Here is a 56645-nt window from a genome sequence, read left to right as displayed (position 1 = left end):
CTGCCAGTGCAAGCCAAGTTCTATCGGGCTGCGGGATTCTATCGGGGATGCGTTTAACGAGCTTAGCTAAGTATTTAGCTCCGCCACGGATGTTTTGCTCTGGCTCTAACCTATTTGTTACGCCCACTTGTTTAGCGGTACTGCGTGTCAGCATCATAATGCCTCTTACACCTGTAGGCGATTTAGCGCGAGGGTTCCACATAGATTCTTGGTAGCTAAGCGCAGCAAGTAAGCGCCAGTCAAGGCTACCTGCATATTGCTCAAACCAAGGCCTGTAAGTGGGGAGCGTTTCTTTTATAGCCTCTATGTATGCAAGCGTATTAACGTAGTTAAACTGGCGTACGTGCCCAAAGTACTTTTCTTCGAGCACATACAGTTGGTTACTTTGTTTTACGTCACCAAAAAAGGGCACTAGCAGTGCATAAAGCGAATCATCTTTTGATTTATTAAGGATCCAAGCTATGGGGTCATTTCGGGTAACTGAAAAGCCGATACTTAAATTTGGGTGGTAACGTCGAAACAGCGAAAGCGTGTGTGAGTCGGCGAGGGTGTAATCTATTTCGCCATCGATAACGGCTTGTAAAAGCTCCTCTTCATCGAGTTCTTCGGTTTCTTGCCAAGTTAAATCTGGGTTACTCTTTTTTATTTTTTGTAAGGTTAAAGAGTGGCTACTTTTGGCTATAACTGTAAAGTTTCCATCAAGGTCGTCAAATTCACGTGGGCGAACTCGACCTTGTTTATAAACCAACTTTTGGCTAATTGTTCTGTAAGTGGGGCCATAGCGGTATTGCTGTGCACGCACTTTGTTGTAGGTAAGTCCTGAGGCTATTAAGTCTAAATCGCCGCTTTCAAGGCGCTCAAACATATCGGATAAATTAAAAAACGGTACTATTTCTAGTTCAACACCTAGGTAGTCGGCAAAAGCTTGAGATAGCTCGTATTCAAAACCTTGCTCGCCTTGCACGGCTTGGTAGTAGTTGCTGGCACTGGCAAGGGTACCTACACGTATTTTGTTTTGTGCTTTAATTTGGGCAAGTTGAGTTTGTTGCTCCTGCATATTACACGCACACAACAACATAACTAAAGTGATGATAATTATTAGCTTTTCTTTCAACATTAACCGCCCCATAAAGCTCATACCCCGTTATACCAAAACTTCACTATGGCGTCACTTAGCGTTTAGCTTTTATTGGTAATTTTGCTGCTGTTTATATAAATAAAAAGTTAATTTTCTGAAAAGCGTAATTTGGAGTTAAAACTCGGTGCTACATAGACTATAATGCCCGCCTAAAATATCGTTCAATCCCTAACCCCGGATGAAATTATCTATGTTGATCCTTCGTGGTGCACCAGCACTTTCAGAGTTCAGAGTTAATAAAATTTTAGCGCGTTGCAAACTATCGCAACTTCCAGTCACCAATGTATATGCCGAGTATGCACATTTTGCCGATTTAACCTCGCCTTTGAGTGTTGATGAGCAAACTAAGCTTGAAAAACTACTTACTTACGGTCCAACTATTGCCGAGCATACCCCAGCTGGCACACTTATTTTAGTTACCCCTCGCCCTGGCACCATTTCACCATGGGCATCTAAAGCAACTGACATAGCGCATAACTGTGGCCTTAAACAGGTTCACCGTGTTGAGCGTGGTATTGCTTATTACGTAGAAGGTGAACTAAGTGCAGAGCAGCTTGCTCAAGTAACGGCGTTATTACACGACCGTATGACTGAGGCAACGCATAGCGAACTTGCTTCTGCAGCTCAGTTATTCCGCAATGACTCACCTCGCGAAATGTCATCAGTTGACATTTTAGGTGGCGGGCGCGAAGCGTTGGCTGCGGCAAACGTTGAACAAGGTTTTGCGCTTGCTGATGACGAGATAGACTACTTAGTAGAAAACTTTAAAAAGTTAGGCCGTAACCCTAACGACATAGAGTTATTTATGTTTGCGCAAGCAAACTCAGAGCATTGCCGTCATAAAATATTTAATGCTGATTGGACAATTGATGGTATTGAGCAGCCTAAATCGCTGTTTAAAATGATCAAAAATACATTTGAGCACAATCCTGAAAATGTGCTGTCGGCGTACAAAGATAACGCAGCAGTAATGAAGGGCTCAAAAGCGGGTCGTTTCTTCCCGAATGCGCAAGGTGAATATGCGTATCATCAAGAAGACATAGAAATTTTAATGAAGGTAGAAACCCATAACCACCCAACAGCTATAGCACCATTTTCAGGTGCGGCTACAGGCTCAGGTGGTGAAATTCGCGATGAAGGCGCAACAGGCCGCGGCTCTAAGCCAAAAGCGGGTTTAGTTGGTTTTACTGTTTCTAACTTACGTATTCCGGGTTACGAGCAACCGTGGGAAAGCGACTTTGGTAAGCCTAATCGTATCGTAAATGCGCTTGATATTATGATGGACGGCCCTTTAGGTGGCGCGGCATTTAATAATGAGTTTGGACGTCCTAACTTATTAGGTTACTTCCGTACCTACGAAGAAAAAGTAACAAGTCACAATGGTGAAGAGGTGCGTGGTTACCACAAGCCTATTATGCTTGCAGGTGGTTTAGGTAATATTCGTGCTGATCATGTTCAAAAAGGGGATATTCCAGTCGGTGCAAAACTTATTGCACTAGGTGGCCCTGCAATGAACATTGGTTTAGGCGGCGGTGCAGCATCAAGCATGGCATCGGGCCAATCAAACGAAGATTTAGATTTTGCTTCTGTACAGCGTGAAAACCCAGAAATGGAACGCCGTTGCCAAGAAGTGATCGATAAGTGTTGGCAACTAGGGGATGAAAACCCAATTGCGTTTATACATGATGTAGGCGCTGGTGGTTTATCTAATGCGTTTCCTGAGCTTGTAGATGATGGTGGCCGTGGTGGTAAATTCCAACTACGTGATATTCCTAACGATGAGCCGGGCATGGCCCCACACGAAATTTGGTGTAACGAATCGCAAGAACGTTATGTACTGGCTGTTGCTGTTGAAGATTTTGATCGCTTTGAAGCCATTTGTAAGCGCGAACGTGCGCAGTACGCAGTAATAGGTGAAGCCACAGAAGAGCGCCACTTAACTGTTGCCGACAGCCACTTTGATAACAGCCCTGTTGATTTGCCGCTTGATGTATTATTAGGTAAAGCACCTAAAATGCATCGCGATGTAACTTCAAAGCAAGTTACCGGTAAGGCAATTGATGCAGAGTCGATTGATATAGCTGAGGCTGCTCAGCGTTTATTACGCTTACCTACTATTGCAGAAAAAACATTCTTAATTACTATTGGCGATCGCTCGGTTACCGGTTTAGTAGCACGAGATCAAATGGTGGGCCCTTGGCAAGTACCTGTGGCTAACTGTGCAGTTACCGCAGCAACGTACGACACTTACCACGGTGAAGCTATGTCACTGGGTGAGCGCACGCCGGCAGCACTATTAAATTACGGTGCATCGGCGCGTTTAGCCGTGGCAGAGTCACTAACCAATATTGCCTGTGCCAACATTGGTAGCCTAGAGAACATTAAGCTATCGGCTAATTGGATGGCTGCAGCAGGTCACCCTGGTGAAGACGCCGGCCTTTACGAAGCTGTAAAAGCGGTAGGCGAAGAGCTTTGTCCTGCGCTTGGTTTAACTATACCTGTGGGTAAGGATTCTATGTCGATGAAAACGACATGGAAAAACGAGGATGATAGTGCTGAGCAATCAGTTACTTCTCCGTTATCACTTATTATTACTGCCTTTGGTCGTGTTGACGACGTGCGTAAAACAGTGACTCCGCAGTTACGTACTGATAAAGGCGATACATCACTTATTTTAGTTGACTTAGGCGCGGGTAAAAACCGACTGGGCGCATCAAGCCTTGCACAGGTTTACAAGCAGCTTGGTGATGTTACTCCAGATGTTGACAGCCCTGAGCTACTTAAAGGCTTTTACAATGCCATGCAAGCACTTGTCGCTGATAGCAAGCTACTTGCTTATCATGACCGCTCAGACGGTGGTTTATTTACTACTGTAACTGAAATGGCATTTGCTGGGCACACCGGTGTGACTGTTGATTTAGCGGGTTTAACCGGGACAGACCTAGAAGCACTTTATAACGAAGAGCTTGGCGCGGTAATTCAAGTTGCTAACAGCGATTTAGATGCCGTAAATGCTGTATTTGAACAACACGGTGTTGCTGCAATTAGCCACGTGATTGGCTCGCTTAATAGCGACGATAGCATTGTATTTAACCGCGGTGAGAAAACAGTACTTAATCATACTCGTACTAAATTACGTACTATTTGGGGCGAAACAACGTACCAAATGCAAGCACGTCGTGATAACCCTGATTGTGCTAAGCAAGAATTTGATGCCAAGTTTGATGCAAAAGATCCAGGCTTAAACGTAAAACTTAACTTTGACTTAAACGAAGATATAGCCGCACCGTACATTGCAACGGGCGCTAAGCCGCAAATGGCTATTTTACGTGAGCAAGGCGTTAACTCGCATTTAGAAATGGCTGCTGCGTTTAACCGTGCTGGTTTTGCCGCTGTTGATGTACACATGAGCGATATCCTCGAAGGGCGTTTAACCCTTGAGCAATTTAAAGGCTTAGTGGCATGTGGTGGTTTCTCTTATGGTGACGTATTAGGCGCCGGTGAAGGCTGGGCTAAGTCTATATTGTTTAACGATATGGCACGCGATCAGTTCCAAAACTTCTTCCATCGTGAAGACACCTTTAGCTTAGGTGTGTGTAATGGTTGTCAAATGTTATCAACATTGAAAGAGTTAATTCCGGGTACTGAGCATTGGCCACGTTTTGTAACAAATAAGTCAGAGCGTTTTGAAGCACGCTTTAGCTTAGTTGAAATACAAGAAAACCCGTCTGTATTCTTTAATGGAATGGCTGGGTCGCGTATGCCAATTGCTGTATCTCATGGTGAAGGCCATGCAGAATTTGCAAACGATGCTGCCACTAAAGCTGCGCTTGAAAGCGGCACTGTTGCGGTTAAATTTGTAGATAACTACGGTAATCCGACAACGCAATACCCGGCTAACCCGAATGGTTCACCAGAGGGTATTACCGGTATTACCTCTACTGATGGCCGTGCCACTGTAATGATGCCGCACCCTGAGCGCGTATTCCGCGCTGTTGCTAACTCGTGGCACCCAGATGAGTGGAAAGAGGATAGCCCATGGATGCGTATGTTCCGAAACGCACGTAAAAATGTAGGTTAAAAACGACATATACAAGTTAGATTCATAATCTAGCTGTAAAATAAAAAAGGCTGCACTGTGCAGCCTTTTTTGATTGCGTAGATTTAAAATTACGATAGTTTGTAAGGTATGAATAAAAGCTTATAAGGATAGTATGTTAAAGCGCATTGGTTTAATTATGGGTGCTGTATTGCTAAGTATAGTTTTGCTTGGCTATGTATTTCGTTTGCCACTATTACAATGGGCTGTAGCGCCTGAACTTGAAAAAGCAGGTGTTACCTTAAGCTGCTTAGATTTTTCGCTTACGAGTAAGTTAAATGTGCACGTACAAAAAGCCTGTTTAAGTTACCAAAATCAAGAGCTTGCTCTTACAGGTATTACTGCTAATACTAAGCATGTTAAAGTTAAACACGCAGTACTTAATGTAAATCCATTTCCTCAAAGTAGTAAAACAAGCACTGCTGCCACAATTTTAGATTTAGCGCTTCCTGAAAAAAGGCCAACAATTACAGTTGAGCATTTAACTATACACAGTGCGCTTTTAAAGCGCCCGCTAATGCTAAATATCACCGAGCCCACGCTTAACCAGTTTGTAGTAAATGGTGATTTAAACGCAAGCGCAACGCTTTACAATAATAAGGTACAAGGGCAGCTTAAAATAAATGATGGATTAGTGAAGCAACTACTTAAAACAGATAATGAGTTATTAAGTGGACTTAGCTTTAATACAGCGCAGGCATTTAGCTTTAACGGGGTAGAGGCAAGCCTTAGTGGTGATTTACAAGCCCAGTATGACTATAAAATACAAAGCTGCGATATAACAAACAGCTCCAAAGGTGTGCTAAGTGCTACCTATATTTTAAATAGCCAAAACCTTGAGCTTGACCCAAGCAAGCTTAAAAACAATGTAAAACTTAGTAATAACTGCCAATCTCTTATTCCTGAAAGTGCCTACAAGTCATTTGCTGTAAAGCAGCTTCCACTTAATTGGCAATGGGCTTTAGCTAAACCAATTAACTTTGCACATAACAACCTAACCTTACCGTTAATAACGCTCAAAAGCGCAGAGCAAGCCAAGCAAAATATAGATATAACGTTTACAGATACGTTTATAAATACTGCTGCACCGTTACAAAGCGCCCGCACACAGCTAAAGGCACAGCTACATACGGATGAAATAGACGCTATAACGCTAAATACGCAGCTTAAAAACGCTCAATTAAGCGGTAATTACGATATTGCCCTTACCGCTTTGCCTGAATTTTTACCGGCTGAGGCTAATAATATTAAAGCCAAGGGGGACTTTACAGTCACTCAACTTATTGACTTTAAGCCAGAAGGTAGCGCACGTATTGAGTTAAGCGTTGATAGCGCAGCTGCTTATGGCAGCGCTCTTAACGGCTACACAGGTAACCTTGAAGCAAGTATGAATGAAAAGCTCGATGCAAAAGTAACGCTTAAAAGTAAGCTTAAAAGCGTGCAATACAGCGAGTATAAACTTACTGGTATTAATAACACCCTTAATGCAAGAGCAAACTTAGGTGTGGGTGAGTTATTTGCTCACTTAAATGCAAACACCCAAATAAATACACTCATTAGTCCAAATATCGATTTAAATACAATAAACGTAACGTCAACCGGGCTGCAAAGTCGCGCGCTTGAAGCGTCTCATCATGTATTTGTAAATGGTGTTGAGCTGGTGGCCAATCACCATGTTTCAAAGGTAGCGCATCCGTTTGAAGTGATTATACCAGAGCAAAGTGTGCTTTCGTTAAATTCAATCGTTAGCCAATTTGAACCGTTAGCTCAGCTAACCCAAGGAAAATTGGGTGGGCGTATAAGTGGTGATGTGAATTTACAAAAAGCAAATTTTACTATAACGATGACTGATACCAGTGCACTGTATAACGACTACTTAGCTAATCAATTTAGTATGCAGCTAGGTGGGCAGTACGATTCAGGGCAGCTTAATGTTGCCCCTACTACCTTTAATCTTAATGAATTACGTGCAGGCGCTGTAGTTAAAAGTATCACTGGTAATATTAAAGTGGTTAATAATAGCGCGCTGGCCTTTGATGTTGAAGGCGATATTTTTGGTGGTAAATTTTCTTTAGATAAATACACGCTTTTAAAGCAGCAGCAAACAGCTAATGTTACGTTTGAAAATGTTGATGCCAGTAAATTAATAACGCTTGACGATAAGTCGGGTATTACCCTAACAGGTAGGCTAAAAGGGTCGTTGCCGTTTTATTTTGATGACACAGGGGTTGAGGTAAAAAATGGCAGCCTAACCAATCAAGGCCAAGGGAAGCTTATTATTAGTAATAACGAAGCGTTTGACGCTGTTATGCGTCAGCAACAAGAGTTACAACCTGTGCTTGGGTTGCTCAAAAACCTTGATATACAAAAACTTAATAGTACAGTAGCGCTTAAAAGTGATGGCTGGTTAAACTTAGGTGTTAACTTACAAGGCTTTAATGAGCCAGAGCAGCAACAAGTTAACTTTAATTATAATCACGAAGAAAACGTGTTTACGTTGCTAAGAGCGCTTAGACTGAGCGACGAAATAACGCAAAAAGTTGAGCAGCAATACTCTAAAAAAGGAAACTAATGATGAAAAATTTGTTGAGCATTAAGGCCGTTATTGCACTTGCTGCTATTAGCGCTTTAAGCGCATGTACCCACAGAGTAGAGGTGGCAGCGAAAGAGCCGATAACGATCAATCTAAATGTAAAAGTAGATCACGAAATTCGAGTAAAAGTAGATAAAGAACTCGATAACTTATTCAGTGACGACAGTGAATTATTTTAGGAGCTAAATGATGACTATAAAAAATAAATTAAGTATTGCTACTCTAGTAAGTGCGGTATGTTTGTCGTTTTCGGCGTGGGCTATTAGTTTAGATGATGCTAAAAACCAAGGCTTAGTGGGTGAAGATAGCTCAGGTTACTTAGGGCTTGTGGTACAAAACAGCGAGGCAAAAGCCGTGGTTGAAGAAATTAACGCTAAACGTAAAGCACAGTATTTAAAGCTGGCTAAAAAGAACGATTTATCGCTGGCACAAGTAGAAGCACTCGCAGCAGCTAAAACAATCGAAAAGACCAAAAGTGGCCACTATATTGAAGTGAATGGTAACTGGGTTAAAAAGTAATACAAGCAGCTAAACATATTACGTAAAAACCGAGCGTTTAGGCGCTCGGTTTTTTTATATTTGCTAAAAGTTGCTGCCAAAAGTCGAATCCTTTGCGCCTTGCAAGCTTTATATTGTGCTCTGGTATAGATTCAGGCTCGTTATAGTGATCAAGCGCTTCGCTCATACTCAGTTCGCGAATTAAATGCAGTGTAGGGTAGGGGGCTCGGTTAGTGTAATTTGCCGCATCATCTTCATCGCTGTCGGCAAACACGTAATCGGGATGAAAATTAGCAATTTGGTATTTACCTTCAAACCCTTGCGCTACCAGTAAGGCATTGGCTAAATCGACTAAATCTAAAAAGTCTTCAAAATCGCTAAAGCCGTTATCAAACAGTATTAATGTGGTTTCGCGCTCTGGATTTTGATCAAGCTGCACACACTGCTCTAGCATGTCCATTACAGCGTCATCAATTTTTGTTGCAGGGCTAAGCACATAATGAATACAGTTGTTTTCTACTTCTTTACGGGCAAATGGGCAAAAATTATATTTTACAATAACGGATGATACCCACTCGCGGGTTTGGGCGATTGCTTGATGAGTCATGCTTTTGGCTCTAAATACTGATTTATAATGGTTAATGTTTTTTCAATGGCGCCTTGGTTTTTTACTACACATTGCTGCGCTTTAATACCCAAGCTTTGGCACGCTTTGGTGTTTTGGCTTAAATTAATTAATTGTTTAGCAAGCTCATCGGTATTTTCAACAACGACAGCCCCTTTAAGTTTAATTAGCTCAGGGTAGATATGATCAAAATTATACGTGTGTGGGCCTGTAATAACACCAACCGAAAAAGCAGCAGCTTCAAGTGGGTTGTGCCCACCTCGGCGAATTAAACTACCGCCTATGTAACTTACATTCGCTGCGCCATATAAACACTGAAGTTCGCCCAGTGTATCAGCTAATAGTACCTGCTCGTTTTGATAGTTATTGTTGCTGCGACGACTAAAGCTAAGTGGGCTTTGAGTTAGCGTATCGGCTACTTTATCAAATTGCTCTGGGTGACGCGGTGCTATAACTAAAAGTGCATTAGGGTATTTTTTTAATAGCTGCTGATGGGCGTTTAATATCATTTCGTGTTCAAGCGGGTGAGTAGAGCCTGCTACCCATACAAAACGTTCTTTGGTTTTATATTCGGCTTTAAGATTTGCAACTTTAGTTAGTTGCTCATTGCTTGGCGTAATGTCGAACTTTATTGAGCCTGTAACATGGCTCTTTGAAGGGGGTAAACCAAGTTCAATAAAGCGCTTAGCATCATTTTTATTATGACTTGCAAGCACTGAAATTGAACGCATAATTATATGCGTTAACCCTGCCACCTTTTGATACCCCTGTTGCGATTTTTCGCTTAGGCGAGCATTAAGCACTAATACCGGTATATTCTTTTTATGGCTTATTGCCATTAAATTAGGCCACAGCTCAGTTTCTAAAATACACAGTGCTTGTGGATTTACGCGCTTTAAAAATCGAGCGCTCGAACCTGCAAAGTCTATAGGTAAATAACAACACGCCACGGTATTTTTAAATTGTTCACTAATTTGCGCACGCCCGGTCGGAGTATTGCAGGTAATAAGTATATTAAACTGCGGGTGTTGTTTTTGTAGTGCTTTAATCAGTGGCGCTGCAGCAAGGACCTCACCTACAGAAGCGCAGTGGAACACAACCGGTTTAGCGCTATTATTAAATAAGTGTTTGCTAATAAAACCAAAGCGCTCTTTAAAGTGCGCGCGGTAGCCTTTATTTTTTTTACCTCTTAGTACATACAAGTAAAATACAATCAGTGGGCTAATTAAAATTAAAGCGAGTGAGTATAAAATGCGTGCCATACTGAACTTTTATTAAGGTAAGTGGCGCTAGTTTAACGCGAAAGTGATAATTTCTGAACATGTGAAGCACTAAATTATAATTCAGTTCAGCTATATTCCCATAAAATACACACAACTAAATAAAACTATGGAATAATGGATTTAATTTTTTCCTGCCATTTCAGTTCCTAGAGGAATTTTTCATGTCAATTATCGATTCTGTGGCAACAAGCTACGTTGAAAGTTTAAACCGTCATCAAGCCTTATTTGAAACGATGGAGGCTTATCATCAAGAGTCTATGCAATTATTAGAAGCGTGCCACAGTGCATTGCAAGCTGGTGGTAAGGTTATTTGGTTTGGCAACGGCGGAAGTGCTGCCGATGCACAGCATTTAGCTGCCGAATTTGTCGTGCGTTATAAGTTAGAGCGTGGCCCTCTTGCCTCAATGGCGCTGACCACAGATACCTCAATATTAACTGCGCACAGTAACGACTACCACTTTGATACGGTATTTGAACGCCAAGTTCAGGCTTTATGTAAACCAGAAGATTTAGTGATTGGTTTAACAACCTCAGGTACCAGCGCCAATATTAATTTAGCACTGGAAGCAGCTAACAAAATTGGCGCGTTTACGGTTGCCTTAACCGGTCGCGAGGGCGGTAAAGTAAAAGACATTGCTAAGTTGCCCATTATTATAAAAAATGATGAAACAGCCCGCATCCAAGAGGCACACATGTTTATTGGCCACTGGTTATGTGAAGCTATTGATATGGTTGTTGCGGAGCAGCAGTAATGGATTTATCGCTATTAAAAAACTTATCTAAAGCGCGTATTTTAGTTGTTGGCGATGTCATGCTAGACCGTTACTGGTATGGCGATACAGGGCGTATTTCGCCAGAGGCTCCAGTACCCGTTGTTAAAGTAAGCAAGTTTGAAGATAAAGCGGGTGGCGCTGCAAATGTTGCAAAAAACATTGCGCGACTTGATGCCAAAGTGGGCTTACTTGGTTTAATTGGTGAAGATGAAAGCGGGCAAATCTTAGAAACTATTTTAAAGGGTGAAAAAATACATTCACAGCTTGTTAGTGTATGCGATTTACCCACTATTTCTAAAATGCGTGTAATTAGCCGCCATCAACAACTTGTGCGCCTAGATTTAGAAGAGACCTTTAGCGAGCAGCATAGCCAGTTGTTATTAAACCGTTTAGAGCTGGTGCTTGATGATTACGACTTTGTGGTATTTTCTGATTACAGCAAAGGCTCGCTGAGCTTAATTAAAGAAATGGTTAGCGTTGCTAAAGCGGCGGGTAAAACAGTGCTTATAGATCCTAAATCGCCCGATTTACACTTATACGAAGGCGCAGACTATATTACCCCTAATTTACATGAATTTAATTTGGCTGGGGGTAAAACAGGCTCTGAAGAAATATTAGCACAAAGCGCGCGTGAGCTAATTAGTAAAAATGGTATTAAAGCCATGCTACTTACACGCTCTGAGCAAGGTATGTCATTAATTAATGCCGATGAAAAACACGACTTTGCAGCGCAGCAGCTAGAAGTAAGTGATGTAACTGGCGCAGGCGATACTGTTATAGCCACGCTTGCAGTGATGCTCGGGGCAGGTATGGAGCCTAAAGATGCGGTAGAAATTGCTAATTTAGCCGCAGGCATTGTAGTAAGTAAATTGGGTGCGGCAACGGTTTCACCAGAAGAGCTTAGCCAAAAGCTTGGCCAATATTTGCATATCAATGGCGAGCACTACCAAACTCCGTTTGACGATGTGCTGCAACACATTGAGTTTGCTAAACAAAATGGCGAAACGATAGTGTTTACCAATGGCTGTTTTGATATTTTACACGCAGGCCACGTACGCTATTTAGCCCAAGCTAAAGCGCGTGGAGATAGACTCGTTGTTGGTTTAAATAATGATGATTCAATTACGCGTTTAAAAGGCCCTGAGCGCCCTATAAATCCACTTAATGAGCGCGCAATGGTATTAAGTGCACTCGCCTCTGTAGATTGGGTAATTCCCTTTGGCAGCGCGGACGAAAACGACACACCGGCTAAATTAATCGAGCAAATAAGCCCCGATATTTTAGTTAAAGGTGGTGATTACACCGTAGAGCAAATAGCTGGAGCCGATCATGTGCTACGCCTTGGTGGCAAAGTAGAAGTGCTGACATTTTTAGATGGTTGTTCAACCTCTAAGGTGATTAGCAAAATAAAGCAGTAATATTTGCTGATTAAATAAAAAGGGTTGAAAACGCAGTTTTCAACCCTTTTTTTGTTATAAATAGCTGGCTTTAAAATGCTATTTTTAAATATACGGTTTAAAAATTATATTCGTACTTAGCAAACGCTGATGTGTCGTTTTCTGCGCCATCGTTGTTTGATGCAAAAGCGCCGAGCGTTAAGCGCCCACCCATAGCCAGCTGCCTGTAGCGTAGCTCAACTTGTTTTGAGTTATAACCGGTTTTGGTAATTGTATTACCTAAATCGGGGTTACTAGGGTAACGGTCGAGATTATCGCTGTTGTAATCCACACTACGTAGTTTTACTTGCCAGTCATCGCCATTTGAAAGCTGACCTAAAAGTGTTAATACCACTGACTGTGCATCATTATCAAAGGTTGAGCCAATAGTGCGGCCGTGGTAACGATAGCCCGATTTATAATCGGAATGTTCGTAGTAGCAGTTTTCACTGGTTGATTCGGCCGAGCACGATACACCTGTATCTATGTATTCAACGTTAACGAGCACATTTTGATTGTAAATGCGCTGCGTAGTTTGTACGCCAAATAAGTACGCTCTGTCGGCAGGTTTGAATTGCGAGCTGGCATCTTCGCCAATTGTACTTGCGTAGATTGCATAGGGGTGACTAAATAAAGTGTCAGACCAACGCACATCTATGCCAGCAAGCTGATTACCAATTTTAGTCTCTAGTGAGCTATCACAATTTTCATTGCCATCAATACAACTAGTTTGCCCAGTAATAACATCAATAAAATCACCTGCTGAGCTTGGTTGGCCTTCACCGGCCCACTGCGCAGACCAACTTAAAGCAATTTCAAGCTGTTGCATCGGGCGAAAGTTAACACGACTACTCCAAAGCAGCGCATCAGGAATAACGCGGGTCGATTCTAACTTTGCCATTTGCGCGGTAAAGCTCCATTGCCCAAGCCAACTTAACCAAGGCGTTTCAAACGCTGTGCTTTGCTCACGGGTTACACTTAGTGCCGGCAGTGGCTTTGCATTACCCGACATAATTAAACTGTTATCAACACCTGGGCCCCAAAACTGCTCTACGGCACCGGCTCTAAAAATCCAATTGCCCAAGCGGTAGGCTAAGTAGCTATCGTCAAATGAGGTATCGTTACAATCTTCAAGTGCTTGTTCGTTAGTGGCTATATCATCGGTTGTTTTGCCATTAACTAAACATTGCTTACCATCGTTACGGTAATTAATGGCTACCTTCGCCGCAAAGTTATCGCCAAGGTAGGCGTAGGCCGCAGAAAGCTCAGATTCTTGTGTGTTGGTTGCCCCAAAGCTGGTGGCTATAATTGGGTCTGATGCGGCAAACGCTGAGAGTTGTACACTGTGCGAGCTGCTGTTTTCTGACTTATAACGATGTTTTACACGAAGCAGTGCATCTTGCAGGCTGGGAGATAAAAGTTCAAGCTTGCTCGATTCTAGCTCGCCAATAAAGCTTTTCCACATTAGCGGGTAGGTGGTTACAGGCGCTAAAATAACACCGGCATCAGCCAGTTGTTGAATGTCGGCACGTAGACCGTAATCGTCTGGCTTTACCCAGGGCTCTGCCGTTACTGATGCGCTCATAGCGCAAAAAAGAGAAGAAAGTAGAAAGATTCTGTTTCGCAAAGTTCAGATCCTTGTGATTAAGATTGCGGCTAAGTTTACCAATCTAACATGGCTATTGCAGTAAATAATCTATTTTAGGGCGTTAAATTTGTGTATAAAAATGTAACCTAGCTATCGTAAAAACAATGGGATTGATATACTGCTGCGCAAATAGGAAATAGAGAATGCAATGAGCAACAAACGACTTTTATTTATACCCGTATCATCGCCACAAGGAATAGGTGAATACATGCGCTCGTTGTTGCTAGCCCAAAGCCTTGAGAGTGAATGTCTAGGTTCACTTACCATCCATTTTGTTTTAAATAAACACGCGAACTACGCTAAAAACTGCCCATATGATACCACCTTGCTTGAGCGCTCTGCGACTAAAGAGCGCGATAAAGTGTGTGAAGTTATAGCCGATTTTAAACCTGACATTGTAATATTTGATTGTGCAGGGCGCGCTGCTCACATGAAAGCTGCAAAAAAAGTGGGTGCCAAAGTGGTGTTTATTTCTCAGCATGCGAAAAAGCGAGCGAAGGGCTTAAAACTTAACCGTATCAACTTAATTGATAGCCATTGGGTGGTACAGCCCGATTACTGCATTGAACCGCTGAGCTGGGCTGAAAAAGCTAAAATAGATATGTTTTCTTTAGCTATGCCTAAAAATGTGGGCCCTTACATAGCATTTTCATCAGCGTGCGATACCAAACAGGTGTTAAAAAAATATCAGCTTGATGAACAAGGCTACTTTATTGTGAGTGCAGGCTCTGGCGGTCATGTACTAGATAATCAAAACTGTGCAGATGTATTTTTTGCTGCCGCAGAGCAAATTTCATTGCAAACAGGGTTAAAGGCGGTGGTGGTATTTGGCCCTAACTATAATAAAGCGTTGCCAGTATCAAATACGGTTATAAATTTGGATACGTTAGAAAATAGTGAGTTTTTGTCGCTTATGGAGCAAGCTAAATTTGCATTGTTAAGTGCTGGCGACACCCTATTGCAGGCGGTTGCTGTTAAAACGCCTGCTGTGGCATGTGCTATTTCAAAAGATCAAACACAGCGCTTAGCAAGTTGCGCCACAACTGGCGTGGTAATTAAAGCAAACTTTGAGATTAAAGACATAGTAAGTAAAGCCAGCGCTTTACTAGTAGAGCCGCATTTTAACCAGCTACTAGAAAAATATTCTTTGCTTGAAAGCGCGCATAGCTATGAAGAAATAACGCAAGGGATTAAAAGCATGCTGATGGTTGCCGATAGATGAATATAGTGATTGTAATAGACTCGTTAGCGGGTGGCGGCGCCGAAAAAGTGATGCTAACCCTTGCTCAGCAGCTAGTAAAAACGCATAGCGTTACTATTTTATCGTTGGCTAATAAATATGAATACACGATCCCTGCGAATATAAAGGTTGAAAGTTTATTCAGTGATAAAGCCACTAAAGTGGATCGTTTTTGGAAAATAAATAAAAGTGTAGCAAAGCTAGAGGCGTGGTTTAACAACAAACAAAAACAAATTGGCCCCATAGATTTAGTGCTTAGCAATTTAGATAGAAGCAATAACTTATTGGCTAAAAGCCAGATTAAAAATGTTCACTTTGTTATGCATAACTCTGTTAATGCAGAGCTAGCGAGGCAAAAAAAGTTAGGCCCGTTTTCTTATCACTATCTTAAAAAGTCAAAGCAAAACTTAAACGGAAAATCCTTGGTGTGCGTGTCTAAAGGGGTAGAGCAAGAAATTACCCAAGGGTGTTTAATTAGCCCAAGCGCCATCACAACTATTTATAATCCCTTTAATTTAGCAGATATAAAGCGGCTCTCAGATGAGGTTAATACGCAAATTCCGCAATCGCCGTATGTTATTCATGTAGGGCGGTTAGCTAAACAAAAGCGCCACGATATTTTATTTGCGGCATTTGCAAAGCTTGATAAAAAATACAAATTAGTCCTTTTATGCAATAAGCCTAGCAAAGCATTTAAGCTTGCAAAAACGTATGGTATTGAGGGACAACTTATAGTGCCAGGGTTTGAACAAAATCCGTATAACTGGATTAAGCAGGCTGAGGCATTAGTATTAAGCTCCGATTTTGAAGGGCTCCCTACAGTGTTAATTGAAGCATTAGCTGTTGGGACGCCTGTAGTAAGTACTAACTGTACGTTTGGACCGAGCGAAATTTTAACAAACAACTTGGCTAAATATTTAGCGCCTGTAGGGCATAGCGATGAGCTAGCGGCTAAAATTGAGCTGGTTTTAAACGCTAAGCCTAATGTAGATAATGCCGACATTTTACAAAAGGTAACGGCCGAACAAGTTGCTAAGCAATACCTAGCTTTGTGTGGTTAATTGCTCTATATAAATAGCCAATAAAGTTTGCCAGTCATTGCTTTGCCAATAAAAAGCGTTGTTACGTCCTTGCTCTTTTAAAAATGAGCGCTCTAAACGTGCCATATTACTTTGTTGCCATTGCTTGTTAGGTGGTTTTATTTCGCCGCGATCAAAGTCGATAATATAAACCTCGCCCGTTTCATTAAATAAAATATTATTTATATTCAAATCAGCGTGGTACACACCTTTTGAGTGAAATAGCGCAACAGTATTGGCAATGCGCTTGAGCTCATCTTCTGTTAGTGGGCGTTCAATTAAAATATCGAGCAGGCTTTTAGCCCCTTTTACAGCCTCTGTAATTATATCGCCACGATAAATTAAGCCTGCGGTTGTTACCTTAGCGGCAATGGGTTTTGGCACATTTAAGCCAAGCTCAATAAGCCTTATCATTAAGCTGAACTCTTTATACACTCGGGTGTTTTTAAGCCCAGGGTAGAGGTACTGATCGCTTAACAACTTGCCAACTAAACCGCCGCGCCAATAGTGCCTAAGCACAGCGGTTAAATTATCGTGTTTAAAAAACCAGGCTGTGGCGCGGCCTTTTTTAGCACCGACTATTTTATTTTGCTGTTGCCAATAATCTGCATCAAACCAGTTTAAATCAACCTCGTTAAAATAATCTGGGTGGCTTAAAATAGTGTGCTTACCTTGCGTTAGTGTTTTAAACATAGCTCGTTAAAATAATTCAATAATGCGTGTATATTAACGTGTTTTATAGCGCAGCATAAGTGCTTGCATTAGTGCGAGTATAATTTAAGATCGCAGTCTATTATTTAAAGCCAAAGTGGAACGCGTGACTCAAGTGCCTAATTACTCCTCAATTTGTATTTTAAGACTCTCTGCCATTGGTGATGTGTGTCATGCCGTTAGTGCTGTACAAGCCATTCAAAAAGCACACCCCAATGCAAAAATAACGTGGGTAATGGGTAAAATAGAAGCCATGTTACTTGCCGATTTACCTGGGGTTGAGCTGGTAGTTTTTGATAAAAAACAAGGTAAGGATGCACTTAAAAAGTTAGCACATTCTTTTAAAGGGCAGCAGTTTGATGTGCTGCTTAATATGCAGGTCGCATTAAGAGCTGGCTTTGTTGCACGCTGTATTCCGGCTAAAGTAAAAATAGGCTTTGATTGGGCACGTTCAAAAGAATTACATAGCTTGTTTATAAATAAACGAATAGCCCCACAAAAAGAAGCGCATGTGCTAGAGGGGTTTAAAGGCTTTGCGGGTGCCATTGGAGTTAAAGACTATTCACCTACCTGGGATATGCCTTATACCTTAGCGGATGAGAACAAAGCAGATGAGCTATTAGGGCCTGCGCATTTGGCAAATAAGTTATTGGTAATATCGCCAGCGGCCAGTAAAGCACAGCGAAACTGGTTGCCTGAGCGCTATGCAGCCCTTGCTGATTACGCGCATGAGCAGGGCTTTAACGTGGTACTAACGGGCGGCCCAACTGAGCTTGAGATTAATTTAGCTAATCAAATTATAAAACACAGTCACTGCACTATTTTAAACTTAGTCGGTAAAACAAAACTTAAAGAGCTGTTATGTGTGCTTAAGCGCGCTGATTTAGTTTTAGCCCCCGATACCGGCCCTGCACATATGGCGGTAACGGTAGGTACGCCGGTTATTGGTTTATATGCGCATTCTAATCCTGCACGTACAGGCCCTTATTTATATCAAGACTACGTAGTTGAGGTGTATCATCAAAATCTGCTAAAGCAAACGGGTAAAACAGCTCAACAATTGCCTTGGGGTACGCGCGTTAAGGGAGATGACCTTATGAGCCAAATAACCGTAGATAGTGTTAAAGCTATGTTTGATCATGTGGTACAAAAAGAGTCTATAAAATGAGTGTAACAGAAAAAAACAAAGCGCTTTTTTTAGACCGAGATGGCGTGGTAAATATTGATCATGGCTATGTGTATCAAAGTGAAAAATTTGAATTTATAGACGGTGTGTTTAGTACCTGTAAAGCATTTTATGATGTAGGTTATAAAATTATCATAGTGACTAATCAATCGGGAATAGGGCGAGGTTACTACACTGAAGATGACTTTTTAGCTTTAACTCAGTGGATGAAAACACAATTTAGTAAGCACAATATTAAAATTACAGATGTGTATTTTTGCCCGCACCATCCCAAAAAAGCGATGGCGCAATATTTAAAACAGTGCCAGTGCAGAAAGCCAGCTCCAGGTATGTTGTTACAAGCTATGCAAGAGCATAATATTGACCCTTCGAGCAGTGTTATGGTGGGTGATAAGCTTAGCGATATTCAAGCGGCACAAAAAGCGGCTATTAGCACGCGAGTGCTAGTTCGCTCTGGCCAACAATTTGACGAAAACGCTAAACAATACGCCGATTTAGTGATTGACTCTATTAACGATTTACCAGCACACTACTTGGTATAAAGTGCGTTTATATTTTCGCAACTAAAGTGTTAAGTATTGCTGCCATTACCTGTATTAGCGACGAGCTGCAAACAGTGCATTTTACTTGTTAAACTTTTACAATACACCCCAACATAAACAGTGGCTTTAATGTTGTTGTTTACCCGTTCATTTAATTGGAGACTACAGATGAGAGCATCTGCTTTTTTTAGCCAACTACAAGAGCAAATTGAAGACGTTAAAGCGCAAGGTTTGTATAAAAGTGAGCGTATTATTACCTCGCAGCAACAAGCTCAAATAGAAGTTGCATCTGGCGATAAAGTTATTAATTTTTGTGCTAACAATTACTTAGGCTTAGCAAATAGCCCTGAGCTAATTAAAGCAGCGCAAGGTGGTTTAGATGACCATGGCTTTGGTGTTGCTTCAGTGCGTTTTATTTGTGGCACGCAAGATATTCATAAAACACTAGAACAAAAAATTAGTGCGTTTTTAGAAACCGAAGATACAATTTTATACTCGTCTTGTTTTGATGCTAACACGGGCCTATTTGAAACTATTTTAGGCGCTGAAGATGCTATTATTTCTGACTCTCTAAATCACGCATCAATTATTGATGGCGTACGCTTATGTAAAGCTAAGCGTTTTCGTTATGCTAATAACGATATGGAGGATCTTGAAAAGCAACTTATTGCAGCTGATGAAGCGGGTGCTAAAACAAAGTTAATTGCCACCGATGGCGTGTTTTCGATGGATGGCGTAATTTGTAACCTTGAAGCTGTGTGTGACCTTGCTGATAAGTATGATGCATTAGTGATGGTTGATGACTCACATGCGGTAGGCTTTGTTGGCGAAAACGGTAAAGGCACGCCTGAGTACTGTAATGTGCTTGACCGTGTAGATATTATTACCGGCACGCTAGGCAAAGCGCTGGGCGGTGCATCAGGCGGTTATACATCAGGTAAAAAAGAAATTGTTGAATGGCTACGTCAGCGTTCGCGCCCTTACTTATTCTCAAATTCATTAGCGCCTTCAATTGTAACTGCTTCAATTAAAGTACTCGAAATGCTTGAAAATGGTGGCGAGTTACGCGCTAAACTTTGGTCAAATGCTAAATATTTCCGTGAGCAAATGGAAGCCGCTGGCTTTACGTGTGCGGGTAAAGATCATGCCATTATTCCTGTAATGCTTGGCGATGCTAAAGTTGCTTCATTAATGGCAGACAAACTACTCGCTGAAGGCATTTATGTAACCGGTTTTTCGTTCCCTGTTGTGCCAAAAGGCCAAGCGCGTATTCGTACACAAATTTCTGCTGCGCACAGTATTGAACAACTAGACACCGCAATTGCTGCCTTTACCCGTATTGGTAAAGAAATGGGCGTTATTTAATTTTTTATAAACCGAAGTATTGCTTCGGTTTTTTAGTTGAGTGTTAACTATGAAAGCCTTATCAAAATTAAAAGCCGAAACCGGCATCTGGATGACCGACGTACCCAAGCCTGAAGTAGGGCATAACGATCTACTCATTAAAATTCGTAAAACTGCGATTTGCGGCACCGACGTTCATATTTATAAATGGGATGAGTGGTCACAAAAAACCATTCCGACCCCTATGGTCGTAGGCCATGAGTACGTGGGTGAAGTGGTTGATATGGGCCAAGAAGTACGTGGCTTTGCAGTAGGTGACCGCGTATCTGGCGAGGGGCATATTACGTGTGGGCATTGTCGTAACTGTCGTGCTGGTCGTGTGCATTTGTGCCGAAATACAACCGGTGTAGGCGTTAACCGCGAAGGCGCATTTGCAGAATATCTAGTTATTCCGGCCTTTAATGCGTTTAAAATTCCTGACAATATTTCTGACGAGCTTGCGTCTATTTTTGACCCGTTTGGTAATGCTGTGCACACCGCTTTATCGTTTGATTTAGTGGGTGAAGATGTGCTTATTACAGGGGCTGGGCCAATTGGTATTATGGCGGCAGCCGTTGCTAAGCATGTGGGTGCTCGCCATGTTGTGATTACCGATGTTAACGAATACCGTTTAGAGCTTGCGCGTAAAATGGGCGCTACACGTGCCGTAAACGTTGCGAACGATAAGCTTGAAGATGTAATGAATGAGCTAGGTATGACTGAAGGCTTTGATATTGGCCTTGAAATGTCAGGTGTGCCAAGCGCCTTTAATTCTATGTTAAATAACATGAACCATGGTGGCAAAATTGCCATGCTGGGTATTCCGCCATCAGATATGGCCGTAGATTGGAATAAAGTCATATTTAAAGGCTTAGTGATCAAAGGTATATATGGTCGCGAGATGTTCGAAACGTGGTACAAAATGGCAAGCTTGATTCAATCGGGCCTTAATTTAGACCCTATTATTACGCATCAATATTCGGTAGATGACTTCCAAGCTGGCTTTGATATGATGATTTCAGGTCAATCTGGTAAAGTAATTTTAAACTGGGAATAGTTTAAAGTTTGCATACAGAGGCGGCTTAAGCCGCCTTTTTATTATATTTTTAAAAGAGATTTCAATGGCATTTAAACATATATCTATAGCACAAACGCACGAACTGCTTGATAAAGAAGATGTAGTGATCGCAGATATACGCGATCCTAACTCGTACCAAGCAGGGCATATTCCTGGCTCTGAAGCGCTTTCAAATGCCAATATAGCTCAGTTCATGATGGAAAAAGAGTTCGATCAGCCCATTATTATTGTTTGCTACCACGGCATGAGCTCACAAGGTGCGGCTAGTTATTTAGTAGAGCAGGGCTTTGAAGATGTATATAGCATGGATGGTGGCTTTACGGCTTGGGAAGCGGCTTACAGCGAGAAAGTGGAACGATGATTGAGCTAGGTAGTTTAAATAATCCTCGTGCCGCACAGGGCTTTATAGATTATTTAAAAAGCCAAGGCTTAGAAGGGCAATTGCGCAGTGCTGATGGCAGTAATGTTATTATTTGTGTTGCGGGCGAGCACTTTCATCAAGTGCAACCTTTGTGGGCTGAATTTGTACAAAACCCCAATCATGAGCGTTATCAACAAGCCTCCTGGGATGTGGGCAGTACACAATCTGGCTTAACGTATCAAGGACAGTCGCTTAATTTAGTGGCGCGCTTTAAAGCACTAAGCTGGCTAAATAAAACCGTAAGTATTGTAAGCGTTGCTATTTACTTTGCATTTTTATTGGGTGGCTTTGAGCAAATTTATACTGCTTTGCAGTTTAACCCGAGCCAACCACTGAACTGGTTAACGCCGGCACTTGTTCATTTTAGCGCAATGCACATTGTATTTAACCTAATTTGGTGGATGTCGTTAGGTGATAATATTGAAAAGCAATGCGGCAAGCTGAGCTTAGTTGGGCTATTTGTGGTTACTGCACTTATTAGTAACTGGGCTCAGTTTTTAATTGTGGGGCCTAACTTTGGTGGTTTAAGTGGTGTTGTGTATGGTTTATTGGGTTTTTGTTGGATTCACAGCTATTTAAATCCTAAGCAACCTGCGCTAGTAAGCACTGCCATTATTGGCTTTATGTTAATTTGGCTGGTACTCGGTTTTGCTGATGTGTTGTTTGTTGGTATGGCTAATTGGGCGCATTTAGGTGGGCTTTTAAGCGGCATGGCTTATGCCGTAACCGCTAATTTATTTAATGCTAAAAAAGCGTAAGCTTAGTGGTATAAATACTTAGTAAATAATACTTCACGAATAATCTCTTGGCCTGTTTCTTCTTTTAGCAGGCTTTTTAATTTTTCGGCACACTTTGCTCTAATTTCTTCACGCCCAGTAAGCGACTTTATTTTTTCTTCAGGTTCTTTAGATAGTATTTCTACTAACGCATCGCGTAAAAGCGGGGTATGGTGCTCTACAATAGCAATATCTGCATTATTGCTAAGCATTAAATCTATAGTCACGCGTACATAGCCCATTTTTTTACTTGAAGCGCCTATGTAATTGGTAATAATGTCTGGCTCAAAACCAAAATAGCCCACTGTCGATTCCGCTTTTGCCGAAAAGCTAAAACAGTTTAGGATCAGTGCTAAAAAACCTGCGTATACTATTTTTTTCATCTTTAGTGTGTTTCCATTTTCTTAATACAAATAGTTTATACTTAATAGCGCCTAATAAACAGCTCCTGCAATTATTTATCGGCAGTAAAACATCACTTTTTCAAATGCTTTGGCAATGTTATCATCGTCTCGGTTTTTATTTGATTGAGCTATTGTGATTACATTTCCGCTTTCTATATCTGCCAATTGGCAATGTGCTTCTTTGGTAAATAACTTATCTGCGTTAGAGCAAGAGTGGCTATTTGAGCCACATTCATTAACCGCTAAATTAAAAAGTAATGCACAAAGTTTTAGTGTAAAAGTGCTTAATGAGCAAACTTTTACCCTAAGCGATGCACAGCAACAACTACTTGGCTCAAATACAAATAAAGCACTTAATCGCGAGGTGCTTTTATTGTGTGACAATACACCCATGGTGTATGCCCAAAGTTGGTTGCCCAGTACACAAACGCAAACAACACTGCATAATATGGGCGCACGCCCTTTAGGTGATGTTATTTTTCAGCACCCTCAACTTACCCGAAGTAATATTGAGGTAGGGCGCTTTGACTCAGAACATGCGCTGCAGTCACTTGTTAAAGAGTTGAATTTAACTACGCACCCTTTATTAGGTCGTCGTAGTGTGTTTTCTATTAATGATTATCACTTTTTAGTGTGCGAAGTATTTTTACCCGGAGCCTATTTGTACTCATGAAATTAGCCCCTTTGCAATTACAGCATAGCCCTTTTTATATTCAGCTCATGCGCGTTGACAAACCTATCGGTACATTACTATTACTGTGGCCTACTTATTGGGCTTTATGGCTTGCAAACGGTGGTATGCCAAGCTTAGTTAACTTTATTGTATTTACCTTAGGCGTAATTGTTATGCGCAGTGCTGGCTGCGTTATTAACGATTTTGCAGATAGAAAAATAGACGGCTCAGTTAAGCGTACAGCAGGGCGGCCTATGGCCACCGGACAAGTAAGTGCAGGTGAAGCACTGAGTTTATTCATATTACTGATAGCCATTGCTTTTGTATTGGTATTACTACTTAGCATCAACACTATTTTATTGTCACTTGGGGCGTTGGCACTGGCATTTTGCTACCCGTTTATGAAACGCTATACACACCTTCCGCAGGTAGTCTTAGGCGCTGCATTTGGTTGGGCAATACCTATGGCATATATGGCATCAATTGACTCATTACCGCTGCAGGCGTGGCTGTTATTTGTTGCAAATATTTGTTGGACGGTAGCGTACGACACTATGTATGCCATGGTCGACAGAGATGACGATTTAAAAATAGGGGTTAAATCTACTGCTATTTTATTTGGTAAATACGACCGCCATATTATATTTTTATTAAACGCTAATTTTATAGCGTTGTTGGCGCTTATTGGCTTAATTAACCAGCTAGGCTTGGCGTTTGTTGCAGGTTTATGTACTGCCGCTGGGTTACTTATTTATCAGCAAGTGCTTATTCATAAACGTGCGCGTGATGCATGTTTTAAAGCGTTTTTAAATAATCACTATGTGGGGTTAGCTATTTTTGTTGGCTTGTTCTTGTCATTTGTATTTGCGCGTTAATTTCATCTCAACGTTATAAATTTAACCTCAACATAGCCACTAGTTGTTGTGGCTATGTTGGTTTTATCGTGGCGGGTCAATTACTCCACTTATTGAGGCGTTCTTTCTAAACCAGCCAGCAATAGAGTAGCGCTCATTAATGGCAGGTAATACCTCGTGCGCAAAACGCTCGCTTTCAAACATAACGAGTGTCCCCGCGGTGGGTTTGATTATTATCTCTACTTGCTTACTTTTTGGCTTGTATATAACAAGCTCGCCACCTTGCTCGGGCGTATTTAAATAAAGGATTGTTGTAAATACGCGGTTAGATCGCCCTTTAAATGCATCAAAATGCTTTTTATAAAAGTCGCCTTGGGTGTATTTAGCGTAGTGGCACTCATAATCAAATAAGCCCATAAAAAACTGTCGATTAAGTGTGGTTTTTATACTTTCCATTGTTGCTTGATAAGTTAGCTGTGCTTGTGAGCTACCATCAAACCAATAGGTTTTATCTTTACGAATGGTTTTATCTATTTGTAAGTCATTTAAACGGCCAATACCTGCAGCGCTAAAATGCGGGTTAATACGGTGGCAATCGGTGATTAAACTCTCTACTAGCTCGCTAATAAGTGCGTTAGGAATAACAACATAACCATGGGTTTCTATTGCATCTAAATAAACATCAGAACTAAAAAGTGTGTTCATTTATGTCTGTTGATTAAAAAAGGTGCGACAGTGTAGCCTAAAAAAATTTAATAGCTAGTGGTTTGTGCTCCGCTATTTAAGCAAATAAAAACCTAACGCGTAAGCATAAAAACTAAAAGGGCTTTTTAGGTTAAGCTGCTGTGCTGCAGGTTTTGGTAACAAGAAGAGTAAATCAGTAAGGGCTATCTAAATTGGTTGCCCTTAAAAGGTTTAAGGGCAATGCGGTATGCTATTTTTATCTTGGCTTAAGTAATAGTCGTAGATGCTTTTTTGATAAGAGATAATAAATGGTCAATGTGTTCGCCAACTGCTGCTTGTTGGCTTGTTTGTATAACAAGTTGTTCGTGACTTAAGTCTTTATTTGTTTTTAGCTGTACAAGCTCTGTGTGCTCTGCAAGAGTGCTCGCGTGTTCAATACTTGCAATAGCAAAGTGATCTGATTTAACCAGCCCTGACATTACTTGCTCAATGCTGCCTACCTTAATGCTAGCCGATTTGTTGAGCATATCGATGGCTTCGTTAAGCATGCTTTGCACTTGTTTAGACTGAGAAAAACAGCCGTACATAGGGTAGCTATCTAAATCGTGTTTGCTGATATCGCTTTTATTTGCTAACGGATGATGTTTAGAAACAAACAATACCAGTTGGTCTGGCAGGTGTATGTCGCTGCCGATGCTGTTAATTGCCTGCGAATAAACACTGATATCAATCTCGCCCTCTTGCAGTTTGCGTGCAAGTTCGTGCTGCTCTTGCAATTGCATTTCTATTTTAACATGGGGGTATTGTGCTAAAAATTGCCCGCATGAGATAGGTACTACACTGCTGGCTTTGTTGGTATAGCCAATGACTAACTTTTCGTCAGTATTGCCGTTAACCGATTGAGAAATTCGTTTTTTTGTATGCTCAAGTTCGGCAAGGGTGCTTTTGGCGTAATCAAGAAATAGCTCGCCTTCGGGTGTTAACTTTACTGAACGTGTTGAGCGTTTCACCAGTTCGTACCCCATTTCGTCTTCTAGGGTTTGAATGCTGCGCGTTAGCGCTGATGTACTAATTTGAGTTTGTTCGGCTGCTTGTCTGAAGTGGCGTAACACACCAAGCGCTACAAATTGTTCTAACTGTTCAAATCTCACTTTATAGTCCCTTTTTATAAGTAAGTCGCGTGTGCCGCGAACATCAATAATATTAGATTCGAGCTTTCAAAAAGCGAAGCCTAATATGTAACTGTGTTTGCAAATTTATGACATATTTGCCTCAGCATATCCCTCTTTTAGTATTATTTAAAGAGAAGACGCATTTAAAAGTATTACCAATTAGGCTTATTTATAGTGATTTATTACTCTATTTAAAACTAAGCTATGTTAGCAAGTAAGACTAAATACAATGACTTAGGTGCTTTGATGCTTTTAAAAGTAATACTTTAGACATAATTTAGCATTAATTAATAAAAAAGTATGCCAGAAAAAAGGCTATAGGAGAATCCTACGTAGTGATTTGTAATGAAGTGAGGCATAAACGCTTATAGTTTTAGGTTATGCCATCGCTTTATTATTGTTTAAGATTTTAGAAAAATAAGCCGCTAAGGCTTATTACTTTTGTTAGTAAAGTTTTTAGTAATGCGGTTACTTAAGGGTTTGTCTTCAATACTTTGTAGCTCTATTTCTATGGCGTCGCACGAAATATGAATTTCAAATAACGATGTTAATAACGAAAGGCTTAAGCACGCTAAGCTCACCCCAAACAAAATAATGCCTGTGGTATTAAATTCTATAAATAAGGCAAACATTGATAGCGTACACAATAAAAAAGACGCCACACCATACACTTGCATGGTACGTATTAGCTTAATGCGCTTTCTTAAGTTTGTTATTTGAGCCACAACAACGGGGCGAATAGATTCACCTTCTCGTGAATTTAATTCTCGGATTAATTGCGCTAGTACTAAAAAGCGGTTTGTGTAAGCAAGCAGCAACAGTGAGATTGCTGGAAAAAGTAAACCTGGGGTAGTAAGTGTCATTGTTTTATCCTAAAAAGTTACCTGCTATACACTTTAGTAGAGTATCGTAGGATATTGTAAACACAAAATAATTGAGGTGATAATTGCAAAATATTAATACTCATAGTACTCAGCAAGCTTTTCAGTGGGTAACGCTCTACAAAGCAGATAACACATTAGAGGCAAATATAATCAAAGGGCTGTTATTAAGCGCGGGAATTGAGTGCCAAATTCAAGGTGAAATGCTTCAAGGCGCCTTAGGCGAAATCCCCTTTGAACAAACCCAAGTAAGTGTGCAGGTTTATTCGATAAAAGAGCGCCACGCGCGCGAAATATTGGTAAACTACCAACAAGTAAAACAATCCGCTCCAGATTGGGTATGCCCTAACTGTAATGAGCATAATGGATCAACATTTGATTTTTGTTGGTCATGTGAGACGTTAAGAAATGACAAAAGCGAATAACTTTCAGCGTATTAGAGAGCTAAACTACTTACAAAAAGCGGTGTTAGCAAGTGCTTTAATTGAGCGTATGTTACCTAATTATGGTTTATTTAGTGAAGCCACCAGTTTTGGTGATGAAGCCTTATTACGCAGTGCGTTAAATGTTTGCTGGGAAAAAATATTACTACCAAAAAGTAAAATAGATCTCGAAAAACAAGTAGAAAAAATTGAGCCAAATGTACCTGAACTTGCCGACTTTGATATGTTTGGCACTTACCCCGCAATAGACGCTGCAACCTCGCTTTTGAGCCTAATGCACGGCTTGATGGGGCAAGACGAGCAAGAATTTATAAGTGTTAGTAAAATATCGCAAGCAACGGTGGCGCGTTTTATTGAATACCAAATGACGGTTGAAGGTGAAGTGGCTGACAATAAAGCCGTACGAGAACACCCATTAATGCAATACGAAATTGAAGTTTTGAGTGAGCTAATCGACTTTGTAGAAAATATGGGCCGCGTGACTTCTGAAAACGTTAAGGCACTTAAAAAGCAGGCCGTTGCAGATGGACAAACCAATATTGGTTTAGCGTTATAGTTGTAATTATTAACTGTGGTTAATTAATCGCTCTCTAGCAATTTTAGCGTTTATTACGTTGAACTTAGTAAAAACCTTAGCTAGAGAATGATAAAATAGTTTTAAATATGTGTGTAAATCTCTTAACCACAATGCAGGTTAAGCAGTAAATAAAGGCAGGAGAAGTAAAGTGCGAATTTTAGGCATTGAGTCATCGTGTGATGAAACCGGTATTGCAATTTACGATGATGAAAAAGGCTTATTGGCTCACCAGTTATACAGCCAAGTAAAAGTACATGCAGATTATGGCGGTGTTGTACCTGAGCTTGCATCGCGCGATCATGTTCGTAAAACCCTGCCACTTATTGACGCTGCGTTTGCTCAAGCCGGTTGTGGCCCTGAAGATTTAGATGGCATTGCATACACCGCAGGCCCTGGTTTAGTCGGGGCGTTACTGGTAGGTACCTCTATTGGCCGCTCTTTAGCCTATGGTTGGGATATTCCAGCTGTTGCCGTGCATCATATGGAAGGGCATTTACTTGCTCCTATGCTTGAAGAAAACGTGCCTGAGTTTCCCTTTATTGCTCTGCTCGTGTCGGGCGGCCATACCATGATGGTAAAAGTAGCCGGTATAGGCCAGTACGAAGTATTGGGTGAATCTGTTGATGATGCCGCAGGTGAAGCATTTGATAAAACAGCTAAACTGCTAGGGCTTGATTACCCAGGCGGCCCTCGACTAGCTAAAATGGCTGAGCAAGGTGTTGCAAAACGGTTTGTTTTTCCACGCCCTATGACGGATAAGCCAGGCCTTGATTTTAGCTTTAGTGGCTTAAAAACAGCAGCTTCTATAGCGATTCGCGAAAATGATGATGACGCACAAACCAAAGCAGATATCGCCCATGCGTTTCAAACAGCAGTGATTGATACATTGGTTATTAAGTGTAAGCGTGCTCTAAAACAAACCGGGATAAAACGTTTAGTGATTGCCGGCGGAGTAAGTGCAAATACACAGCTGCGCTTACAGCTTGAGCGTGTTATGCAAGGTATGAAAGGACAGGTTTACTATCCACGTACTGAGTTTTGTACTGATAATGGCGCAATGATTGCCTACGCTGGTATGCAGCGCTTAAAAGCAGGCCAATTTGCCACACTCGACATGAAAACCAAACCGCGTTGGCCAATAGACAGCTTAGAAGCGATTTAGCATCAATAATTATTGATTTTTTTCATTAGTGGGCGCTTTTTTAGCGCCCACTTTTGGTTCTTCACCTTTAAAAAGGCGAATAATATTAGTGCGATGACGAAATATAATTAGCACGGTAATAAAGGTTACCGGTAGGGTGTAAAGCGGTTTAATCAACCACGTATACAGTGGAGCAAGCGACACCGTGACCAAAGCGCCTAATGAAGAAAAGCGCGTAATAGCAACCATAATAATCCAGGTACTTATTAATAGCCCCGCCAACGATAAACCAATCGGCAATAAAGAGCCAAACGCAGTGGCTACCGCCTTTCCGCCTTTAAAACTAAAAAATAGTGGGTACATATGCCCTAAGCACGCGGCAACGGCGACCAAACCAAGTGCTAAAGGCGTTAGGTCTAAAAAATACGCCCCCCATACGGGGATGGTGCCTTTTAAAATATCAAACACTAATACTAAGCACGCAGGAAATGCTCCACCTAAACGATACACATTGGTGGCACCTGGGTTATTTGAACCGCTGCTGCGAGGGTCTGGCAGTTTGAATAGCCGAGACACTAATATAGCCGATGAAATCGACCCTAATAAGTAGGCTAAAACAAACAGTAAAATGGCTAACACAAAGTCCCTTATTTTTTAATTGCTATACCCATCGATAGCACTTTTACGCTATTATTGGCGGCACAATTTATCGTGAAAATTATTAACTGCTGTATTTTGCAGTTAATCTAGCTATTTGGCTATTGTAGAAGTAATTTTTACATATTTAAACACTGCTTAAAGCATATACAGTATTAATTTAATCAATGCATTGTATGCTTATAGAGTGTTTATAGTTATTTGGAGTATCAATGGATAAGGTTTTTATATCTCAACTACACGTCGACACAATTATTGGAGTGTACGACTTTGAAAAAGAAAGTAAACAAAGCCTTTATTTTGATATTGAAATGCTCAGCGATATAAAGCCTGCAGCAGCAAATGATGACATTAATTTAGCACTGGATTATGCAAAAGTAAGCGAGCGAGTGATTGAGCACACTACGGCTAAGCCGGTTGAGTTACTTGAAACCTTAGTAGAGCAACTAGCAACTATTATATTAACCGAATTTAATACACCACAAGTAACAATTAGAGTGAGCAAACCGGCCGCTGTAGCGCAAGCAAACACCGTAGGTGTAGAAATAACACGCACACAGGCTATGAGCTAAATGGCGCAAATTTATATCAGCTTAGGCTCAAATATAAATAAAGCGCATTATATTCGCTGTGCGCTTGATGCACTTGAGCAACACTTTACAGATATTGTGCATTCATCTGTTTTTGAAAGTGAAGCAGTAGGGTTTAAAGGTAATAACTTTTATAACTCGGTGGTGGCTGCTACCACATCAATGCCGCTTGAGCGTGTTTGTAAGTTATTAAAACAAATAGAGCGAGATAACGGGCGTAAAGCGGATGATAAAAAATTTAGCCCCCGTACATTAGATTTAGATCTGCTCTTTTACGATGACGTTATTTGCGACTCGCCTGCACAATTACCTCGCGATGAAATTACCAAAAACGCTTTTGTACTTCAGCCTCTTTGTGAAGTCGCCCCCAATTTTTATCACCCCGTTGCTAAGCAAACCATTGCTGCGCTATGGAGTGCGTATAACAACCCTCAACAAAAACTATGGAAGGTGGAGTTTTCTAACCCATGAGTATTTTAGAAATAATTATTTTAGCCCTGATACAAGGATTTACTGAGTTTTTACCTATTTCGAGCTCAGCTCACTTAATTTTACCTTCGCAAATTTTGGGATGGGAAGACCAAGGCCTTGCTTTTGATGTGGCTGTGCATGTTGGTACGTTAATAGCGGTTGTTATTTATTTTCGTAAAGAAGTGGCTGATATTCTTAGCGCCTGGTTTAAATCGTTTGGTGCCCAAGGCACCACCGACGACAGTAAACTTGGCTGGTGGATTATACTGGGCACTGTACCTGCTGCGTTATTAGGCTTATTGCTAAAAGACGTTGTTGAGCTGTACCTGCGCAGTGCCTGGGTTATAGCAGCTACGACTATTATTTTTGGTTTATTACTTTGGTACGCCGACGCCAAAGGTAAGCAAATGAAAACAATTTATCAGCTTAACTGGAAAACAGCACTGCTTATTGGCTTTGCTCAAGCGGTGGCTATGATCCCAGGTACCTCTCGCTCTGGCATTACCATGACAGCGGGTTTATTGCTAGGTATGAACAAACAAAGCGCAGCGCGTTTTTCGTTTTTACTCGCTATACCTATTATTTCTATGATGGGCCTTTACTACACGATAGAACTGGCTTTAGGCGATCATGTGGTTGATTGGAGCACATTAATTTTAGGTGTAGTCCTTTCGTTTTTATCGGCGTACGCCTGTATTTTCATGTTTTTAAAAGTGATAGAACGAATGGGTATGCTGCCGTTTGTAATTTATAGACTTTTACTTGGCGTTGGCTTAATTGTATTTTTAACGCTTTAAAATAAAGAGTGCATAAAATGCCCCCACTAGCTTAATTTTAAACTACAGCGGGGGCCTTAATATCTACAAAAGTTACAAATTAAGTAAATAAGCTTCTATAAACTGACGTTGATTTGGTGCTTCAGGTGCTGTTTTAAAGCTAATGACGCCTGCATTTTTTCGTAACTTGAGTTTATCAGTAAATTGACACTCAACACGATTGAATTGTGAAGCAGTGTGTTTAAAGTTTTCGTCTTTTTCACACATGTACGCTATTTCATTTGCAACTTGAGCGCAAAAAGAACCCACCGCATACTTTTTGAGGTTTTCGTCGTTGACGTTAGCCCAGTCAAGTTGTGTCTCTATGGCTGAGCCGCACTGTTGAAGTGTATTTTGTTGTGCTTTAATTAGTTGTTGCTGTTGAATTTTTAAATGTTTGTTACGATCAAAGCTAGCAAGTCGCTCTTGAGTTCCGTCAGCTAACTGTTGTTCGTATTGTGCTTTTAAATCTTCAACAATAGCAGGGCTAGATTCATCTTTTTTTGATAAGAAAGTGCCTTCACTACCTTGAGGTATGTATAGGGTGTAAGAGCAACAGCGATAACCTTCATTAACAGTGACTAAACTACGCTCAGTTCCATCAAAAGTGAACTTATAAGCTTTATTTGTTCCATGAGGCTTTAGGTTTGTTAGAAAAACGACACCATCAATCTTATGGTTTACCCCTGTAACTTTCACTAATGCCTGTTTTTTATCAAGAGTTGGTGCAATAACAACGTTTACTCCTTCACCTGAATTTAGTTCTAGGGGGTATTTAGCCAGCTCGAGCGCAAAAGCTTGCTGAAAAAATAAAATAGAGGCTACGAACAATAGTTTTTTCATGATAAATCCTTTTAATTATTAAGAATTGTATTTAGCTAATTTATAACACCGATGCCAATTTATTTAAAGCTGTAACTAAAATTGCGAAACCTGACTCTCAAATAAAAATTAATAAGGATTAACGCTGTTTTAGCATCAGTGAATTGACGATACGCGCATAGTCACGAAGCCTAAAATTTGGCATTATAGCGCCATTAAACTTCACAGACGTGCGAAGTACGAAAGGATTTAAAAAGTTATGCATATTCATATATTAGGCATTTGCGGCACCTTTATGGGCGGTATAGCGGCCATTGCTAAATCGCTTGGCCATAAAGTGACTGGCTCTGATCAAAATGTTTACCCGCCGATGAGCACTCAACTTGAGCAGCTGGGCATTGAGCTAACCCAAGGTTACGACGTAAAACAGTTAGAGCCAAAGCCAGATATGGTGGTTATTGGTAATGCCATGAGCCGAGGTAACCCCTGTGTAGAGTATGTGTTAGATAAGGGCTTGCCGTATACATCGGGGCCAGAGTGGCTTAAACATAACCTATTGCAAAATGCTTGGGTGCTTGCGGTGGCAGGCACACATGGCAAAACCACCACAGCAAGCATGCTGGCGTGGATTTTAGAGTATGCAGGTTTAAAACCCGGGTTTTTAATTGGTGGTATAGTTCAAAACTTTGGTGTGTCAGCCAAAGTGGGCGAAACCCCGTTTTTTGTAATAGAAGCGGATGAATACGATACCGCTTTTTTTGATAAGCGCAGTAAATTTGTGCATTACTTACCACGTACGCTCATTTTAAATAACCTTGAGTTTGACCACGCCGATATTTTTGACGATTTAAACGCAATAAAAAAACAATTTCATCACTTAATGCGTACATTACCTCATACTGGCAAGGTAATTTGGCCAAAAGACGATATCGCACTTGATGATGTTATTAAGCAAGGGCTCTGGAGCGAAAGTGAAACCCTAAATGGTGATTGGCACTATGACTTGCTAAGCGCTGATGGCAGTCAATTTAATGTGCTTTTAAACAATAAGCTTCAAGGTACGGTTAATTGGCAAGCAATAGGCGAGCATAATGTTAAAAATGCCATTATGGCTATCGCGGCAGCGCGCCACGTAGGTATAGCCGTTGAGCATAGCATTGCAGCGCTTGAAGAGTTTATTAGCCCTAAACGGCGTATGGAGCTTAAAGCCGACATAAATAACATTAAAGTGTACGACGATTTTGCGCACCACCCAACAGCCATTAAAACCACGCTTGCGGGGTTGCGTGCAAAAGTGGGTGATGAAAAAATTATTGCTATTTTAGAGCCTCGCTCAAACACCATGAAGATGGGTGTACACCAACATACGCTACTTGCTTCGTTAAGTGATGCCGATGACGTGCTGTTATTTGAGCCCGATAACCTAAATTGGTCTCTTAAATCGCAAGCCGATAATGCCGGTATGCAGTGTTTTAATAGTACGCAAATGATTATTGACACTGTGCTTGAAAATATCATGCCAAATCAGCACATATTAATTATGAGCAATGGCGGTTTTAATGGCTTACATCAACACTTAGTTAATGGTTTAGCTAAAAAATACAGCGGAGAATAATGTGCAGTTTAAAGATAAAATTACACTGGCGTTTAGTGGTGCTTCAGGCGCGCCTTACGGTTTAAGATTGCTTGAAGCATTACTCGCGCAGCAATTTCAAGTGTATGTACTTATATCAAGTGCTGCGCGCGTGGTGCTTGATACAGAGTCAAACATTAAACTCTCAGCTAATGAAGATAAAGCAACCGAGCAGTTAAGTGCTTTATTTAATGCCAAGCCAGAGCAGTTAAAAGTATTTGGTAAAGATAACTGGTTTAGCCCTGTAGCTTCAGGCTCTGCGGCGCCTAAAAAAATGGTAGTATGCCCGTGCAGCGCAGGGTCTGTGTCTGCTATTGCGCTCGGTGCATCAGATAACCTACTCGAGCGTGCAGCCGATGTGGTTATTAAAGAGCGAGGGCAGTTAATTTTAGTGCCACGCGAAACTCCCTTTAGCGAAATTCACCTTGAGAATATGTTAAAGCTTGCGCGTTTAGGGGTCACTATTATGCCCGCTGCGCCTGGTTTTTATCATAAGCCACAACGTATTGAAGACTTAGTTGATTTTATGGTGGCGCGAATTTTAGATCATTTAAACATTGAACATAACCTAACTAAACGTTGGGGTTATGGTGAGGGTAAATAATGAATAAGCAAAATGTTGCTTTAAATATAGAAGGCCTGACCAAGGTTTATAAAAACGGTGTTGAGGCCGTGAAAGGTGTTGATTTACAAGTTTTTGAAGGCGACTTTTTTGCCTTACTTGGCCCAAATGGTGCCGGTAAGTCGACCACTATTGGTGTTATATCGTCCTTGGTAAATAAAACGCAAGGTAAGGTGGAAGTGTTTGGTCACAACATCGATACCGACCTTGAAGCTGCTAAAGCGCATTTAGGGCTTGTCCCACAAGAGTTTAACTTTAGTCAGTTTGAAACGCTTGGCCAAATATTGGTAAATCAAGCAGGCTACTACGGTGTTACCCGCGCAGAAGCGCATAAGCGTGCCGATAAATATTTAACTCAGCTTGGCTTATTAGAAAAAAAAGACAAGCAAGCACGTACGCTTTCTGGGGGTATGAAACGCCGTTTAATGATTGCCCGCGCATTAATGCATGAGCCAAAGCTACTAATATTAGATGAACCCACTGCAGGGGTTGATATAGAGCTGCGCCGCTCAATGTGGGACTTTTTACGCCAAATTAATGAGCAAGGCGTAACGATAATTTTAACCACGCATTACCTTGAAGAAGCCGAGCTGTTATGTAAAAACATCGCCATTATTGATACTGGCCGTATTGTTGAAAACACCACTATAAAAGCGTTACTAGCTAAGCTTGATAAAGAAACCTTTGTGCTTGATTTAAAACAGCCAGCACAGCCAGTTACCCTTGAGGGGTACTCGTTTAGCATGCCTGATGAGCACACCATAGAAGTTGAAGTGGCTAAATCTCAAGGCTTAAATGCAGTTTTCAGTGCGCTAACCGAGCAAGGCAACACTGTTTTGAGTATGCGTAATAAAGCAAACAGATTAGAAGAGTTATTTGTAGGATTACTAGAGCAAGGGCGGGGCGAATAAATGTTTAAATATGGCGTAGCCTTAAAGAGTTTATGGATTAAAGAGTGTATTCGTTTTTTACGTATTTGGGTGCAAACCTTAGTGCCGCCGGCGATTACGATGAGTTTATACTTTGTTATTTTTGGTAATTTAATTGGCTCACGTATTGGTGAAATGGGTGGTTTTAGCTACATGGAATTTATTGTTCCGGGGCTAATAATGATGTCGGTTATTACCAACTCATATTCTAATGTTGCTTCTAGTTTTTATTCAACCAAGTTTCAAAAAAGCATTGAAGAGCTATTGGTTGCGCCTGTGCCTAATTACATAATTGTACTTGGTTATATGGGCGGCGGTATGACCCGCGGCATGATGGTGGGCTTTATTGTTACCTGTGTATCGCTGTTGTTTGTGGATATTCAAATACACAATATATTTGTAATTATGGCGACGGTAATTTTAACCTCAGCGGTGTTTGCACTAGGTGGTTTAATTAACGCTATTTACGCCAATAGTTTTGACGATATTAGTATTATCCCAACCTTTATTTTAACGCCACTAACATACTTAGGTGGCGTATTTTATTCAATTACGCTACTGCCAGAGTTTTGGCAAAATGTATCGCAAATAAACCCAATTATTTATATGGTTAATGCGTTTCGTTATGGCTTTTTAGGCGTGTCGGATGTTGATTTAAGTGTCGCGCTTGGCGTTATATTAGTATTTATTACGGTGCTATTTACTTTAGCGCTAACGTTAATTAAAAAAGGTGTGGGGCTTAGACATTAATGAGCGATGCAAATTCACGCAGTATTGTATCTAATCAGGCGGGTATACACGAAAAGCTTGATGAAATCGTTAACAAGCATTTAAACGCAGAGTTTAAAAAGCCTATTGCTGAACACACTCAACAAGCGTTCGATGAAGTCAATGAGCAGGTTCAAGCTTTTAATGGACCGCTTATTATAGACTCATGTTGTGGAGTAGGGGAGAGCTCGGCTAATTTAGCTAAGCGCCACCCAGATGCATTAATTATTGGTATTGATAAATCGTCACACCGCTTAGATAAGCACGATGTTGAATATAAACAAACAGACAGCGGCCAGTACATTTTGGTACAAGCTGACTTAAACGACTTTTGGCGTTTAGCTGTGGCTGCTAATTGGCAGCCTACTCATCATTATTTGCTTTATCCTAACCCATGGCCTAAATCTAAGCATATCCAGCGTAGGTGGCACGGCGCGGCTATTTTTCCGTTTATTGTTAAGCTAGGCGGTCGCTTAGAGGTGCGCAGTAACTGGGATATTTATGTAAAAGAGTTTGCCAGAGCGCTTGAACTAACGGGTCATCCTTGTGAGGTAACGCTGTATGAGTCAAACGAAGCGATTACTCCGTTTGAGCGTAAATACTGGGCCAGCGGCCAACAAAGCCATCGTTTAGTGATAGACCTTTAAACGGCCACTTCCTCTTGGCTTGATGAGTTAACATGTGGCGCTGGGTAAGCAAAGTAATTGCCTTGCATCAGCGCCACATCTACATTTTTAAGCGCATTTTCAATACTTACATTTTCTACCGACTCTGCCATGAGCGTTAAACCAAGTTGCTTTGCAGCATGAACTGTATGCTCAATAAATAAGGCTATATTTTCATCACTTACTGCTTGTTTTACTAATGCGCCGTCGAGTTTTATACCGTTTACTTCAAGCTTTAGCGCATTCGAAATATTTGAATAACCACTACCAAAACCAGTAATAATGACATTCACCCCTTTGGTTTTTACCATAGAAATAAACGTTTTAACCTCTAAAAAATTAGTAATAGCGTGTGACTCTAAAAGGCCAAGCGTTATGTTTTCTGGGTGCGGGTAGCGCTTAAGCTCGTTAGCAATGTATTCACTCAAACTAGGGTCGAGTATATCTTTATCGCTGATATTTAAGCTCCAGCATATATCTGTTTTTCTAAACCGCTCTATACATTGGCTAAATAGCGTGCGCGTTAATAGTCCGCCCATTCTTGAGCGGCTCACTACATTTAAAAATGAGTCGGGTTTTAAAATTTCGCCATTTTTAGTTACCATTCTGGCTAAGCATTCGTAATGTACTACTTCATTATTAGTGGTGTGAAACATAGCCTGAAAATAAGGCACTATGCGGTTGTTATCAAATGCTTCTTGAACCTCTTTGGCAAGGCTTACATTGTATTGATACTGGTTTTTTACATCGCTCATTACTTTTGAGTAGCTAACAACCTTACCGCGGCCATGTTTAGCCTGAAGCGTTGCAATATGCGCGTTTTCAATCAGTAGTGATTTATTACCACTGGCGATACCTGCGCAGTAAGTTATATAAATAAATGGGTTTGTTAATACAGGGCTGTTTGCGTTATACGACTCAACTAAATCGCTCAGTTCGCTGCTTTTAAAGCTTTTAGGGGTAAGCACGGCAATTTTATTAGTAGCAAGGCGATACACCTTACAGCTTTGCGGGCTGCGACTTTGATAATGACTGAGCAAGTTTTTCATTACGTTGTCGCCAACTTGAGTGCCATAAAAGCTATTAATATCTTCAATTTCGTTCACCCAAATAATGGCAAGCTGCATGTGGTGTGAATTACTCTTTTTGATAAAGTACTCAAGCGCAATATGATTGGCAAAGCCCGTACTGGCATCTGTTGCTAGGGTACGCTTTAACAAATATATATAAATAGCTGCAACCAGTACCGCAATAAAAAAGAAAAAACACGCCGTTATTATGGCTTTAGTGACGCTGTATTGAAGCTTTTTATTTAAATCATCTAAGGTTATGTCGGCACCCGTAATGTAGGTAGTACCATATTTATCTACAAAGGGAATAAAAACAGTTTTAAAATCACCCCATTGGTCGCTAGATTGCTCAAAAACAGGCTCGGTTGAATAAAACGCGCCCCTGTTAATGTCGGTGGCCTCTGGGTATAAATCAAGAAATTGCGTAACACGTGCGTTTTCTTGATCGTCTTTGGTGTAGCTGGATGAGGTAAAGTAAACTTTGTTATCGCGTATGATCATCGAATAGACGTAAGCTATATCAAGCGCTTGTGCAAGCTCTGAGAGTTGTTTGCTTTTAGTTTGGTAAACCGAAAAACCAATATCGTAGCCTTGGCTAATTCTATCGTGGTAACTTTGCCCTAAAATATGTTTTACGCTGGTGGCGGCATTTAGAAGGCGCTCATCGACAGCGTGCATAATTTCGCTACGCGCTGAGCTATAGGTGTAATAAACATAGACTAATAAACTGACCAAAAACAATGTAAAGCCAGCTATAAACCACTTCCCTTTTAATTTCCCTGTGAGCATACTTGTCCCTTATTGTTACACATATTAAGTATACGCATAAATGTAATTTGCCCAAAACTAAAATGTGACTTTTTAATAAAATCCTATTATTGAAATTTTTTTACAATATTTGTCATCCGTTTAGTCGCTTTTATGGCTTAAAGGGAGACATTTTACTTATATTGCAGTAAAGTTAGCGCAATTTTTAAAAGAAGCACGCTGCTTATAATAGCGCCATAGTTTGGCATTTTTAACTGTTAAACGCGTGTTTTAGCTACACACACACTAGGTATAAAGATGGATCAAAAGCGTTGTGCCGTCGCCTCTAAAGAAAGCCTTAAGCGTATATTTACTGTACCTGAAGCGCCAGACTCAACTTTAAGCAAAATTGAGCTTGAAATTTCGAGTAATTTAGCAGGGTTTTTAAACGAAAATATAGCGGCAATTGAAAAACCATTACACGAAATTGAAAAAGATTTTCAGGCTGCGGTGATCCCAGAAAACCCAACGTTTGTATCTGCTTACGCCCAAGATATTATGGAGCAGCTAGTTGCCCATTCTGTACACACGGCTGCGCCTAGCTTTATTGGGCATATGACATCGGCTCTTCCGCATTTTTTACTACCGCTTTCAAAGTTGATGGTGGGGCTTAATCAAAACCTAGTAAAAATAGAAACCTCAAAAGCATTTACGCCCCTAGAGCGCCAAGTACTAGGTATGATGCATCATTTAGCTTACTCGCAAGATGAGTCGTTTTATTCTAAATGGATGCACAGTGCTAAAACATCACTCGGTGCTTTTTGTTCCGGTGGTACAGTTGCAAACATAACGGCATTGTGGATTGCGCGTAACCGCTTATTAAAACCCGACGGCAGCTTTAAAGGCATTGCCGCTCAAGGGCTCGTAGCCGGTATGCTGCATTATGGCTACAAAGGGCTGGCCGTTTTAGTGTCGGAGCGAGGGCATTACTCTTTAGGTAAATCAATTGACTTACTAGGCATCGGCCGTGAAAATTTAATTGGTGTAAAAACCTGCGAAAATAACAAGGTTGATGTGAATGCCATGCGCGAAAAAGCCTTAGAGCTTGAATCGCAAGGCATAAAAGTTATGGCAATTGTAGGGGTTGCTGGTACAACCGAGACCGGTAATATCGACCCTCTTGAGGATATGGCCGATTTAGCTCAGCAAATAAACTGCCATTTTCACGTTGATGCAGCGTGGGGTGGGGCAACGCTTTTATCGCAAACGCATCGCCCATTATTAAAAGGAATTGAGCGCGCAGATTCAATTACTATTGATGCACACAAACAAATGTATGTGCCAATGGGCGCAGGCTTGGTGTTATTTAAAGACCCAACTGCTACGGATGCAATAGAGCACCATGCAGAGTACATATTACGTAAAGGTTCAAAAGATTTAGGAAGCCATACACTTGAAGGCAGCCGCCCAGGTATGGCTATGTTAGTACATGCTTGCTTACGCGTTATTGGCCGCAAAGGCTATGAAATGCTTATTGATCGTAGTATCAAAAAAGCACATTACTTTGCTGATTTAATTAAAGCCGATGAAGACTTTGAGCTGATTTCAGAGCCTGAGCTGTGTTTGCTTACATACCGCTATGTGCCTAAACAAATTAAACAAGCCATAGCCCAAGCAGATGCCGCAACACGGTTAGAAATTTTCGCGTCGCTCAATCGCTTTACTGCCAGTATGCAAAAACGCCAACGTGAATCAGGGCGCTCGTTTGTATCGCGTACTCGCTTAACACCCTCAAAGTACGATAATCAGCCAACAGTGGTATTTAGAGTGGTATTGGCTAATCCGCTAACATCGGGTGTTATATTAAAAGAGATTTTAGCTGAGCAAAAAGAGCTTGCTAAAACAGACCCTGTATTTAAAAAGTACTTAAGTAAGTATATGCAGTAACGCCTAGGTATAAGCTAAAACAAAGGCGCCAATGGGCGCCTTTGTTATTTTTGCTGTGAGTTTTTAATACAGTCTTCTTTTTAAGCGTTAAAGCAGTTTGCCCTAATAATGTCAGTTATAATTTTTTGCGATGGGTTTATTTTCTCCATTGCTAAAAATTCATCAGGTTGGTGGGCTTGATTAATTGAGCCTGGCCCCATGACTATTGTTTCACAGCCAAGTTGCTGAATAAACGGAGCCTCTGTGCAATAATTTACTGCAACGGCTTTTTCTCCTGCAATTTTTTCTGCCATTTTAACGAGTGCGCTATCAGTGCTGCCACTAAAAGCTGGAATGGGCTCGTGTAAATCAATTACGCTCACTGCGCTTGGGTATTGCGCGTTTATATCACTGGTGGCATCAATAAGTAAGGCTTGTAAGTCTTTAATGCTTAACCCTGGGAGCGGGCGCATGTCTATGTGCATTTCGCAGCAGCCACAAATTCGATTTGCGTTGTCGCCACCATGAATATTACCTAAATTTAAGGTAGGGTAAGGTATTTCAAAATGTTCAACTGAATATTTATTCTTTAACTGCTCTTTTAAGAACAGCAATTTTGTAATCACTTTATGCATGACTTCGATGGCGTTAAGACCACGTTCGGGATCGGAACTATGACCTGAACGGCCAATCACTCTTATAGCCGTGCTCATATGTCCTTTGTGAGTAAATACAGGAGTCATATCAGTAGGTTCACCAATAATACAACGCGCAGGTTTTAAATTAGGGTGCTTACAAATTTGCTGCGCTCCCGCCATGGTGGTTTCTTCATCGGCAGTGGCAAGTATTAAAATAGGTTGTGTTTGCTGTTTTATATCAAGCTCACTAATAGCTTGTAATACAAAAGCAAAAAAGCCTTTCATATCAATACTACCTAACCCATATAAGTTATTGTTATGTTCAGTGAGTTTAAACGGGTCGTGGTTCCAGCGGCTATCGTCAAACGGTACGGTGTCTGTATGGCCTGCAAGCATTAAGCCGCCATCGCCTTCTCCCCGCTTTGCAAGTAGGTTGTATCGGCCTTTCCCACCTTCTAACTCTATAATTTCGCAAGTAAAACCTAAACTTTCGCACCAGCGTGCTAGCAACTCTATTACCCCTTTATTACTCATACAAAGCTCATCTTCTATTGCACTAATAGAGGGGGCTGCAATGAGTTGTTGGTACATAGAGATAAATGACGGCAAAGACATAAAAAAATCCAAAATAATTATTCAATTTAATTGCATAACAATATAAAAGTATTTATGATGAATATCAATTCACTTTTTAAGCATAAATATATTAAGTATAGCCATGAAGATAATGCGACGATAATCAACAATTCATTGAGAAAAGTATTAGCTAGCATCTAAGCTAGTGTAAGCGAACACCACACCTATTTAGTAGTAAATTTATAAACGAGTAAAAAATGAATGTAGCGATTATTGGCGCAAGCGGTTATAGCGGCGCAGAATTAGCAAGCTTAGTTGCTAAGCACCCTAATTTAACGTTATCGGGCTGTTATGTCTCTGAGGGAAGTTTAGATAAACATAAATTATTAAGTGATTTATACCCAGAGCATAGAAATCTTCTTGATATTCCTCTACTACCACTGAGCGAATCAGCGTTTGATGACATAAATTCGAGTGCCGATTACATCTGCTTATGTACTGATCACAAAGTAAGTGTTGATTTAGCCCCGCAGTTTTTAGCTATGGGTAAAAAAGTATTCGACCTATCAGGTGGTTACCGCCTTGCCAGCAACGACGACTATGTTACTTACTATGGTTTTGAGCACCAACATCCTGAGTTATTAAACGAAGCAGCCTACGGGTTAGCCGAATGGAATAGCAGTGCAATTGCCAAAGCAAATCTTGTGGCTGTAGCAGGCTGTTACCCAACCGCTGCGCTTAATGCGTTAAAGCCGTTGCAACAGGCAGGCTTGTTGAGTGATGAAAAAGTGATTATTAATGCTGTTTCAGGTGTTACTGGCGCAGGGCGTAAAGCCAGCGTAGGTACTCACTTTTGTGAAGTATCGCTTGCCCCGTATGGTTTATTTAACCATCGTCATGGGCCTGAAATTGAACAACACCTTGGCCACAAGGTGTTATTTACACCGCACTTAGGTAATTTTCCGCGTGGAATTTTAGAAACTATTTATGTACAGCTTAAGCCAGGCGTTACCAAGGAAAACGTATCTGATGCTTATCAAGTACTTAAAAACGAGCCGTTGATTCGTTTGTTAGCTGATAAAGTGCCATCTATTAAAAGCGTGGTAAAACAACCGTATGTTGATATTGGTTGGCAGCAGCAAGGCACTCAACTGATTGTTATGGCAGCGATAGATAATCTATTAAAAGGCGCTGCGGGCCAAGCCTTGCAATGTATTAACTTATCAATGAATTTAGATCACACCACTGGCTTAAAAGGAGCCTTTTAATGAGCTCTAAAACGTGGGTAATTAAATTAGGTGGTGCTGTACTTAATACAGAAAACGCGGCAAAAGCTTTGTTTGACGTATTAAGCGCTGATCAAAATAATCAGTTTGTTATTGTTCATGGTGGTGGCTCGTTAGTTGACACTTGGCTAAAACAAGCAGGCTTTGCTAGTGCAAAGCACCAAGGACTGCGTATTAGCCCAAGTGAGCAAATGCCTTACATAGTGGGGGCGCTGGCTGGCTGTGCAAATAAGCAGCTGGTAAGCCAAGCTATTAATGCAGGCCATAAACCTGTTGGTCTCTGTTTGTATGAAGCCGGAGTTATGGCGTCTCAAAAGCTAAAAGCGCTTGGGCAAGTAGGTAAGTGCGAAAGTAATGATGATTCAATTGTTAACGATTTACTTAAGCTTGGTCGGTTACCTATCGTGAGTTCTATTGGGTTTGATGAGCAAGGTAACTGGTATAACGTTAATGCTGATGAAGCTGCCGCAGCGATTGCTAGCAACTTAAATGCAGAACTTATTTTTATGACAGATGTAGAAGCGGTACTTGATGCAAACAAGCAGCCGTTACATCAACTTGACACAAAACACATTGATACTTTAATTGATGAAGGGGTAATTTTGGGCGGAATGGAGGTCAAAGTTAAGACCAGCCTGCACGCTGCCCAACATTTACGACGCGGTGTGTATATTTCCTGCTGGCAAAAGCCAGACAATTTAACTGCTTTGCTACAGGGCGAGCATGTCGGAACAAAAATTACACCATAGGGTTATCATGTTAGAGAATTTTTTAACGGGTCTAGAATTAGACCAACAAGGCGCACTAAATTTACTAAAACTAGCGCGTGATTTAAAAGCAAAGCCAGAAAAGTACAGCCAAGTATTAGCGGGTAAGTCAATTGTTACCTTATTTGAAAAGCAAAGTTTACGTACGCGTTTATCGTTTGATATTGGAATTAACCGTTTAGGCGGCCACGCTGTGTATTTAGATCAGCAGAACGGCGCTATGGGTGCACGTGAATCTGTAAAAGATTTTGCACTTAATATTTCTACGTGGGCTGATGGTATTGTAGCGCGTGTAAACCAGCACAGCACGTTAACCACCTTAGGTGAATACTCTAGTGTACCTGTCGTTAATAGCTTGTGTGATTTATATCACCCGTGCCAAGCATTGGCTGATTTTTTAACGCTACAAGAAGTACATGGCGATGTGAGCGAGCTAAAAGTGGCTTACTTAGGTGAAGGTAACAACGTTACTCATTCACTTATGTTATTAGCGGCAACGCTAGGTACAGATTTTGTTGCTGTTACACCAAAAGGCAGCTCGCCTGATTCGCAAATTCTTAAAAAGGCTGAGCAAATTGCTGCAATGAACGGCGCATCAGTAATGGTAAGCGACCGTGTAGAAGCCGCTGTAGGCGCTAATGTTGTATATGCAGATACGTGGGTGTCTATGGGCGATGATACGCCTCTTGAGCAAGTTAAAGAAAAATACATGCCTTATCAGCTAAACCAAGCATTGCTAGAACAAACAGGTGCGACTACGGTATTACATTGCCAACCGGCACACCGTGAGTTTGAAATTACCTCTGAGGTAATGGATGGCCCAGCATCAAAAATTATTCAACAAGCAGAAAATCGCATGCATGCGCAAAATGCTCTGCTAGTAACATTACTAAATCCAAATTTTGTTAAGGAACACCTATGAGTTCAATTAAAAAAGTCGTTTTAGCCTATTCAGGTGGTCTTGATACTTCAGCTATCGTGCCATGGTTAAAAGAAAACTACGGTTGTGAAGTAATTGCCTTTGTTGCCGATGTAGGCCAAGGCGCTGAAGAACTTGAAGGCGTTGAAGAAAAAGCCATCGCATCAGGCGCATCTGAGTGTTACGTAGTTGACTTAAAAGATGAAATGGTAAGTGAGTACATTTACCCAACGCTTAAAACGGGTTCTATTTACGAAGGTACTTATTTATTAGGTACGTCTATGGCGCGTCCTATTATTGCTAAAGCGCAAGTTGAAATTGCACGTAAAGTAGGTGCCGATGCACTTTCGCATGGTTGTACCGGTAAAGGTAATGACCAAGTACGTTTTGAATCATGTTTTGCAGCGCTTGCACCCGATTTAAAAGTAATTGCACCATGGCGTGAGTGGGATTTATCAAGCCGTGAATCATTATTAGATTACTTGGCTGAGCGTGATATTCCGTGTTCTGCCTCAGCAACAAAAATTTACAGCCGTGATGCTAACGCATGGCATATTTCGCACGAAGGTGGCGAGCTTGAAGATCCATGGTGTGAGCCTAGTGACCAAGTTTGGACCTGGACTAATTCACCAGAGCAAGCACCCGATAAAGCTGAGCATGTAACGCTTACGGTTATTGAGGGTGAAGTGGTTGCTGTAAATGGCGAGCAGCTTAAGCCTTACGACTGTTTAGTTAAATTAAACGACATTGCTGCGCCACATGGTGTTGGCCGGGTAGATATTGTAGAAAACCGTTTAGTAGGCATGAAATCGCGCGGCTGTTACGAAACACCTGGTGGCACCGTTATTATGGCGGCACTGCAAGCCATTGACGAACTAGTGCTTGATAAATCAAGCCGTAAGTGGAAAGAAGTACTGGGCGGTGAATTTTCGCATTTAGTCTATGACGGTCGTTGGTTTACACCACTAAAAGACTCTATTTTAGCCGGTGCAGAAGCACTTTCTACACTTGCTACAGGTGAAGTTGTACTTAAGCTTTACAAAGGCCAAGTGACAGCCGTTCAGAAAAAATCACCTAATAGCTTATACAGCGAAGACTTTGCTACATTTGGTGAAGACGACGTATATGACCAGTCACATGCTGAAGGCTTTATTCGTTTATTCTCGCTTTCGAGCAGAATTTCAGCAATGGCTAAAAAGTAAATTATTTATAGCCCCTTGTATAAGGGGCATTACAGGGTTTGGAGAGATTTCATGGCATTATGGGGCGGACGTTTTTCTACGGGTCCAGATGAGGCGTTTAAACAATTTAACGACTCACTTCCGTTCGATTATCAGTTAGCAGAGCAAGATATTATTGGCTCTGTGGCATGGGCAGGTGCGCTTGAGCAAGTAAATGTACTTACAAGCGATGAGCACACTAAGTTGGTTGCAGCACTAAATGAACTGCTTGAAGAAGTAAAAGCAGATCCACAAGCAGTGGCAACCTCAGGTGCAGAAGACATTCACTCGCACGTAGAAGCTGCACTAATCGAAAAAGTAGGTGATTTAGCTAAAAAGCTACACACAGGCCGAAGCCGTAATGACCAAGTAGCCACTGACTTTAGATTATGGTGCCGCGATACTGCCGATCATTTGCTCGGTGCAATTGCTGCACTAAAAGCTGAGTTTGTGGCGTTAGCTGAGCGCGAGCTGGGGACTATATTGCCAGGCTATACGCATTTACAACGTGCTCAACCTGTATTGTTTAGCCATTGGTGTATGGCTTATGTAGAAATGCTAGAGCGTGATGAAAGCCGCTTGCAAGATGCCAAAGCGCGTTTTAATTTTTGCCCTCTAGGCAGTGGCGCACTAGCAGGTACTGCCTACCCAATTGATCGCCAAGCTTTGGCGCAAGGCCTAGGCTTTACTGGCGCAACTAAAAACAGCCTTGATGGCGTATCTGACCGTGATTTTGTAGTAGAGCTTTTAAGCTGTGCCTCTATTTCGATGATTCACTTATCGCGTATGGCTGAAGATTTAATATTTTATAATTCTGGTGAAGCCGGGTTTATAGAGCTTGCTGATAATGTTACCTCTGGCTCATCGTTAATGCCGCAGAAAAAGAACCCTGATGCACTAGAGCTTATTCGTGGTAAAACGGGCCGTGTATTTGGCGCGTTTAGTGCCATGATGATGACCTTAAAAGCACTCCCTCTTGCGTACAATAAAGATATGCAAGAAGACAAAGAAGGTCTTTTTGACGCTATGCCAACTTGGCTTGCCTGTATTCACATGGCGCAAGCGTGTATCAAAGGCGTAAAAGTAAACGGCGATAAAACACTCGCAGCAGCAAAAGGCGGCCATGCTAATGCAACAGAGCTTGCAGACTACTTAGTAGCTAAAGGTGTGCCATTTAGAGAAGGCCACCACATTGTGGGTGTACTTGTGCAGCTTGCTATAAGCGAAGGTAAAACTCTTGAAGAGCTTTCGCTTGAGCAGTACAAATCGGTTAATGACGTATTTGAAGATGACGTTTACCCAGTACTTGAAATAGATGCCTGTATTAAAGCACGTCAAGCGCTTGGCGGTACATCTATTGAACAAGTTACCAAAGCGGTTAAAGAAGCCAAAAAAAAACAGCAAATAACGGTTCGTGATGCAAATTTAGATGATGTTGAAGATATTGCTAGGCTGATACAGCACTGGGCTACGGTAGGTGAAAATTTGCCGCGTGCTAAAAGCGACATGGTGCATTCAATTAACGAATTTGCAGTAACAGAAATAGACGGCAAAGTGTCGGGATGTGCATCGTTATACATTTACGATACAGGGCTTGCTGAAATACGCTCTTTAGGCATAGATCCACAAAGCGCGGTAACTGGGCAGGGTAGGCAGCTTGTAGAGCACTTATTAGCAAAAGCCAAAAAATTGGCGCTTAATCGCGTTATCGTACTAACCCGTGTGCCGGATTTTTTTGAACAGCAACGTTTTACTTTTTGTAGTAAAGAATCGTTACCAGAGAAGGTGATGAAAGATTGCGAACTTTGCCTTCGTAAAGAAAATTGTGACGAAGTAGCAATGGAATATATTTTAAAGCCAAGTACACGTGCGGAGATCCCGTGTAAATACGTGGCTTAAATTCCCTGGATATAAAAAACGTACGGTTACCCCTGTACGTTTTTTTATGTGTATAATAAGCTGGTCAGATGAGTTTGGGGTGGTGTGCGAGTTTTCACTTTAGCTATAAGGGTTAACTTAAGGCTTAGTGTGAATATAATACCTTGTTAGCATATATTATGGGTATGTCAAAAAATCTTGGCACGCTGGTTGCTTTGTATAAGTCAGATAGCAAAATAGCTATCACTGCTTAAAACAGGTAATGCAATTACCTATATGATGGTGTGATTAAAAGTTGCGCCAAATAATATTAAAACTTATACAAGGATCAATTACATGCAAGTTTCAGCTAATAGCCAATTACAAATGCAAGCATACAATAAAACACAACAATTGCAGCCTGCAGCGGAACAAACTGCTAGCCCTAAAACCCTACAATCTGATACAGTAAGCTTCTCTCAAGAGGCGATGGCAGCTAGTATGGGAACTGAACGACAAGCTTCAATTTTACCAGGTGCTCCTAAACCAAAATAATAACTAAAGGTTCTTGATGTTTTTAACTGAGTTTTTTGGTCATTTTTCTTTGTCAGCTTTTACAATGTGGGCTTTTATGATGGCCTTTTTGTTTAACGTTTTTGTTTATTCTATTGGTAATAAGAGAAATACTACCCTTTTACTCAGTTCATTAATCATGTTTATTTCATACTCATCGTATGAGTACTTTTTAGATTGGTTGTCTATTTATGAATTAACTTATTTAGATTTAGCAATATACGATGGTTGCACTATAGCTGCACTTTTCATAGCGAAACATTTTATTAAAACAAGCTCTAGTTCATTGCTTTATTTAATTTTTGGATTGTCTACGAATCTTAGTTTAGCTTTATGTATGCAACTAGACACCTTTATTTTACGTAATAGTGAACCATGGTTTTTTTGGGATTTTTATACTTTCTCGGTGATTACTATCGATTTATTGATGGCTGTTTCTTTGATTGTAGATAGAGACTTTTTAGGCCTACACAAATTAAAAAGTAAGCTATGTGGTTTGTTTAAATCGACAAAGCCTCAGCCCACGACCTAGATTAAATGTATTTATCTGAAGCCCTAATGGATTATGTAGCGGCTTTCTCCCAATGGGGCTTTTTAATGGCCTTCCTCTACTGTCTAGTCTCCAGCATAAACAAAGAAAATAAGTCACCAGTTTACCTATCTGCGCTAATGCTCTGCTCATATATTTTTGGCAGCTATATAAAATTGTTAGATAACCTATATCTTAATTGGGCGTTCTTCGATTTTATTACAATTGTAGCGTTGCTCTCTTTGCAGTACTTCAATGTTTTTAAACGTAACAAAGCTTTCCTGTTCCTCGTTCTGGCTTTAACTGCTAATGCCGTACTTACATTGCTTTTGTATTATGACTTATATGTTCTATATAACTTTGAGCCATGGTGGTATTGGAGTGTTTATTCTATCGGCGTAAACGTAATTGATGTTTTAATGATGCTTTCACTAGTGGTTAATCAGCTAAAGAGTAATCGGCTTATTGAAAAGTTATAAGTGTGGATGAACTTTAATAACGTGAGGTTTGCTGCATTTGTGGGGCTATTTATTGAGTTTTAGTTGCCAGGCGAGGGCTGTGGTACTGACGAGGGTCAGATGAATTATGTTAAAATTACTTATTTTTTGCCTAACTACATAGTGTTTCAAACAACATGGCTATTATTGATGTAATCTCTAACTTCGATTTCGCTTATATATTAAGCGCTATTGTGCAGTGGGGGTTTCTCATGGCCTTTTTATACTCATTAGTATCTTCAATAAATAACCCCTTTAAAGGCTTTGTTGTACTTTCGAGTATTATGGCGATAGGTTATTTGCCTTGGATATTTACAAACTTTCAAACGGTTACTTATTTAGATTTTGCCCTTTTAGATATCGCTATTTTAGTTGCTGTGTATGTAACTCAGCGTTATTTTATTAAAGAGAAAACGACAGCTTATGTCTACTTAATCATCGGCCTTAGCGTTAACACCTTTTTAGCCCTATGCATGTATCTAGATACCAATATTCTATATAATTACACCTACTGGTGGTTTTGGCGCTTTTATTCATCGGCTGTTATGCTTTCTGATTTGTGTATGATCGCCGTACTAATTATCAATAGAGACTTTTTAGGCTTAATTAAGCTTAAAAGGTGGCTTTTGCAGCTAGCATTTTAAAGACGAAGTATCGATACGTTTATGGCGATGAAAGTTATAGTTTGGATAAGTAAAATACTAAGCTAGGTGCTCAGTTAATGGTGTTGTTTATTATTTTTGAGGTGCTTATTATTAGCGTTTACTTTTAAGATGGATATCATCTCTTTTTTATTAGATGTGAGAATTGCCCATATAATCGGTGTGGTATTGCAATGGGGGTTCCTCATGGCATTTTTATATTCTTTAGTCTCATCTATCAATTCACGCTTTAAAGCGTTAGTTATACTTTCATCGATTATGGCTATTTCGTATTTTCCAGGTGTTTTGTTCAATTACCAAACCATTACTTACCTTGATCTCGCTATTTTAGATGCTATCACCATTGTGGTTTTAATTATTGATCAATACTTTTATATTAAAGAGAAAACGGTTGCATTTATGTATCTTATGCTTGGGCTGAGTATCAACATGTGCTTTGCTCTAGGTATGTATTTAGACTCTTATATTTTACATAATTACACCTATTGGTGGTTTTGGGGGTTGTATTCATCAGTGGTGGCGATTTCTGATCTGAGTATGATTTTAGTGCTGTTTATCAATAGAGATTTTTTAAAAATTATTTATTTAAAAAACCTTATTTACTCGTTCTTTGCTAAGAAACCGCAATAGTGAATAATGTTCTAATCCCTCCTGAAGTGTCAGTTTATATCGGTGCGTTAGTGCAGTGGGGGTTTTTAATGGCCTTTTTATATTCACTAACAACTAGCATTAACAATCCATCAAAACAGGCATTATGGCTATCTTTAGTTATGGTAGTTTCTTACTGCTTAAGTACAGTTATAGATATTTACAACATTAGTTACATAGAACTGTTTTGCTATGATGTAGGCACTTTATTTTTTATTTTATTTCTGCGGTATTTCCTACCTGAAAAGCGCATATCTACTTACTTATTATTTGGCTTGAGCATCAATTCGTTATTATTTTTAGCTATGCACATAGATGTGTTTGTACGTGGTAATTACGAACCGTGGTGGTTTTGGTCTGTTTATACAGTTGTTATTAATATGATGGATATCATCATGGTTAGTATTTTTTTCGTTAAAAAGGATTTTTTAATGTTAGTGCATGCTACTGATAAGTTGGTGAACGGTGTTATGAGATTGAAGCAAAGTGGCTGATGTTCTTTGGGGACTGGTCGATTTAGGATACAACGTAGGTATTTTGTTTACGTGGTTTTTTCTTATTGCCTTTTTGTATAACTTATCGGCAAGTATTAATAAGCCAGATAAGAGCAGGGCACAACTTTCATTTATTATGATGGTATCCTACATAGCTAGTTTGTTTATGGATCCAATTATAGAAACACCGCACTTAAATTATTTTTATTATGATGCTGTAACTATCTTGGTTTTACTTCTGTGGCGTAATTTCACCAAACAAACTATACCTACGCCCTTTTATTATTTAATTGTAGGGCTGAGCTTTAATGCCTGTTTATTTTTAGGTATGCATTACGACATTGTTATACAAGGTACACTTTACTATTGGTGGTTTTGGGCGGTATATATTTTTGGGATGTATTTTAGCGATTTCACAATGGCAATTGTACTAATTATAAACAGAGATATTTTAGGTTTACTTCGGCTTAGGAGATATTTGAGATTATTTATAGAAAGGCTGAAGGAGTGAGTTAATTTAATTATTGTTTTATGGTATTTGCTACGCCTCAAAAGTGTAGATAGCGGTACAATTTTTACTTTTCAGGCGTTAAGGTTTCATGATTGATTTAATATTAAATACCAATATAACCTTCTATATAGGTGCATTTGTACAGTGGGGCTTTTTAATGGCTTTTTTGTACTCACTGGTCAGCTCAATAAATAACGCTGATAAGAGCAAAGTTTGGTTAACATCAATCATGGCACTTTCATATTCATCTAGCTTATTTATTGATATGGACTCGATAACCTACTTTGACTTTTTCTTATTTGATACTGCAACACTAGCCTCAATTGCTTTATGTGGTTTTTTTATAAAAAGTTGCACCTTGTACATTTATTTACTTATTGGGTTAAGTATTAATACTTCTTTATTTTTTGCGATGTACATAGACAACGATATTATGCATCACTATGAGTACTGGTGGTTTTGGGATATTTACTTTGTAGGTGTTAATTTTAGCGATTTACTAATGATTACAGTAAGCCTTTTAAATAAAGATATTTTAGGTTTAGTAAAGCTAAGTAATTATTTAACTACAAAGTTGAAGCGTTTCCGATATGCATAACCTGTTATGGGCGATGGCTGATCTTTATGATTACATAACCATTTTAATTACATGGCTGTTTGTTTTTGCATTTTTATATTGCTTATCTACAAGCATAAATAAGTCAGATAAAAGTTTAGCCCAAATATCATTTATTATGATGGCTTCATATACATCAAGTATGGTTATGGACCCGCAAACAGCCACACCTCACTTAAAACTGTTTTTATTTGATGCAGTTACCATAATCGCTTTGATGATATGGATGATTTTTTTATCGAAAGCTAAACCGATCGCTTTTTATTATTTAATCGTGGGGCTTAGTTTTAATGCGTTTGTATTTTACGGTATGCATTACGATAGTATCGTTGTTGGGAATATAGAGTATTGGTGGTTTTGGGGGCTTTATGGTATTGGGCAGCTTACAAGTGACTTAGTAATGGCATTGGTTTTATTTATAAATAAAGATATTTTAGGGTTAATAAAAGCCAAAAAATATCTCGTTAAAAAAATGGGTGCTTATTAATGCTCCAACATGTATTTATGGCATTGAGCACAGTAAATGACTACCTAAGTATTTTTATTACATGGGCTTTTGTAGTTCCATTTCTTTATAATTTTGCTTGTACAATAAACTGCCGCAATAAGCATATTATGTACATTTCTTTGGTGATAATGCTCTCTTATACGCTCAGCCTATTTATGTTCAAAGCATCATTTATCCTTACAGGCTCAATATATTTAGATTTAGTAATTGCAGATTTACTTACCATTTTCACGCTTGCTTGCCTCTCCTATAATTATAAACATGCTAACGCCACAGCCTATTATTATCTTCTTTGTGGTTTAACGTTTAATGCAACATTACACATGGCTATGCATTACGATTATGTGGTGTTGGTTAGTTATGACTATTGGTGGTTATGGGGGGTCTATGGGGTTGGCCAGTTTTCGAGTGACTTAATAATGGCAATAGTATTAATTATAAACAAAGATATTTTAGGCTTGGTAAAGCTTAAACGCGCTTTATTTAACCGCAATGAATTACAAGTTATGGCTAAAAAGTAGTTAGGTATATTAGCGCACCAAAGTGCGCTAATTGTGTTTTTTTTAGCTTGCGTCGCAGCCTAACTTTTGTTTTAAAGCATCCACTACAAGTGGGCTTACAAATTCGCTCACATCGCCATTATGGCGGGCAACTTCTTTTACCAAGGTTGATGATATAAACGAATTGCGCTCAGAAGGTGTTAAAAATACGCTTTCTAAATCTGGATTTAGGCGGCGGTTCATATTTGCGAGCTGAAATTCGTAATCAAAATCAGATACCGCTCTAATACCGCGAATAAGCACATCGGCTTTATGATCAAAAGCTAAATCGGCTAGTAAGCCTGAAAAGCCAATCACTTTTACATTACTTAAATGCCCTAAAATAGTGTTGGCTAAATCAACTCGCTCATCGAGACTAAAGCATGGCTTTTTAGAAGGGTTATGAGCAATAGCAACAATAACCGTGCTAAACATTTTAGCTGCGCGCTGAATTAGGTCGGTGTGGCCGTTGGTTAACGGGTCGAATGTACCAGGATAGATTGCCGTAACGTTCATAGATTTCACTAACTATTATTTTTTAAGTAGTCTATCAGTGTTTGTTCTACAAATCAGCCTAGGAGATCAGGTTGAGCTTTTATGTTTGATATTTAATCAGTAAAAGCACTGTAAATGCGTTACCATTTTTTAAAGTGTAATTACGCTGCTTAGGCTTTGTTTTAGTTAATAGCACTACATTAATGCAAATGCCTGCGTCCAGCATAATCAGACCCTCGTTTTTAAAATAGTAAATTATGATGGTATTTAAACCAGCCCGATTTGTTTATACTGCATGGCTGATATTTAGTGTAATGTAGTTTATAAGTTAATTTGAGTCGTCGCATATGAATACTAAGGATAAAATAATACACACCAGTATTTCGTTATTTAATGAACATGGTGAGCGTGCAATATCAACCAATCATATTGCATCACATTTAGGGATGAGCCCGGGTAATCTTTACTATCATTTTAAAAATAAAGAAGACATTATCCGTCATATTTTTGCGCTTTACAGCGAGCATTTACATACTCATTTTAAACCTATTGAAGCAAACGATGATGCGTTTGATCATTTAACTGCTTATTTAGATTCATTATTTGAGCTAATGTGGCGCTATCATTTTTTTTACGACAACTTAGGCGACATCCTCTCAAGGGATGAAAGTTTAAAGCAAGCCTACATTGGTTTTCAGTCAACTTTATTAGAGCAGGTTCGCCAAGTTATTTTAGGCCTTCGCGATAACGAAATGATTGCCATAGAAGAGCAAGATGCGCTTGAACTTGCCCATACTCTTAAACTAACCGTTAGCTTTTGGACTCCGTATATTAAAGCGCGTAGGCTCAGTGGTAATTTAGCTGAGCAAGATATTTATCATGGCATTTTAAAAGTATTAGCATTATTTAGGGCTTACAGCACCGAAAAAAGCATTCTTAAAATGAATCAGTTACGTGAAAAATACACCCAACTTGCAGAGCAAGCGCCAGCGCTTGCCTAACTGCTGTTAGTTGGTTAGTTCCTAGACGCAAAAATTTTTGCTATAATCGCGCGCCCAATGCCTGGGAGCGCGAATTCCCGCAGTCTAAGAGTGAACTATGCTTAAATTTATCGTCAAACTACATCCTGAAATTGCCATTAAAAGCCGTTCGGTACGTAAACGCTTTACTAAAGTGTTAGAAAATAACATTAAAATTGTATTGCGCCGTGTTGACGAAAAAGTACAAGTAAGAAACAACTGGGATAATATTTCTGTTGTAACTAAGCTTGATGATGCGCAAACACGCCTAGACTTTATCGATAGCTTGCAGCGCATTCCTGGTATTGTGCAATTTATTGAAGTGACCGAAACTGACTTCACAACGCTTGACGATATCTATAAAAAAACCATAGACCTAGTAGGGCACACTATTGTTGGTAAAACGTTTTGTGTACGCGCAAAGCGTATTGGTCAACACGACTTTACTTCTACCGATTTAGAGCGTTACGTGGGTGGTGGTTTAAACCAGCACGTTGAAGGCGCGCGCGTTAAGTTAAGCCGCCCAGAAGTAACTATTCGCTTAGAAGTAAAAGACGATAAAGCCTACATAGTTACGCAAACTCACCTAGGTATGGCAGGCTTTCCACTGCCAACACAAGAAGATGTGCTTTCGTTAATGTCAGGCGGCTTTGACTCAGGTGTAGCAAGTTATCAGATGATCCGTAAAGGCGCTCGCACGCACTTTTTATTCTTTAATTTAGGTGGCGCAGCACACGAAATTGGTGTTAAGCAAGCCAGCTACTATTTATGGAAAAAATTTAGCTCTACTCATAAAGTTAAATTTATCACGGTTGATTTTGAACCGGTTGTTGCCGAAATTTTAGAGAACGTTGAAAACAGCCAAATGGGTGTTGTGCTAAAACGCATGATGATGCGTGCTGGCAGCCAAGTAGCCGAAAAATTAAATATTCAAGCCTTGGTAACTGGTGAGAGTATAGGTCAGGTTTCTAGCCAAACCTTAGCTAATTTAAGTGTGATTGACCGCGTAACAGAAACCCTGATTTTGCGCCCACTTATTCAGCACGACAAACAAGAAATTATTAATATTGCACGTAAAATTGGCACCGCAGAAATGGCCGAAACCATGCCTGAGTACTGCGGCGTAATATCTAAAAAGCCAACGGTTAAAGCTAAACTTGACGTTATTAAAGCCGAAGAAGAAAAGTTCGACTTTGATGTGCTTAATACTGTTGTTGAAAACGCTCGCATTATGGATG

Annotated in this window: 59 protein-coding genes (2 of these 59 running past the window's edge); 45 read left to right on the top strand and 14 right to left on the bottom strand. The window is 40.3% G+C overall.

The window, feature by feature from the left end; all coding sequences use genetic code 11:
- Positions 1-1117: the 5' portion of a membrane-bound lytic murein transglycosylase MltF gene (gene mltF / locus MTN96_RS08855; protein ID WP_248531252.1), read on the bottom strand. It extends 392 nt beyond the left edge of the window; only the first 1117 of its 1509 coding nucleotides appear in the window; its start codon is at positions 1115-1117; its stop codon lies beyond the left edge, outside the window.
- A 211-nt stretch (positions 1118-1328) separates the two neighbouring features.
- Between mltF and purL the strand changes: the two genes are divergently transcribed.
- The 4 genes from purL (at position 1329) to MTN96_RS08835 (ending at position 8349) form a co-directional block, all read left to right on the top strand.
- A complete protein-coding gene (gene purL, locus MTN96_RS08850; protein WP_248531250.1) occupies positions 1329-5219 on the top strand; it encodes a phosphoribosylformylglycinamidine synthase in 3891 nt (1296 codons plus the stop codon).
- A 133-nt stretch (positions 5220-5352) separates the two neighbouring features.
- The gene (locus tag MTN96_RS08845) at positions 5353-7809 is read left to right on the top strand and encodes a YdbH domain-containing protein (RefSeq protein WP_248531248.1); all 2457 of its coding nucleotides are present in this window, start codon (positions 5353-5355) and stop codon (positions 7807-7809) included.
- 2 nt (positions 7810-7811) lie between these two features.
- Complete coding sequence (locus tag MTN96_RS08840; protein ID WP_004588572.1) at positions 7812-8009, top strand: YnbE family lipoprotein; 198 nt, start codon at positions 7812-7814, stop codon at positions 8007-8009.
- Positions 8010-8019: 10 nt separating this feature from the next.
- A complete protein-coding gene (locus tag MTN96_RS08835) occupies positions 8020-8349 on the top strand; it encodes a YdbL family protein (RefSeq protein ID WP_004588571.1) in 330 nt (109 codons plus the stop codon).
- A 37-nt stretch (positions 8350-8386) separates the two neighbouring features.
- Here the strand turns inward: MTN96_RS08835 and MTN96_RS08830 are convergent, their stop codons facing one another.
- Positions 8387-8935 (bottom strand): DUF1415 domain-containing protein, encoded by a 549-nt coding sequence (locus MTN96_RS08830; protein ID WP_004588570.1) that lies wholly within the window; start codon positions 8933-8935, stop codon positions 8387-8389.
- Positions 8932-10215, bottom strand: a complete 1284-nt coding sequence (gene waaA / locus MTN96_RS08825; protein WP_248531246.1) for a lipid IV(A) 3-deoxy-D-manno-octulosonic acid transferase — start codon at positions 10213-10215, stop codon at positions 8932-8934. The genes MTN96_RS08830 and waaA overlap by 4 nt, the downstream gene beginning before the upstream one ends.
- A 182-nt stretch (positions 10216-10397) precedes the next feature.
- Here waaA and MTN96_RS08820 point away from each other — a divergent pair, with 182 nt between their 5' ends.
- Together MTN96_RS08820 and hldE are read left to right on the top strand one after the other, a co-directional pair.
- Positions 10398-10988: an SIS domain-containing protein gene (locus MTN96_RS08820; protein WP_004588568.1), complete on the top strand. Its 591-nt coding sequence runs from the start codon at positions 10398-10400 to the stop codon at positions 10986-10988.
- The gene (gene hldE, locus MTN96_RS08815) at positions 10988-12427 is read left to right on the top strand and encodes a bifunctional D-glycero-beta-D-manno-heptose-7-phosphate kinase/D-glycero-beta-D-manno-heptose 1-phosphate adenylyltransferase HldE (protein WP_248531240.1); all 1440 of its coding nucleotides are present in this window, start codon (positions 10988-10990) and stop codon (positions 12425-12427) included. The genes MTN96_RS08820 and hldE overlap by 1 nt, the downstream gene beginning before the upstream one ends.
- A 97-nt stretch (positions 12428-12524) precedes the next feature.
- Here hldE and MTN96_RS08810 read toward each other — a convergent pair whose 3' ends face one another.
- Positions 12525-14030 (bottom strand): capsule assembly Wzi family protein, encoded by a 1506-nt coding sequence (locus MTN96_RS08810; protein WP_248531254.1) that lies wholly within the window; start codon positions 14028-14030, stop codon positions 12525-12527.
- Positions 14031-14241: 211 nt separating this feature from the next.
- Between MTN96_RS08810 and MTN96_RS08805 the strand changes: the two genes are divergently transcribed.
- Positions 14242-15315 carry a glycosyltransferase family 1 protein gene (locus MTN96_RS08805; RefSeq protein WP_248531238.1) on the top strand — a complete coding sequence of 358 codons (1074 nt, stop codon included), beginning with the start codon at positions 14242-14244 and terminating at the stop codon, positions 15313-15315.
- Positions 15312-16394, top strand: coding sequence for a glycosyltransferase (locus MTN96_RS08800; protein WP_248531236.1), 1083 nt, complete (start codon positions 15312-15314; stop codon positions 16392-16394). The genes MTN96_RS08805 and MTN96_RS08800 overlap by 4 nt, the downstream gene beginning before the upstream one ends.
- Here MTN96_RS08800 and MTN96_RS08795 read toward each other — a convergent pair.
- Positions 16377-17105 carry a 3-deoxy-D-manno-octulosonic acid kinase gene (locus tag MTN96_RS08795; RefSeq protein WP_248531234.1) on the bottom strand — a complete coding sequence of 243 codons (729 nt, stop codon included), beginning with the start codon at positions 17103-17105 and terminating at the stop codon, positions 16377-16379. The two genes, MTN96_RS08800 and MTN96_RS08795, sit on opposite strands and share 18 nt — an antisense overlap.
- A gap of 124 nt (positions 17106-17229) precedes the next feature.
- On the opposite strand from MTN96_RS08795, the gene MTN96_RS08790 reads away from it, so the two are divergent.
- The 6 genes from MTN96_RS08790 (at position 17230) to glpG (ending at position 22491) form a co-directional block, all read left to right on the top strand.
- Entirely contained in the window at positions 17230-18291 is a 1062-nt protein-coding gene (locus MTN96_RS08790; RefSeq protein WP_248531232.1) for a glycosyltransferase family 9 protein, read from the top strand.
- Complete coding sequence (gmhB, locus tag MTN96_RS08785) at positions 18288-18851, top strand: D-glycero-beta-D-manno-heptose 1,7-bisphosphate 7-phosphatase (protein ID WP_248531230.1); 564 nt, start codon at positions 18288-18290, stop codon at positions 18849-18851. Before MTN96_RS08790 ends, gmhB begins: the two co-directional genes overlap by 4 nt.
- A 168-nt stretch (positions 18852-19019) precedes the next feature.
- A complete protein-coding gene (locus MTN96_RS08780; protein WP_024034359.1) occupies positions 19020-20216 on the top strand; it encodes a glycine C-acetyltransferase in 1197 nt (398 codons plus the stop codon).
- Positions 20217-20265: 49 nt separating this feature from the next.
- Positions 20266-21291 (top strand): L-threonine 3-dehydrogenase, encoded by a 1026-nt coding sequence (gene tdh / locus MTN96_RS08775; protein WP_004588559.1) that lies wholly within the window; start codon positions 20266-20268, stop codon positions 21289-21291.
- A gap of 64 nt (positions 21292-21355) precedes the next feature.
- On the top strand, positions 21356-21673 hold the full coding sequence (gene glpE / locus MTN96_RS08770; RefSeq protein WP_004588558.1) for a thiosulfate sulfurtransferase GlpE: 318 nt from the start codon (positions 21356-21358) through the stop codon (positions 21671-21673).
- A complete protein-coding gene (glpG, locus tag MTN96_RS08765) occupies positions 21670-22491 on the top strand; it encodes a rhomboid family intramembrane serine protease GlpG (RefSeq protein ID WP_004588557.1) in 822 nt (273 codons plus the stop codon). Before glpE ends, glpG begins: the two co-directional genes overlap by 4 nt.
- 2 nt (positions 22492-22493) lie before the next feature.
- Here the strand turns inward: glpG and MTN96_RS08760 are convergent, their stop codons facing one another.
- Complete coding sequence (locus MTN96_RS08760; protein WP_024034357.1) at positions 22494-22892, bottom strand: flagellar basal body-associated protein FliL; 399 nt, start codon at positions 22890-22892, stop codon at positions 22494-22496.
- Positions 22893-23046: 154 nt separating this feature from the next.
- Between MTN96_RS08760 and MTN96_RS08755 the strand changes: the two genes are divergently transcribed.
- Both MTN96_RS08755 and ubiA read left to right on the top strand, forming a co-directional pair.
- On the top strand, positions 23047-23586 hold the full coding sequence (locus MTN96_RS08755; RefSeq protein WP_248531227.1) for a chorismate lyase: 540 nt from the start codon (positions 23047-23049) through the stop codon (positions 23584-23586).
- Positions 23583-24461: a 4-hydroxybenzoate octaprenyltransferase gene (gene ubiA / locus MTN96_RS08750; protein WP_248531225.1), complete on the top strand. Its 879-nt coding sequence runs from the start codon at positions 23583-23585 to the stop codon at positions 24459-24461. The genes MTN96_RS08755 and ubiA overlap by 4 nt, the downstream gene beginning before the upstream one ends.
- 63 nt (positions 24462-24524) lie before the next feature.
- Here ubiA and MTN96_RS08745 read toward each other — a convergent pair whose 3' ends face one another.
- From MTN96_RS08745 to MTN96_RS08735, 3 genes are all read right to left on the bottom strand, one after another.
- On the bottom strand, positions 24525-25145 hold the full coding sequence (locus tag MTN96_RS08745; protein ID WP_055252920.1) for a 2OG-Fe(II) oxygenase: 621 nt from the start codon (positions 25143-25145) through the stop codon (positions 24525-24527).
- Positions 25146-25390: 245 nt separating this feature from the next.
- Positions 25391-26275 carry a LysR family transcriptional regulator gene (locus MTN96_RS08740; protein ID WP_248531223.1) on the bottom strand — a complete coding sequence of 295 codons (885 nt, stop codon included), beginning with the start codon at positions 26273-26275 and terminating at the stop codon, positions 25391-25393.
- 446 nt (positions 26276-26721) lie between these two features.
- A complete protein-coding gene (locus tag MTN96_RS08735) occupies positions 26722-27159 on the bottom strand; it encodes a DUF2721 domain-containing protein (protein ID WP_096740037.1) in 438 nt (145 codons plus the stop codon).
- An 83-nt stretch (positions 27160-27242) separates the two neighbouring features.
- Between MTN96_RS08735 and MTN96_RS08730 the strand changes: the two genes are divergently transcribed.
- The 3 genes from MTN96_RS08730 (at position 27243) to tsaD (ending at position 29359) form a co-directional block, all read left to right on the top strand.
- Positions 27243-27602, top strand: a complete 360-nt coding sequence (locus tag MTN96_RS08730) for a DUF2007 domain-containing protein (protein ID WP_024034351.1) — start codon at positions 27243-27245, stop codon at positions 27600-27602.
- A complete protein-coding gene (locus tag MTN96_RS08725; protein ID WP_248531221.1) occupies positions 27586-28176 on the top strand; it encodes a YjaG family protein in 591 nt (196 codons plus the stop codon). Before MTN96_RS08730 ends, MTN96_RS08725 begins: the two co-directional genes overlap by 17 nt.
- A 169-nt stretch (positions 28177-28345) precedes the next feature.
- On the top strand, positions 28346-29359 hold the full coding sequence (gene tsaD, locus MTN96_RS08720) for a tRNA (adenosine(37)-N6)-threonylcarbamoyltransferase complex transferase subunit TsaD (RefSeq protein ID WP_054983164.1): 1014 nt from the start codon (positions 28346-28348) through the stop codon (positions 29357-29359).
- 9 nt (positions 29360-29368) lie between these two features.
- On the opposite strand, the gene plsY is transcribed toward tsaD, so the two are convergent.
- Positions 29369-29977 carry a glycerol-3-phosphate 1-O-acyltransferase PlsY gene (gene plsY, locus MTN96_RS08715; RefSeq protein WP_064386912.1) on the bottom strand — a complete coding sequence of 203 codons (609 nt, stop codon included), beginning with the start codon at positions 29975-29977 and terminating at the stop codon, positions 29369-29371.
- Between the two features lie 230 nt (positions 29978-30207).
- Between plsY and folB the strand changes: the two genes are divergently transcribed.
- The 3 genes from folB to MTN96_RS08700 are packed head-to-tail and all read left to right on the top strand — an operon-like array spanning position 30208 to position 31853.
- Complete coding sequence (folB, locus tag MTN96_RS08710) at positions 30208-30567, top strand: dihydroneopterin aldolase (RefSeq protein WP_064386911.1); 360 nt, start codon at positions 30208-30210, stop codon at positions 30565-30567.
- The gene (gene folK / locus MTN96_RS08705) at positions 30568-31056 is read left to right on the top strand and encodes a 2-amino-4-hydroxy-6-hydroxymethyldihydropteridine diphosphokinase (RefSeq protein WP_055252923.1); all 489 of its coding nucleotides are present in this window, start codon (positions 30568-30570) and stop codon (positions 31054-31056) included.
- The gene (locus tag MTN96_RS08700) at positions 31053-31853 is read left to right on the top strand and encodes an undecaprenyl-diphosphate phosphatase (protein ID WP_004588544.1); all 801 of its coding nucleotides are present in this window, start codon (positions 31053-31055) and stop codon (positions 31851-31853) included. The genes folK and MTN96_RS08700 overlap by 4 nt, the downstream gene beginning before the upstream one ends.
- Positions 31854-31925: 72 nt before the next feature.
- Here MTN96_RS08700 and MTN96_RS08695 read toward each other — a convergent pair whose 3' ends face one another.
- A complete protein-coding gene (locus MTN96_RS08695; RefSeq protein WP_055252924.1) occupies positions 31926-32714 on the bottom strand; it encodes a hypothetical protein in 789 nt (262 codons plus the stop codon).
- 238 nt (positions 32715-32952) lie between these two features.
- On the opposite strand from MTN96_RS08695, the gene mpl reads away from it, so the two are divergent.
- Genes mpl through MTN96_RS08670 form a run of 5 tightly spaced genes read left to right on the top strand, consistent with a single transcriptional unit; the run spans position 32953 to position 37292 of the window.
- Positions 32953-34308: a UDP-N-acetylmuramate:L-alanyl-gamma-D-glutamyl-meso-diaminopimelate ligase gene (gene mpl, locus MTN96_RS08690; RefSeq protein ID WP_248531219.1), complete on the top strand. Its 1356-nt coding sequence runs from the start codon at positions 32953-32955 to the stop codon at positions 34306-34308.
- A 1-nt stretch (position 34309) separates the two neighbouring features.
- A complete protein-coding gene (locus MTN96_RS08685) occupies positions 34310-34930 on the top strand; it encodes a flavin prenyltransferase UbiX (RefSeq protein WP_055252925.1) in 621 nt (206 codons plus the stop codon).
- Entirely contained in the window at positions 34930-35859 is a 930-nt protein-coding gene (locus tag MTN96_RS08680) for an ABC transporter ATP-binding protein (RefSeq protein WP_004588541.1), read from the top strand. The genes MTN96_RS08685 and MTN96_RS08680 overlap by 1 nt, the downstream gene beginning before the upstream one ends.
- Positions 35860-36627, top strand: coding sequence for an ABC transporter permease (locus MTN96_RS08675; RefSeq protein ID WP_004588540.1), 768 nt, complete (start codon positions 35860-35862; stop codon positions 36625-36627).
- Entirely contained in the window at positions 36627-37292 is a 666-nt protein-coding gene (locus tag MTN96_RS08670) for a tRNA (guanosine(46)-N(7))-methyltransferase TrmB (protein ID WP_054983169.1), read from the top strand. The genes MTN96_RS08675 and MTN96_RS08670 overlap by 1 nt, the downstream gene beginning before the upstream one ends.
- Here MTN96_RS08670 and MTN96_RS08665 read toward each other — a convergent pair.
- Positions 37289-39169: an EAL domain-containing protein gene (locus MTN96_RS08665; RefSeq protein WP_374274972.1), complete on the bottom strand. Its 1881-nt coding sequence runs from the start codon at positions 39167-39169 to the stop codon at positions 37289-37291. The two genes, MTN96_RS08670 and MTN96_RS08665, sit on opposite strands and share 4 nt — an antisense overlap.
- A gap of 276 nt (positions 39170-39445) precedes the next feature.
- On the opposite strand from MTN96_RS08665, the gene panP reads away from it, so the two are divergent.
- Positions 39446-41074, top strand: a complete 1629-nt coding sequence (panP, locus tag MTN96_RS08660) for a pyridoxal-dependent aspartate 1-decarboxylase PanP (protein ID WP_248531217.1) — start codon at positions 39446-39448, stop codon at positions 41072-41074.
- Positions 41075-41154: 80 nt separating this feature from the next.
- On the opposite strand, the gene argE is transcribed toward panP, so the two are convergent.
- A complete protein-coding gene (argE, locus tag MTN96_RS08655; protein ID WP_248531215.1) occupies positions 41155-42306 on the bottom strand; it encodes an acetylornithine deacetylase in 1152 nt (383 codons plus the stop codon).
- A 218-nt stretch (positions 42307-42524) separates the two neighbouring features.
- On the opposite strand from argE, the gene argC reads away from it, so the two are divergent.
- The 15 genes from argC (at position 42525) to MTN96_RS08580 (ending at position 53875) form a co-directional block, all read left to right on the top strand.
- On the top strand, positions 42525-43535 hold the full coding sequence (gene argC / locus MTN96_RS08650; protein WP_248531212.1) for an N-acetyl-gamma-glutamyl-phosphate reductase: 1011 nt from the start codon (positions 42525-42527) through the stop codon (positions 43533-43535).
- Entirely contained in the window at positions 43535-44302 is a 768-nt protein-coding gene (gene argB / locus MTN96_RS08645; RefSeq protein WP_248531210.1) for an acetylglutamate kinase, read from the top strand. The genes argC and argB overlap by 1 nt, the downstream gene beginning before the upstream one ends.
- 7 nt (positions 44303-44309) lie before the next feature.
- Positions 44310-45242, top strand: coding sequence for an ornithine carbamoyltransferase (locus MTN96_RS08640; protein ID WP_024034341.1), 933 nt, complete (start codon positions 44310-44312; stop codon positions 45240-45242).
- The gene (locus MTN96_RS08635) at positions 45239-46441 is read left to right on the top strand and encodes an argininosuccinate synthase (RefSeq protein ID WP_004588532.1); all 1203 of its coding nucleotides are present in this window, start codon (positions 45239-45241) and stop codon (positions 46439-46441) included. The genes MTN96_RS08640 and MTN96_RS08635 overlap by 4 nt, the downstream gene beginning before the upstream one ends.
- 51 nt (positions 46442-46492) lie before the next feature.
- The gene (gene argH / locus MTN96_RS08630; protein WP_004588531.1) at positions 46493-48358 is read left to right on the top strand and encodes an argininosuccinate lyase; all 1866 of its coding nucleotides are present in this window, start codon (positions 46493-46495) and stop codon (positions 48356-48358) included.
- A 315-nt stretch (positions 48359-48673) separates the two neighbouring features.
- Positions 48674-48871 (top strand): hypothetical protein, encoded by a 198-nt coding sequence (locus MTN96_RS08625; RefSeq protein ID WP_248531208.1) that lies wholly within the window; start codon positions 48674-48676, stop codon positions 48869-48871.
- A 16-nt stretch (positions 48872-48887) separates the two neighbouring features.
- Positions 48888-49421, top strand: a complete 534-nt coding sequence (locus tag MTN96_RS08620; protein ID WP_029773587.1) for a hypothetical protein — start codon at positions 48888-48890, stop codon at positions 49419-49421.
- A gap of 26 nt (positions 49422-49447) precedes the next feature.
- Complete coding sequence (locus tag MTN96_RS08615; RefSeq protein ID WP_248531206.1) at positions 49448-49897, top strand: hypothetical protein; 450 nt, start codon at positions 49448-49450, stop codon at positions 49895-49897.
- 230 nt (positions 49898-50127) lie between these two features.
- A complete protein-coding gene (locus MTN96_RS08610; RefSeq protein WP_096042579.1) occupies positions 50128-50559 on the top strand; it encodes a hypothetical protein in 432 nt (143 codons plus the stop codon).
- Between the two features lie 204 nt (positions 50560-50763).
- Complete coding sequence (locus tag MTN96_RS08605; protein WP_248531204.1) at positions 50764-51207, top strand: hypothetical protein; 444 nt, start codon at positions 50764-50766, stop codon at positions 51205-51207.
- Positions 51207-51719, top strand: a complete 513-nt coding sequence (locus MTN96_RS08600) for a hypothetical protein (protein ID WP_174694613.1) — start codon at positions 51207-51209, stop codon at positions 51717-51719. Before MTN96_RS08605 ends, MTN96_RS08600 begins: the two co-directional genes overlap by 1 nt.
- Positions 51712-52230 carry a hypothetical protein gene (locus tag MTN96_RS08595; protein WP_096042136.1) on the top strand — a complete coding sequence of 173 codons (519 nt, stop codon included), beginning with the start codon at positions 51712-51714 and terminating at the stop codon, positions 52228-52230. The genes MTN96_RS08600 and MTN96_RS08595 overlap by 8 nt, the downstream gene beginning before the upstream one ends.
- 88 nt (positions 52231-52318) lie before the next feature.
- Positions 52319-52828, top strand: a complete 510-nt coding sequence (locus MTN96_RS08590; RefSeq protein WP_096042135.1) for a hypothetical protein — start codon at positions 52319-52321, stop codon at positions 52826-52828.
- The gene (locus MTN96_RS08585) at positions 52821-53333 is read left to right on the top strand and encodes a hypothetical protein (RefSeq protein WP_248531202.1); all 513 of its coding nucleotides are present in this window, start codon (positions 52821-52823) and stop codon (positions 53331-53333) included. Before MTN96_RS08590 ends, MTN96_RS08585 begins: the two co-directional genes overlap by 8 nt.
- A gap of 17 nt (positions 53334-53350) precedes the next feature.
- Positions 53351-53875: a hypothetical protein gene (locus tag MTN96_RS08580; RefSeq protein ID WP_248531200.1), complete on the top strand. Its 525-nt coding sequence runs from the start codon at positions 53351-53353 to the stop codon at positions 53873-53875.
- Positions 53876-53917: 42 nt separating this feature from the next.
- On the opposite strand, the gene coaD is transcribed toward MTN96_RS08580, so the two are convergent.
- Positions 53918-54409: a pantetheine-phosphate adenylyltransferase gene (coaD, locus tag MTN96_RS08575; RefSeq protein WP_004588523.1), complete on the bottom strand. Its 492-nt coding sequence runs from the start codon at positions 54407-54409 to the stop codon at positions 53918-53920.
- Between the two features lie 326 nt (positions 54410-54735).
- On the opposite strand from coaD, the gene MTN96_RS08570 reads away from it, so the two are divergent.
- Complete coding sequence (locus MTN96_RS08570; protein ID WP_004588522.1) at positions 54736-55389, top strand: TetR/AcrR family transcriptional regulator; 654 nt, start codon at positions 54736-54738, stop codon at positions 55387-55389.
- Positions 55390-55486: 97 nt separating this feature from the next.
- On the top strand, positions 55487-56645 hold the 5' portion of the coding sequence (thiI, locus tag MTN96_RS08565; protein WP_004588521.1) for a tRNA uracil 4-sulfurtransferase ThiI. The gene runs 299 nt beyond the window's last position; only the first 1159 of its 1458 coding nucleotides appear in the window; its start codon is at positions 55487-55489; its stop codon lies off the right edge, out of view.

The organism is Pseudoalteromonas sp. 2CM28B (genome assembly GCF_023161935.1).
Note: the sequence above shows the minus strand (reverse complement) of the source record. Positions and strands in the feature narration are given on the sequence as shown.

What these genes read in the sequence shown, in the direction of transcription:
- MTN96_RS08665 (WP_374274972.1), bottom strand. Translation starts at nt 39,169, where the DNA reads ATGCTCACAGGGAAATTAAAAGGGAAGTGGTTTATAGCTGGCTTTACA.
- MTN96_RS08625 (WP_248531208.1), top strand. Translation starts at nt 48,674, where the DNA reads ATGCAAGTTTCAGCTAATAGCCAATTACAAATGCAAGCATACAATAAA.
- waaA (WP_248531246.1), bottom strand. Translation starts at nt 10,215, where the DNA reads ATGGCACGCATTTTATACTCACTCGCTTTAATTTTAATTAGCCCACTG.
- MTN96_RS08820 (WP_004588568.1), top strand. Translation starts at nt 10,398, where the DNA reads ATGTCAATTATCGATTCTGTGGCAACAAGCTACGTTGAAAGTTTAAAC.
- MTN96_RS08800 (WP_248531236.1), top strand. Translation starts at nt 15,312, where the DNA reads ATGAATATAGTGATTGTAATAGACTCGTTAGCGGGTGGCGGCGCCGAA.
- MTN96_RS08840 (WP_004588572.1), top strand. Translation starts at nt 7,812, where the DNA reads ATGAAAAATTTGTTGAGCATTAAGGCCGTTATTGCACTTGCTGCTATT.
- MTN96_RS08615 (WP_248531206.1), top strand. Translation starts at nt 49,448, where the DNA reads ATGGATTATGTAGCGGCTTTCTCCCAATGGGGCTTTTTAATGGCCTTC.
- argE (WP_248531215.1), bottom strand. Translation starts at nt 42,306, where the DNA reads ATGTCTTTGCCGTCATTTATCTCTATGTACCAACAACTCATTGCAGCC.
- purL (WP_248531250.1), top strand. Translation starts at nt 1,329, where the DNA reads ATGTTGATCCTTCGTGGTGCACCAGCACTTTCAGAGTTCAGAGTTAAT.
- MTN96_RS08760 (WP_024034357.1), bottom strand. Translation starts at nt 22,892, where the DNA reads ATGAAAAAAATAGTATACGCAGGTTTTTTAGCACTGATCCTAAACTGT.
- MTN96_RS08725 (WP_248531221.1), top strand. Translation starts at nt 27,586, where the DNA reads ATGACAAAAGCGAATAACTTTCAGCGTATTAGAGAGCTAAACTACTTA.
- MTN96_RS08640 (WP_024034341.1), top strand. Translation starts at nt 44,310, where the DNA reads ATGTTAGAGAATTTTTTAACGGGTCTAGAATTAGACCAACAAGGCGCA.
- MTN96_RS08830 (WP_004588570.1), bottom strand. Translation starts at nt 8,935, where the DNA reads ATGACTCATCAAGCAATCGCCCAAACCCGCGAGTGGGTATCATCCGTT.
- MTN96_RS08805 (WP_248531238.1), top strand. Translation starts at nt 14,242, where the DNA reads ATGAGCAACAAACGACTTTTATTTATACCCGTATCATCGCCACAAGGA.
- MTN96_RS08590 (WP_096042135.1), top strand. Translation starts at nt 52,319, where the DNA reads ATGATTGATTTAATATTAAATACCAATATAACCTTCTATATAGGTGCA.
- ubiA (WP_248531225.1), top strand. Translation starts at nt 23,583, where the DNA reads ATGAAATTAGCCCCTTTGCAATTACAGCATAGCCCTTTTTATATTCAG.
- MTN96_RS08745 (WP_055252920.1), bottom strand. Translation starts at nt 25,145, where the DNA reads ATGAACACACTTTTTAGTTCTGATGTTTATTTAGATGCAATAGAAACC.
- folK (WP_055252923.1), top strand. Translation starts at nt 30,568, where the DNA reads ATGGCGCAAATTTATATCAGCTTAGGCTCAAATATAAATAAAGCGCAT.
- argC (WP_248531212.1), top strand. Translation starts at nt 42,525, where the DNA reads ATGAATGTAGCGATTATTGGCGCAAGCGGTTATAGCGGCGCAGAATTA.
- folB (WP_064386911.1), top strand. Translation starts at nt 30,208, where the DNA reads ATGGATAAGGTTTTTATATCTCAACTACACGTCGACACAATTATTGGA.
- coaD (WP_004588523.1), bottom strand. Translation starts at nt 54,409, where the DNA reads ATGAACGTTACGGCAATCTATCCTGGTACATTCGACCCGTTAACCAAC.
- MTN96_RS08635 (WP_004588532.1), top strand. Translation starts at nt 45,239, where the DNA reads ATGAGTTCAATTAAAAAAGTCGTTTTAGCCTATTCAGGTGGTCTTGAT.
- MTN96_RS08695 (WP_055252924.1), bottom strand. Translation starts at nt 32,714, where the DNA reads ATGAAAAAACTATTGTTCGTAGCCTCTATTTTATTTTTTCAGCAAGCT.
- MTN96_RS08580 (WP_248531200.1), top strand. Translation starts at nt 53,351, where the DNA reads ATGGCATTGAGCACAGTAAATGACTACCTAAGTATTTTTATTACATGG.
- MTN96_RS08845 (WP_248531248.1), top strand. Translation starts at nt 5,353, where the DNA reads ATGTTAAAGCGCATTGGTTTAATTATGGGTGCTGTATTGCTAAGTATA.
- MTN96_RS08700 (WP_004588544.1), top strand. Translation starts at nt 31,053, where the DNA reads ATGAGTATTTTAGAAATAATTATTTTAGCCCTGATACAAGGATTTACT.
- MTN96_RS08670 (WP_054983169.1), top strand. Translation starts at nt 36,627, where the DNA reads ATGAGCGATGCAAATTCACGCAGTATTGTATCTAATCAGGCGGGTATA.
- MTN96_RS08835 (WP_004588571.1), top strand. Translation starts at nt 8,020, where the DNA reads ATGACTATAAAAAATAAATTAAGTATTGCTACTCTAGTAAGTGCGGTA.
- MTN96_RS08610 (WP_096042579.1), top strand. Translation starts at nt 50,128, where the DNA reads ATGGCCTTTTTATACTCATTAGTATCTTCAATAAATAACCCCTTTAAA.
- hldE (WP_248531240.1), top strand. Translation starts at nt 10,988, where the DNA reads ATGGATTTATCGCTATTAAAAAACTTATCTAAAGCGCGTATTTTAGTT.
- mpl (WP_248531219.1), top strand. Translation starts at nt 32,953, where the DNA reads ATGCATATTCATATATTAGGCATTTGCGGCACCTTTATGGGCGGTATA.
- MTN96_RS08675 (WP_004588540.1), top strand. Translation starts at nt 35,860, where the DNA reads ATGTTTAAATATGGCGTAGCCTTAAAGAGTTTATGGATTAAAGAGTGT.
- MTN96_RS08795 (WP_248531234.1), bottom strand. Translation starts at nt 17,105, where the DNA reads ATGTTTAAAACACTAACGCAAGGTAAGCACACTATTTTAAGCCACCCA.
- tdh (WP_004588559.1), top strand. Translation starts at nt 20,266, where the DNA reads ATGAAAGCCTTATCAAAATTAAAAGCCGAAACCGGCATCTGGATGACC.
- argH (WP_004588531.1), top strand. Translation starts at nt 46,493, where the DNA reads ATGGCATTATGGGGCGGACGTTTTTCTACGGGTCCAGATGAGGCGTTT.
- gmhB (WP_248531230.1), top strand. Translation starts at nt 18,288, where the DNA reads ATGAGTGTAACAGAAAAAAACAAAGCGCTTTTTTTAGACCGAGATGGC.
- MTN96_RS08570 (WP_004588522.1), top strand. Translation starts at nt 54,736, where the DNA reads ATGAATACTAAGGATAAAATAATACACACCAGTATTTCGTTATTTAAT.
- MTN96_RS08605 (WP_248531204.1), top strand. Translation starts at nt 50,764, where the DNA reads ATGGCATTTTTATATTCTTTAGTCTCATCTATCAATTCACGCTTTAAA.
- MTN96_RS08780 (WP_024034359.1), top strand. Translation starts at nt 19,020, where the DNA reads ATGAGAGCATCTGCTTTTTTTAGCCAACTACAAGAGCAAATTGAAGAC.
- panP (WP_248531217.1), top strand. Translation starts at nt 39,446, where the DNA reads ATGGATCAAAAGCGTTGTGCCGTCGCCTCTAAAGAAAGCCTTAAGCGT.
- argB (WP_248531210.1), top strand. Translation starts at nt 43,535, where the DNA reads ATGAGCTCTAAAACGTGGGTAATTAAATTAGGTGGTGCTGTACTTAAT.
- glpE (WP_004588558.1), top strand. Translation starts at nt 21,356, where the DNA reads ATGGCATTTAAACATATATCTATAGCACAAACGCACGAACTGCTTGAT.
- MTN96_RS08680 (WP_004588541.1), top strand. Translation starts at nt 34,930, where the DNA reads ATGAATAAGCAAAATGTTGCTTTAAATATAGAAGGCCTGACCAAGGTT.
- glpG (WP_004588557.1), top strand. Translation starts at nt 21,670, where the DNA reads ATGATTGAGCTAGGTAGTTTAAATAATCCTCGTGCCGCACAGGGCTTT.
- MTN96_RS08585 (WP_248531202.1), top strand. Translation starts at nt 52,821, where the DNA reads ATGCATAACCTGTTATGGGCGATGGCTGATCTTTATGATTACATAACC.
- MTN96_RS08735 (WP_096740037.1), bottom strand. Translation starts at nt 27,159, where the DNA reads ATGACACTTACTACCCCAGGTTTACTTTTTCCAGCAATCTCACTGTTG.
- MTN96_RS08810 (WP_248531254.1), bottom strand. Translation starts at nt 14,030, where the DNA reads ATGAGCGCATCAGTAACGGCAGAGCCCTGGGTAAAGCCAGACGATTAC.
- MTN96_RS08620 (WP_029773587.1), top strand. Translation starts at nt 48,888, where the DNA reads ATGTTTTTAACTGAGTTTTTTGGTCATTTTTCTTTGTCAGCTTTTACA.